General features: G+C 66.6%; 49 protein-coding genes and 2 pseudogenes (2 of these 51 running past the window's edge). 26 read left to right on the top strand and 25 right to left on the bottom strand.

What is annotated here, in order from left to right; genetic code table 11:
* The 3 genes from ACWEO2_RS04925 to ACWEO2_RS04915 all read right to left on the bottom strand — a co-directional run.
* A protein-coding gene (locus tag ACWEO2_RS04925; protein ID WP_452404133.1) for a hypothetical protein crosses the window boundary here: on the bottom strand, window positions 1-459 show its beginning. It extends 477 nt beyond the left edge of the window; 459 of the gene's 936 nt are visible here — the first part of the coding sequence; its start codon is at window positions 457-459; its stop codon lies off the left edge, out of view.
* A gap of 262 nt (window positions 460-721) precedes the next feature.
* The gene (locus ACWEO2_RS04920) at window positions 722-1,906 is read right to left on the bottom strand and encodes an Ig-like domain-containing protein (protein WP_452404132.1); all 1,185 of its coding nucleotides are present in this window, start codon (window positions 1,904-1,906) and stop codon (window positions 722-724) included.
* Between the two features lie 224 nt (window positions 1,907-2,130).
* The gene (locus ACWEO2_RS04915; RefSeq protein ID WP_452404131.1) at window positions 2,131-2,997 is read right to left on the bottom strand and encodes an SAM-dependent methyltransferase; all 867 of its coding nucleotides are present in this window, start codon (window positions 2,995-2,997) and stop codon (window positions 2,131-2,133) included.
* 295 nt (window positions 2,998-3,292) lie between these two features.
* Here ACWEO2_RS04915 and ACWEO2_RS04910 point away from each other — a divergent pair, with 295 nt between their 5' ends.
* From ACWEO2_RS04910 to ACWEO2_RS04885, 6 genes and pseudogenes are all read left to right on the top strand, one after another.
* Window positions 3,293-3,547, top strand: coding sequence for a YgaP family membrane protein (locus tag ACWEO2_RS04910; protein WP_452404130.1), 255 nt, complete (start codon window positions 3,293-3,295; stop codon window positions 3,545-3,547).
* Window positions 3,548-3,571: 24 nt separating this feature from the next.
* Window positions 3,572-4,630: an endonuclease/exonuclease/phosphatase family protein gene (locus ACWEO2_RS04905; RefSeq protein WP_452404129.1), complete on the top strand. Its 1,059-nt coding sequence runs from the start codon at window positions 3,572-3,574 to the stop codon at window positions 4,628-4,630.
* A 246-nt stretch (window positions 4,631-4,876) separates the two neighbouring features.
* A complete protein-coding gene (locus ACWEO2_RS04900) occupies window positions 4,877-5,290 on the top strand; it encodes a hypothetical protein (RefSeq protein WP_452404128.1) in 414 nt (137 codons plus the stop codon).
* A complete protein-coding gene (locus tag ACWEO2_RS04895; protein WP_452404127.1) occupies window positions 5,287-5,487 on the top strand; it encodes a DUF6186 family protein in 201 nt (66 codons plus the stop codon). Before ACWEO2_RS04900 ends, ACWEO2_RS04895 begins: the two co-directional genes overlap by 4 nt.
* A 275-nt stretch (window positions 5,488-5,762) precedes the next feature.
* Window positions 5,763-8,471: an ATP-binding protein gene (locus ACWEO2_RS04890; protein WP_452404126.1), complete on the top strand. Its 2,709-nt coding sequence runs from the start codon at window positions 5,763-5,765 to the stop codon at window positions 8,469-8,471.
* A 32-nt stretch (window positions 8,472-8,503) separates the two neighbouring features.
* Window positions 8,504-8,725, top strand: a pseudogene (locus tag ACWEO2_RS04885) (alpha/beta hydrolase); the annotation flags it as partial.
* A gap of 21 nt (window positions 8,726-8,746) precedes the next feature.
* Here the strand turns inward: ACWEO2_RS04885 and ACWEO2_RS04880 are convergent.
* From ACWEO2_RS04880 to ACWEO2_RS04855, 6 genes are all read right to left on the bottom strand, one after another.
* Window positions 8,747-9,184 carry a TIGR03618 family F420-dependent PPOX class oxidoreductase gene (locus ACWEO2_RS04880; RefSeq protein WP_354953218.1) on the bottom strand — a complete coding sequence of 146 codons (438 nt, stop codon included), beginning with the start codon at window positions 9,182-9,184 and terminating at the stop codon, window positions 8,747-8,749.
* A 164-nt stretch (window positions 9,185-9,348) separates the two neighbouring features.
* Complete coding sequence (locus ACWEO2_RS04875; protein WP_452404125.1) at window positions 9,349-9,627, bottom strand: substrate-binding domain-containing protein; 279 nt, start codon at window positions 9,625-9,627, stop codon at window positions 9,349-9,351.
* 77 nt (window positions 9,628-9,704) lie between these two features.
* A complete protein-coding gene (locus ACWEO2_RS04870) occupies window positions 9,705-9,935 on the bottom strand; it encodes a hypothetical protein (protein ID WP_452404124.1) in 231 nt (76 codons plus the stop codon).
* 158 nt (window positions 9,936-10,093) lie between these two features.
* Window positions 10,094-10,900 (bottom strand): VOC family protein, encoded by an 807-nt coding sequence (locus ACWEO2_RS04865; protein ID WP_452404123.1) that lies wholly within the window; start codon window positions 10,898-10,900, stop codon window positions 10,094-10,096.
* A gap of 197 nt (window positions 10,901-11,097) precedes the next feature.
* The gene (locus ACWEO2_RS04860; protein WP_452404122.1) at window positions 11,098-11,679 is read right to left on the bottom strand and encodes a YdcF family protein; all 582 of its coding nucleotides are present in this window, start codon (window positions 11,677-11,679) and stop codon (window positions 11,098-11,100) included.
* Window positions 11,680-11,686: 7 nt separating this feature from the next.
* Window positions 11,687-12,295 carry a TetR family transcriptional regulator gene (locus ACWEO2_RS04855; protein WP_452404121.1) on the bottom strand — a complete coding sequence of 203 codons (609 nt, stop codon included), beginning with the start codon at window positions 12,293-12,295 and terminating at the stop codon, window positions 11,687-11,689.
* Window positions 12,296-12,414: 119 nt separating this feature from the next.
* On the opposite strand from ACWEO2_RS04855, the gene ACWEO2_RS04850 reads away from it, so the two are divergent.
* Window positions 12,415-13,113, top strand: a complete 699-nt coding sequence (locus ACWEO2_RS04850; RefSeq protein ID WP_452404120.1) for a type 1 glutamine amidotransferase domain-containing protein — start codon at window positions 12,415-12,417, stop codon at window positions 13,111-13,113.
* A gap of 38 nt (window positions 13,114-13,151) precedes the next feature.
* Here ACWEO2_RS04850 and ACWEO2_RS04845 read toward each other — a convergent pair whose 3' ends face one another.
* Window positions 13,152-13,754 (bottom strand): TetR/AcrR family transcriptional regulator, encoded by a 603-nt coding sequence (locus ACWEO2_RS04845; protein ID WP_452404119.1) that lies wholly within the window; start codon window positions 13,752-13,754, stop codon window positions 13,152-13,154.
* 102 nt (window positions 13,755-13,856) lie between these two features.
* Between ACWEO2_RS04845 and ACWEO2_RS04840 the strand changes: the two genes are divergently transcribed.
* From ACWEO2_RS04840 to ACWEO2_RS04830, 3 genes are read left to right on the top strand one after another with little or no spacing between them, the layout of a single operon-like run.
* The gene (locus ACWEO2_RS04840) at window positions 13,857-15,143 is read left to right on the top strand and encodes an NADH:flavin oxidoreductase/NADH oxidase family protein (RefSeq protein WP_452404165.1); all 1,287 of its coding nucleotides are present in this window, start codon (window positions 13,857-13,859) and stop codon (window positions 15,141-15,143) included.
* A 48-nt stretch (window positions 15,144-15,191) separates the two neighbouring features.
* Window positions 15,192-16,721 (top strand): flavin-containing monooxygenase, encoded by a 1,530-nt coding sequence (locus ACWEO2_RS04835; RefSeq protein ID WP_452404118.1) that lies wholly within the window; start codon window positions 15,192-15,194, stop codon window positions 16,719-16,721.
* Window positions 16,718-17,473 (top strand): alpha/beta fold hydrolase, encoded by a 756-nt coding sequence (locus tag ACWEO2_RS04830; protein WP_452404117.1) that lies wholly within the window; start codon window positions 16,718-16,720, stop codon window positions 17,471-17,473. The genes ACWEO2_RS04835 and ACWEO2_RS04830 overlap by 4 nt, the downstream gene beginning before the upstream one ends.
* A 14-nt stretch (window positions 17,474-17,487) precedes the next feature.
* On the opposite strand, the gene ACWEO2_RS04825 is transcribed toward ACWEO2_RS04830, so the two are convergent.
* The gene (locus ACWEO2_RS04825; protein ID WP_452404116.1) at window positions 17,488-19,218 is read right to left on the bottom strand and encodes an amino acid adenylation domain-containing protein; all 1,731 of its coding nucleotides are present in this window, start codon (window positions 19,216-19,218) and stop codon (window positions 17,488-17,490) included.
* A gap of 115 nt (window positions 19,219-19,333) precedes the next feature.
* Between ACWEO2_RS04825 and ACWEO2_RS04820 the strand changes: the two genes are divergently transcribed.
* The 4 genes from ACWEO2_RS04820 to ACWEO2_RS04805 all read left to right on the top strand — a co-directional run bounded on the left by ACWEO2_RS04820 (window position 19,334) and on the right by ACWEO2_RS04805 (window position 25,459).
* Window positions 19,334-22,381 (top strand): amino acid adenylation domain-containing protein, encoded by a 3,048-nt coding sequence (locus ACWEO2_RS04820; RefSeq protein WP_452404115.1) that lies wholly within the window; start codon window positions 19,334-19,336, stop codon window positions 22,379-22,381.
* Window positions 22,378-23,166 carry a pyrroline-5-carboxylate reductase family protein gene (locus ACWEO2_RS04815; protein WP_452404114.1) on the top strand — a complete coding sequence of 263 codons (789 nt, stop codon included), beginning with the start codon at window positions 22,378-22,380 and terminating at the stop codon, window positions 23,164-23,166. Before ACWEO2_RS04820 ends, ACWEO2_RS04815 begins: the two co-directional genes overlap by 4 nt.
* Window positions 23,167-23,297: 131 nt before the next feature.
* Window positions 23,298-24,674 carry a DUF6002 family protein gene (locus ACWEO2_RS04810; protein ID WP_452404113.1) on the top strand — a complete coding sequence of 459 codons (1,377 nt, stop codon included), beginning with the start codon at window positions 23,298-23,300 and terminating at the stop codon, window positions 24,672-24,674.
* A complete protein-coding gene (locus tag ACWEO2_RS04805) occupies window positions 24,671-25,459 on the top strand; it encodes a class I SAM-dependent methyltransferase (RefSeq protein ID WP_452404112.1) in 789 nt (262 codons plus the stop codon). The genes ACWEO2_RS04810 and ACWEO2_RS04805 overlap by 4 nt, the downstream gene beginning before the upstream one ends.
* Here ACWEO2_RS04805 and ACWEO2_RS04800 read toward each other — a convergent pair.
* The 8 genes from ACWEO2_RS04800 to ACWEO2_RS04765 form a co-directional block, all read right to left on the bottom strand.
* On the bottom strand, window positions 25,426-26,673 hold the full coding sequence (locus ACWEO2_RS04800; RefSeq protein ID WP_452404111.1) for an MFS transporter: 1,248 nt from the start codon (window positions 26,671-26,673) through the stop codon (window positions 25,426-25,428). The two genes, ACWEO2_RS04805 and ACWEO2_RS04800, sit on opposite strands and share 34 nt — an antisense overlap.
* Window positions 26,670-30,746, bottom strand: a complete 4,077-nt coding sequence (locus tag ACWEO2_RS04795) for a type I polyketide synthase (protein WP_452404110.1) — start codon at window positions 30,744-30,746, stop codon at window positions 26,670-26,672. The genes ACWEO2_RS04800 and ACWEO2_RS04795 overlap by 4 nt, the downstream gene beginning before the upstream one ends.
* Complete coding sequence (locus ACWEO2_RS04790) at window positions 30,743-30,994, bottom strand: acyl carrier protein (RefSeq protein WP_452404109.1); 252 nt, start codon at window positions 30,992-30,994, stop codon at window positions 30,743-30,745. The genes ACWEO2_RS04795 and ACWEO2_RS04790 overlap by 4 nt, the downstream gene beginning before the upstream one ends.
* Window positions 30,982-33,894 carry a condensation domain-containing protein gene (locus tag ACWEO2_RS04785; RefSeq protein WP_452404108.1) on the bottom strand — a complete coding sequence of 971 codons (2,913 nt, stop codon included), beginning with the start codon at window positions 33,892-33,894 and terminating at the stop codon, window positions 30,982-30,984. Before ACWEO2_RS04785 ends, ACWEO2_RS04790 begins: the two co-directional genes overlap by 13 nt.
* Window positions 33,891-34,862: a TauD/TfdA family dioxygenase gene (locus tag ACWEO2_RS04780; RefSeq protein ID WP_452404107.1), complete on the bottom strand. Its 972-nt coding sequence runs from the start codon at window positions 34,860-34,862 to the stop codon at window positions 33,891-33,893. The genes ACWEO2_RS04785 and ACWEO2_RS04780 overlap by 4 nt, the downstream gene beginning before the upstream one ends.
* Before the next feature lie 9 nt (window positions 34,863-34,871).
* Window positions 34,872-36,599: a non-ribosomal peptide synthetase gene (locus tag ACWEO2_RS04775; RefSeq protein ID WP_452404106.1), complete on the bottom strand. Its 1,728-nt coding sequence runs from the start codon at window positions 36,597-36,599 to the stop codon at window positions 34,872-34,874.
* A gap of 1 nt (window position 36,600) precedes the next feature.
* Window positions 36,601-37,347, bottom strand: a complete 747-nt coding sequence (locus ACWEO2_RS04770) for a hypothetical protein (RefSeq protein ID WP_452404105.1) — start codon at window positions 37,345-37,347, stop codon at window positions 36,601-36,603.
* Between the two features lie 515 nt (window positions 37,348-37,862).
* Window positions 37,863-38,384 carry a hypothetical protein gene (locus tag ACWEO2_RS04765; RefSeq protein WP_452404104.1) on the bottom strand — a complete coding sequence of 174 codons (522 nt, stop codon included), beginning with the start codon at window positions 38,382-38,384 and terminating at the stop codon, window positions 37,863-37,865.
* A 46-nt stretch (window positions 38,385-38,430) separates the two neighbouring features.
* Between ACWEO2_RS04765 and ACWEO2_RS04760 the strand changes: the two genes are divergently transcribed.
* Complete coding sequence (locus ACWEO2_RS04760; protein WP_452404103.1) at window positions 38,431-39,105, top strand: alpha/beta hydrolase; 675 nt, start codon at window positions 38,431-38,433, stop codon at window positions 39,103-39,105.
* Window positions 39,106-39,372: 267 nt separating this feature from the next.
* Here ACWEO2_RS04760 and ACWEO2_RS04755 read toward each other — a convergent pair whose 3' ends face one another.
* Complete coding sequence (locus ACWEO2_RS04755; RefSeq protein ID WP_452404102.1) at window positions 39,373-39,822, bottom strand: MarR family winged helix-turn-helix transcriptional regulator; 450 nt, start codon at window positions 39,820-39,822, stop codon at window positions 39,373-39,375.
* 126 nt (window positions 39,823-39,948) lie between these two features.
* On the opposite strand from ACWEO2_RS04755, the gene ACWEO2_RS04750 reads away from it, so the two are divergent.
* The 3 genes from ACWEO2_RS04750 to ACWEO2_RS04740 are packed head-to-tail and all read left to right on the top strand — an operon-like array spanning window position 39,949 to window position 41,766.
* Window positions 39,949-40,851, top strand: coding sequence for a VOC family protein (locus tag ACWEO2_RS04750; protein ID WP_452404101.1), 903 nt, complete (start codon window positions 39,949-39,951; stop codon window positions 40,849-40,851).
* 44 nt (window positions 40,852-40,895) lie between these two features.
* Window positions 40,896-41,237 (top strand): hypothetical protein, encoded by a 342-nt coding sequence (locus tag ACWEO2_RS04745; RefSeq protein ID WP_452404100.1) that lies wholly within the window; start codon window positions 40,896-40,898, stop codon window positions 41,235-41,237.
* Window positions 41,238-41,283: 46 nt separating this feature from the next.
* Window positions 41,284-41,766, top strand: coding sequence for a hypothetical protein (locus ACWEO2_RS04740; protein WP_452404099.1), 483 nt, complete (start codon window positions 41,284-41,286; stop codon window positions 41,764-41,766).
* A 181-nt stretch (window positions 41,767-41,947) separates the two neighbouring features.
* Here the strand turns inward: ACWEO2_RS04740 and ACWEO2_RS04735 are convergent, their stop codons facing one another.
* Window positions 41,948-42,415: a nitroreductase family deazaflavin-dependent oxidoreductase gene (locus ACWEO2_RS04735; protein WP_452404098.1), complete on the bottom strand. Its 468-nt coding sequence runs from the start codon at window positions 42,413-42,415 to the stop codon at window positions 41,948-41,950.
* A gap of 11 nt (window positions 42,416-42,426) precedes the next feature.
* The gene (locus ACWEO2_RS04730) at window positions 42,427-42,954 is read right to left on the bottom strand and encodes an anthrone oxygenase family protein (protein ID WP_452404097.1); all 528 of its coding nucleotides are present in this window, start codon (window positions 42,952-42,954) and stop codon (window positions 42,427-42,429) included.
* Between the two features lie 134 nt (window positions 42,955-43,088).
* Here ACWEO2_RS04730 and ACWEO2_RS04725 point away from each other — a divergent pair, with 134 nt between their 5' ends.
* Both ACWEO2_RS04725 and ACWEO2_RS04720 read left to right on the top strand, forming a co-directional pair.
* Window positions 43,089-43,625 carry a TetR/AcrR family transcriptional regulator gene (locus ACWEO2_RS04725; RefSeq protein ID WP_354953270.1) on the top strand — a complete coding sequence of 179 codons (537 nt, stop codon included), beginning with the start codon at window positions 43,089-43,091 and terminating at the stop codon, window positions 43,623-43,625.
* Window positions 43,626-44,079: 454 nt separating this feature from the next.
* Window positions 44,080-44,820 carry an SDR family oxidoreductase gene (locus ACWEO2_RS04720; RefSeq protein WP_452404096.1) on the top strand — a complete coding sequence of 247 codons (741 nt, stop codon included), beginning with the start codon at window positions 44,080-44,082 and terminating at the stop codon, window positions 44,818-44,820.
* An 89-nt stretch (window positions 44,821-44,909) separates the two neighbouring features.
* On the opposite strand, the gene sigJ is transcribed toward ACWEO2_RS04720, so the two are convergent.
* Complete coding sequence (sigJ, locus tag ACWEO2_RS04715; protein WP_452404095.1) at window positions 44,910-45,800, bottom strand: RNA polymerase sigma factor SigJ; 891 nt, start codon at window positions 45,798-45,800, stop codon at window positions 44,910-44,912.
* Window positions 45,801-45,936: 136 nt separating this feature from the next.
* Here sigJ and ACWEO2_RS04710 point away from each other — a divergent pair, with 136 nt between their 5' ends.
* The 4 genes and pseudogenes from ACWEO2_RS04710 to ACWEO2_RS04695 all read left to right on the top strand — a co-directional run bounded on the left by ACWEO2_RS04710 (window position 45,937) and on the right by ACWEO2_RS04695 (window position 49,430).
* Window positions 45,937-46,524: an NADPH-dependent FMN reductase gene (locus ACWEO2_RS04710; protein WP_452404164.1), complete on the top strand. Its 588-nt coding sequence runs from the start codon at window positions 45,937-45,939 to the stop codon at window positions 46,522-46,524.
* 10 nt (window positions 46,525-46,534) lie between these two features.
* Window positions 46,535-47,026, top strand: coding sequence for a nuclear transport factor 2 family protein (locus tag ACWEO2_RS04705; protein WP_452404094.1), 492 nt, complete (start codon window positions 46,535-46,537; stop codon window positions 47,024-47,026).
* A 215-nt stretch (window positions 47,027-47,241) separates the two neighbouring features.
* Window positions 47,242-47,986 (top strand): annotated as a pseudogene (locus ACWEO2_RS04700) (pyridine nucleotide-disulfide oxidoreductase); the annotation flags it as partial.
* 286 nt (window positions 47,987-48,272) lie between these two features.
* Entirely contained in the window at window positions 48,273-49,430 is a 1,158-nt protein-coding gene (locus ACWEO2_RS04695) for a lipase family protein (RefSeq protein ID WP_452404163.1), read from the top strand.
* A gap of 180 nt (window positions 49,431-49,610) precedes the next feature.
* Here ACWEO2_RS04695 and ACWEO2_RS04690 read toward each other — a convergent pair whose 3' ends face one another.
* The gene (locus ACWEO2_RS04690) at window positions 49,611-49,976 is read right to left on the bottom strand and encodes a hypothetical protein (RefSeq protein ID WP_452404093.1); all 366 of its coding nucleotides are present in this window, start codon (window positions 49,974-49,976) and stop codon (window positions 49,611-49,613) included.
* 408 nt (window positions 49,977-50,384) lie between these two features.
* On the opposite strand from ACWEO2_RS04690, the gene ACWEO2_RS04685 reads away from it, so the two are divergent.
* Window positions 50,385-55,847, top strand: coding sequence for an ATP-binding protein (locus ACWEO2_RS04685; RefSeq protein ID WP_452404092.1), 5,463 nt, complete (start codon window positions 50,385-50,387; stop codon window positions 55,845-55,847).
* A 354-nt stretch (window positions 55,848-56,201) separates the two neighbouring features.
* Window positions 56,202-57,398 (top strand): metallophosphoesterase, encoded by a 1,197-nt coding sequence (locus ACWEO2_RS04680; RefSeq protein ID WP_452404091.1) that lies wholly within the window; start codon window positions 56,202-56,204, stop codon window positions 57,396-57,398.
* Window positions 57,399-57,438: 40 nt separating this feature from the next.
* On the opposite strand, the gene ACWEO2_RS04675 is transcribed toward ACWEO2_RS04680, so the two are convergent.
* Window positions 57,439-57,671, bottom strand: partial view of a heme/hemin ABC transporter substrate-binding protein gene (locus tag ACWEO2_RS04675; protein ID WP_452404090.1) — the end only. Its footprint extends 772 nt past the window's final position; 233 of the gene's 1,005 nt are visible here — the last part of the coding sequence; its start codon lies beyond the right edge, outside the window; the stop codon is at window positions 57,439-57,441.

Below are 57,671 nucleotides of genomic sequence, written 5' to 3'. Positions count from 1 at the left end.
CCGCTGCATGGCCAGCCAGCTGCTGTAGACCAGTTGGCCGGTGCCGACGACGTCACCCGGGAGCATGAGCAGGCCGCCACGGTTGAAGGTTACCGCGGTGCCGAGGGGGAGACTGTCGGCGGTGCAGCCGTTGGGATCTTGCAGGTCGCCGATACCCGTACCCGCGCAGTGCGCAGCCTGACCGAGGTATACGTTGCCGACATTGTCGACGAAGGTGTAGTTCGCCGTGCACGGCCGCGCGCCCTGGGTGTTGGCCTGCACGCCGGGCGTTATGGTGGCGGACGCAGCCGACGCCCATCGGTGCCCCGACTTGTCTGCGGCAAGGGTGAATTGATCGGCACTACCGGCCCCCGGCTGTGCCGACGCAGTGCCGTATCCGGCAATGAGATGTGCGCCGGTGGCTGCGACGACGGCGGTCACCGTGACCGCGAGCACACGGTAGAGGGTGGATCGCTGCATGGGATATTTCCCTTTCGCTGTGCTGTTCGGCTGCTCTACTGCGGTGTGGCCTCGCGGTATGACGGCCATGCCGATGTCAGTAGCTGGCATTTTGCTGAACGTCAATGAGATTGCGGGAGCGCGGTCGACTGATAACAAGTTTCGGTGCATGCTGCGTGGACGCGAAATGGTGCCGGGCGGGCCGCGCAAGACCGATCAGGCGATGTGTGAGCGTACCTGGGGCAGGTCACCGAGATGGAGACCGGTGACCTGCCTTTTGGTGTCACGTGTGGGTGCCGCCGCGAATCCAGTCGGCCCAGGGGACGCTCCAGTCGCCGTTCTGCCCGATGTCGAGGGGGTCGCCGCCGGTGTTGCGGACCTCGACGACGTCCCCGGGGATGACGAAGTCGTAGAACCATGCGGCATCGTTGGGGGAGATGTTCAGGCAGCCGTGTGAGACGTTGGTGTTGCCTTGAGCCCACATGGTCGCGGCCAGTTCATGCACGAAGATGCCGTCATGGCTGATGCGGACCGCGTGGTTGATGCTCGTGCGGTAGCCGCCGGAGCTGGTCGGCAGGCCGTAGCTGGCGGAGTCCATGATCACCGGGTTGTTTCGGTCCAGCACGGTGTAGATGCCGGGGCGGGTCCAGAACGACAGGTATCTGCCACCGACGACCGCGGTGCCGCCCTTGCCCATCGATGTGGGCATGGTGCGCACCAGGTTTCCGTTTTCGAAGACCTGGATCTGTTTGGTGTCGTCGTCGGCGATCGCGACGTGCGCGGGGCCGATGATCACCGACACCTGTTGGTTGCGCAGGCCGTAGCGGCCCTCGCCGAGCGCGAGTCCGAAGAGTTCGGACTCGATCGTGATCCGGGTTCCAGGCGCGTAATAGTGCTCCGGCCGCCAGTGTGCATTCTGATCGTCGAGCCAGTACCAGGCACCGGTGACGGCGGGCTCGGTGGTGACCTTCAGGTGGGTTTCCGCGGCCGCTCGGTCGACGGGTTCGTCGAAATGTGCGACGAGCACGAAACCCACTCCGTAGGTGTCGTTTTCGGCCAGGTCGACGAGATTGGCCGAGCGCAGGGAGACGTCGATGAGCTGTTGCGGCTGTACCGTGGTGCAGGTTGTCGTCGCGGTGACGTCGCCGGTTTCGCCCTGCGCCACGGCTTTCGCGGTGTAGGTGTGTCCGTAGCCGAGTGGTTCGGCGCTGGTCCAGGTTCGATGATCGGGTGCCGGTGTGCCCGGCAGTGATCTGCCCGTTTCGTCGATCCATTCGACCGACCGCAGCGTCCCGTCGGTGACGGTGACCGTGCCGAGGGTGCGCGCATCGACGTCGTGAGTGCCGGGTGGGGGATCGAATCGGAGTGTGGCGGGTTTGGGGGGCGCGGGTTCCAGCCCGCATCCGGCCAGGGCGAGGCCACCCGCACCGGCGAAGCCGATCAGTAGCCGACGACGTCCCAATGCCACCACGTATCTCCCTTCGCTGGGTGCAGCAGGGCCGACCTCTGTCCGCCAGCATGTGGTAGCTACGCGCTTGCTGGGGCAACAATGAGCGGAATCTCCACCGATCCGTCGCACAACCGACACCGTTCCGCGATCGATCCGCGTATTCGGGAAAGACACGTATGGGTGGTCTGCAAGACCTGGACGGTCTACGGTCCGCGCGCGCGAATTGTCAGCTGCAAACCGGCTCAGGGCCGCACGACGGTGACCAGGCTGATCAATGACTGCTCGGCGGCCGGAGTGTGGCCGAGGTCGCGGATGTAGTCGTTGAGGTAGACGTGCTCACCGGTCCAACCGCGGTCGATGAACCACGCGGTGGCCTCACCGCGGGGGCCGTTGTAGATCAACCGCACCCAGTCCGAGCCCGCGTCGTCCTGTTCGGCCATCGCGGCGGCGGCCTCCGCGGGCAGCGGATCCATCTGCTCGATCGCGACCCGGCTGCCGGGCGCACTGAGCGAGACGATGGCGGCGAACAGCTGGTCCTGTGCAGTCGGCGACAGATAGATCAGCAGGCCCTCGACCAGCCATGCGGTCGGCAGGGCAGGATCGAAGCCACTGTCGCGCAATGCTTTCGGCCAGTCCTCACGCAGGTCCACCGGCACCTCATGGCGATCGGCGATCGGCTGGCGCCCGGCCTGCGCGAGAGTTTTGTGTTTGAACTCCAGCACCTGCAGTCGGTCCAGTTCGTAGACGACGGTGCCGTCGGGCCACGGCAGCCGATACGCGCGGGCGTCCAGGCCGGCCGCGAGGATAACTACCTGCCGGATGCCGACGGCCGCGGCCGCGCGGAGGTAATCGTCGAAGTACCGGGTGCGGGCGATCTGATGCTGCTGGAACTGAATGCCGAATTCGGGGGTCAGCAGCGGGTGGTCGGGCACTCGTCCGTCGAGCAGGTCGGCCCATTCGCCACCTGCCGCCCGCACGAAGAGCTCGGCGAACGGGTCTTCCGCCGACGCATCGGCCGCTCGGCCACCCAGCGCGCGAGCCGCCGCGACGAACAACGCGGTAGATCCCACACTGGTATTGATGTCCCAGGAATCTCCATTAGTGCGCATGCTCGCCAACGTACCGATTGTGGCGAGATCGGTCATTCCAGCGCGCCACGACCGCGGAAATCCCATGAATCGACCAGCTTGCGCAACCAACGTCGGACTTGCCGCACATCCACCGCCGCCACAGTCGAGGCTCCGGCGGTCTCTGCAGTCGAATAGCGCGGGTCTATGGATACCCCTAGGGGTATAATTCAGTGGGACGGCTCGGAAGCGATGACCGCAGCCGAAATCGACAAAATGTTCCAGGCCATCGCCTGACCGAAAATCGCAGGTATAGAACATGATTGGATGAATTCGAATGGCGAAACTACCTCGACACCAGGGCTGGTCCATCCCGCGACTCGTACCGTTGCTTGCGGGCACTTTCGTGCTGATCAGCACGCTACTGGCCGCGGTGGTCTCGCCTTGGTGGCTGATATTCACCGGGTTCATCGGTGCGAACCTGCTGCTCTACGGCGCTGTGGGATGGTGCCCGTCGACGCTGCTGCTACGGCGACTCGGCGTTCCCGACGGCTCGACGTTCCGAGCCCGTCCCACCGCGCCGTCGGCGTGAACCGATGGAGGCCATGATGGGTTGATGAGGCGACGCGATGATGGGTTGGGGTCGGCAGAGGCGGACGCAGCGCTCGCGGCTGATTCGGTGATGCCGGTTGCCGCTGCTGCACCCGCGGCACGAGAGATCCGGGTGCTGGCATTGAACACGTGGCACAGCGGCAGCAAGATCGCCAGTGGTATTCAGCTGATCGCCGATCTCGTCATCTCGACGCAGGCCTCGATTGTGCTGCTCTCGGAGGCAACCGAAGCGACCACGGCCGTCGCGGCCGAACTGGCGCGGCGGGGGCGCGAGTTCAACGCGGTGCCCTCGCATGACACGGGAATTCTGTCGGTGTTTCCGGTCCAGCACAGCGCCGATCTGCAATGGATGGTCAAGGCGCGGTTGGATATCGACGGAAAGCGCCTCACCGTTTACTCCGCGCATCTCGAGTACCGCTGGTATGCCTCCAACCTGCCCCGAGGGTACGGACCAGGGGCCCCGGCGCCGGGCGAGTTCGCCGAATACGAGTGGAACAAGCTGCCGGGTGGCCCGGTGACCGACCCTGCCGCAATCCAGCGCATCAACACGGCCTCGGGTCGCCCCGCGGTCATCAGCAACTTTCTCGCCGATGCGAAAGCCGAGATCGCCGTTGGGGCTTCGGTCATCATCGGTGGCGACCTGAACGAGCCGTCCCTGCTGGATTGGACGTCTGCCACAGCGAACTCGTTCGACCACAACGGTGTGGTGTCGGCGTGGGAGACCACTCGACGCCTGCATCAAGCTGGTTTCATCGATGCCTACCGATCGATGTACCCGGATCCGGCCACCCATCCCGGACTCACCTGGCCCTCGGACAACGTCGATGTGGATGTCTCCGAGCTCGCCTGGGCTCCTGAGGCCGACGAACGCGACCGCGTCGACTACATCTTCGCCCGTGGTGCCGCGCTGCGCCTGTCCGGCGTCGGCATCATCGGCCCGCGCGCGTCCATTGTGCGCGGTACCCGATTGCCGGAATCAACCCAGGACAATTTTCTCGCCTCGCCAGCGCAGTGGGGCAGCGACCACAAGGGCATCCTCGCGACATACCAACTCAGCGACTGACAGAGAGGATGGGGCGCGCCTCCGCCCGGGGCTGACCCACTGACCGGAGAATGGCGGCCTGGACGACGTCTTCCACGGTCTGGTCGGATCAGCAGCAATCGCGCCTCCGGCTGTAGGCATGGTTGCGTACGTCAGGTCTCGAGCGAGTGTGCGGGCGCGGCGAGATTGTCGGGTCGACATTGCAGTGTGCCGGATCAGGCACCGATACATTCCCGAATCCGGTGCTCAGAGACTTATTCTGCCCATGTGACAGACCAACTGGCGCGCCCAGCGCGACCATTCCGGCGGCGGACGGTGCTGTTGGCCGTCGGTGCGGTGCTGGCCGCGGGGGGAGCCGCCACCCGACCGTTCAGTTGGTCGGCAACCGTGCTGGTGGTGGCGGCGACGGTTGTGGTTTTGGTACTGGCTTTCCGGGCGGGGTCCGAGCAGATTCCACGCACCGCCCGGCTGCGGCGCGGAGTGGCCGTCTGGTCGATGCTGCTGGTCTGGGCGTCGGCATGGGAGGTCTATGCCTTTGTGCGGCAACCGGATCGGACCCGGCCGAGCGAGGTACACCCGACCTTGTCGACGCTGCTGGATCCGGCACTCGAGCACGGGCCGCTGCGGTTCGCCGGATGGCTGGTGTGGCTGGGTTTCGGCTGGTGGCTGGTGTCGAGATGAGCGAGCGAGTGATCGTCATCATCGGGTTCGTGCTGGTGCTAATGGTCACGCTCGGCGTGGTCGTGGTCACGCATGTGCGCCGGGATCTGATTGCGCCCGTAGGGGAAACGATCGCGTATCTCACGCGCACTCGGGTGGCGAGGATTGCCGCTGTGCTCATATGGGCATGGGTCGGCTGGCACTTTCTCGCGCGGTAGCGGCAACCGTGACGATGCTGGCGCAGGTGAAACCCGCCGATACGTCCGGTCTCGGATTCCACCGCATCGAATGGCAGGATGTCGGACCCGTCGTCGCTGATCGGGCATACGACCGGGACCTCGATGCCGCGCCATGGGGGCGGCACAGGGACCGTCGACAGTCGCGGGCGGGGCGGCGAATCAGTCGGATGACGCTGGGTTGACGTATTCCAGTTTCGGTAGGGTCGCGTCGGGGTCCGCATGTCGCGCGGGACCCGGAGAAGGGATACCCAACCATGCCACTGATCGGCCGAGATACCGAGCTGAAAGACCTGGGCGCGCTCGTGGACGGCCCCGGCGATCGGAGCGGAATTGTGATCGAAGGGGAACCGGGTATCGGTAAGTCGGCGCTCGTCGACGAGACGGTGGCGGCCGCGGCCGTCGCGGGATTGCGGGTGCTGCGGACCGCGGGGGTCGAAGCCGAACAGAACCTCGCCTACGCCGGACTGCATCGGCTGCTGTATCCCCTCCGCCGCGGGATGGACGCCCTGCCCGTGCGCCAATCGGACGCGCTGGCGACCGCTTTGGGCGTTTCGGACACCATCGGCGATCCGAGTCCGTACCTCGTGGGGCTCGGCGCACTCACATTGCTGACCGATGTGGCGGCCGAGCAGCCGCTGCTGATCGTCGCCGAAGATGTGCACTGGCTCGATGCCGCCAGCGCCGATGTGCTCGCCTTCCTCGCCCGCCGCATCGACACCGAACCCGTGGCTGTACTTGCCACCCTTCGAGACGGCGACACGCCGCTCTACGATGCGGGACTGACCGCCATGAGAATCGGTCCGCTGTCCGACGACGACGCGACGGCGCTGCTCGACAACACGGCACCGGAACTGTCCGCGCCGATCCGCCGCCGCGTACTCGCCGAGGCCCAGGGGAATCCGCTCGCACTGACCGAACTGCCCACGGCCGTCACGGATCGCACCGAACTCGCCACTGCGCTGCCGTTGACCGAACGCCTCGAACGCGCGTTCTCCGCGCGGTGCGCCGCGTTGCCCGCGCGGAGCCGTGACGCGTTGCTGGTCGTGGCGCTCAACGACAGCGACTCGCTCGCTGAAACACTCACTGCCACAGGCATTCTGCTGGGCTGCACCGTCGAGCCCGAGATCCTCACGCCCGCGATGCAGGCACGGTTGATCGGAATCGGTTCCGGCACTGTGACCTTCCGGCATCCGCTGGTGCGGTCGGCGCTCGTCGCCACAGCGACGATCGAGCAGCGCCACCGCACCCACCGCGCGCTGGCCGAGATACTCGGCGGGCTGCCGGATCGCCAGGTATGGCATCGTGCGAAGGGCGCATCGGTCCCCGACGAACAGGTCGCCATCGAACTCGAGGACGCCGCCGAACGGGCGCGGCACCGCGGGGGCGCGGTCGCGGCGCTGGAGCAGGCCGCGGCGCTCAGCGACAGTTCGGTGCGGCGTGCGGACCGGCTGCTACGGGCGGCCGAACTGGCCGTCGACTCCGGCCGCCGCGACACCGCCGAACGACTGGTGCACACCGCGCGCACGCTATCCCTGACACCGCGACAGGAGAGCACCGCGCACTGGCTGCTCAGCGGATTCGACGACGGAATACGTGAAAACCCGTCGCGCATAGGCGAACTGGCCGACCTGGCGGCATCCGTCGCCGTCGACGGGCACACCGATGCCGCGATGCGGATCCTGTGGGGCGCGGCCATGCGGTGCTTCTGGTCCGAACCCGGACCCGACACCCGCCGCGCGCTGCTCGCCGTCGCCGACGCACTCCCCATCCCCGGCAGCGACCCCCGCCTGGTCGCGGTCGACGCATACGTGGCTCCCTTCGAACGCGGCGACCGCGTCCTCGGCCACCTGCACGCCTTGGCCTCGACCACCGGACGCGATCCGGAAGTGGACCGGTTCCTGGGCAGCGCAGCACTCCAAGTGGGCGCCTTCGACCTCGCCGCCCACTTCTCCAACGCCGCCGCACCCGGACTGCGCGCCGCTGGGCGGCTGGGGCTGCTGCCCCGCGCACTCACGGTCCACGCCTGGAGCCTGGCCCGGCTCGGTGATCTCGCCACCGCGACACCCATTGCGGCCGAGGCCGCGGCCTTCGCGCGCGAGACCGGCCAGCCGTTCATGCACGGACTGGCCACCGCCGTGCAAGCCGAAATCGCCGCGCTCCGCGGGGATTACCCGCACGCCATCGCGCTCACGGCGGAGGCCGAGCGGATCGGGCTGGCCTCCGGTGCGCGCCCCGTGCTGGCCACCGTCCAGCTCGCGCGCGGGCTCACCGCGCTCGGCGAAGGCCGGTTCGACGACGCCTTCGCCGATCTGAGCCGGATCCACGATCCGCGTGATCCGTCCCATTCACCGGCGCTGTGCGCGTATTTCCTCACCGAACTCGCCGAGGCCGCGGTGCGCGCCGGACAGGTCGACGCCCTGCGGGAACTGCTGCACGGACTGGAATCGGCGGCGGCGTCCACACCGTCACCCGCCCTGCACATCGGAATGCGGTACACGCAGGCCGTACTCGCCACCGACGCGGCCGAGGAGCGGTTCGCCGCCGCGCTGGCGGCCGACCTCACCGGCTGGCCGGCCGAACGTGGCCGGCTGCACCTGGCTTACGGTGAATGGCTACGGCGACAGCGCCGGGTTGTCGAATCCCGGACCCATTTGCGCACGGCCAGAGAGACTTTCGACGCCCTAGGCTTTGTGGCCTGGAGCGAACGGGCACGCCTGGAACTGCGCAGTGCGGGCGAATCGAGCCCGGACCGCAGCCCGGACGCCCGGGAACGGCTCACCCCGCACGAGCTGAGCATCGCGCACCTGGCGGCGCAGGGACTGACCAATCGAGAGATCGGGCAACGGCTCTACCTGTCGCATCGGACCGTCAGCACCCATCTGCATCGCATCTTCCCGAAGCTCGGGATCAGTTCGCGCAGCGATCTGGCGGCACTGCTGCCGCTCGGTGACGCGAGCCGGTAATACCGGCAGTCGCACGGTCTACCGACACCGATCGGTGGCGGTTGAGCTCGACGCCGGATGAGTCACAATACGACGTCTACGAACAACAACTAGCCACCGGACCCGCCATCACCATCGGTAGCGATTTCGACGGCGCGGCCAAGGATGGAAAACCCTACCGCGCCAAATTCACCGGCCCATACGAACACCGCACCCTCGACGGCATCGGCCACAACGTCCCGCAGGAGGCCCCGCGCCCGTTCGCCCAGGCGATCAACCCTTTTCGCCGGGAAGTGCTAGTTGCTGTAGACCCGACTCGGTTCGATGAGGACCGCGGCGCGACGCTCCGCCGCCATCACGCGGTCGTATTCGTCCCAGTCGTCGTGCTTACCGCCGGCAGCGGTGAACACATTGCGCAGCAGCAGGCGCAGCCCTTCGGCGTCGATCCATGGCTGCGGATCGTCGGGACCGACGATGTGGGCCCGGCCCTCGACCGTTGCCCATGCCCAGCCTTGCCTGAAGGTGGTGGTCACCTGTGGTCGGACACGTAGATTGGCAAGTTTCACCTTGCCGTAGGTAACGAAGCCCAGGACCGGCTGGCCCGACAGGGGATGGGCCAGCAGTCCGACATTGACCAGGGTGGAGTGGATGGTGTCGTCGGGCCGGAGGGTGGAGACGACGGCGAGCCCGTTCTCATCACGAGCCAGCTCAGCCGCCTGTGCCAGTGTGGTCATCACATCTCCCATGGTTGTGTGCCCAGCCGATCGTCGCATGCTTCCTGTGCCTTTTTAGAACAATGCTCCGGCCGCTCCTATTCGATCCTGACCATCGGAGCATCGCGAACACCGCTCATGGCTGGTCCGGCCGCTGCTGCCGGCGCGAACTGATCGAGACCGCTCTAGGACATCGGCGGCCTACAGCCGCACGTCTCCCCGAGATCGAGCTGGACATCGATGGCCATGGGGCTCGCGTCGGCAGCGATGTCCGTAGTCAGCGCTGCGTTGAGGGCCGCGCGAGCGATTGTGTCGATGGGCTGCTGCACCGTGGTGGGGACCAGCTGGCCGTAGGTATTGGTGCGGTCGCCGTCGAAGCCGACGACCGAAATGTCCTGGGGGATACGCGCTGTCGTGTCGGTGATGGCCCGCAGCGCCGCAGCGGCCTGGCCGTAGCTGGCCACGACCAATCGGCTAGCGGGTCGGGTTCATTTCGATCACGTCGATCACCCACATCAGCATCCGATTCTGGGCAGGGTGACTACCGCGAGTGGCGGCGGCGCATGGTCATTACGCCGGTGACCCATCCGACCGCGAACATTATCAGCAGGATCAGCCACAGCGGTGAGCGAATTGTGATCAAAAGGAATTCGATGGAGACCTTGTTACGGTTCTCGGCGACGAAGATGACCGCCATGACCGTGACTGCGAGGGCAACCCATTGCGTTGGTGAGATACGGGACAGTATCGAACGACTCTCAGTGCTGTTCATACGACCAAGGTATGACGCTGGTCGCAAGGGCAGATGCGCATTTGGGTCCGCCGCCCAGTCGGTCGGGTCGACCTGATAGCGCAGCCATCCGTAGCGCGGTTGGTGTCGGGTGCCGACGGCGGATCCGCCAGTTGAGTGGCGGATCCGCCGAGGCGAAGCTAGGACCCGGTGGGCGGCTCGCCGACGGTGACGTTGGTGTCGATGACGCCGAATACCTCTCCCTGTGGCGCCTTCAGCACCCCCATGCGGCCGAAGGGGCTGTCCTGGGGACCCATCATGACCGTGGCGCCGAGTTCGGTGGCGCGTTTGATGGCTGCGTCTACATCGTCGTACTGGAACCAGGTGAGCCAGTAGCTCATACCCTCGCCGGGCTCCTTACTGGAATCCATCAGACCGCCGACGCTGTCGGTGCCGCCCGGCGTGGTGAAGGTGGAGTAGATGAACTGGTCCCCGTCGCCGATCTCGGCGTAGCTCCAGCCGTACACCTTGCGGTAGAAGTCCTGTGCGGCCTGGTAGCCGCGGGTGTGCAGTTCGTTCCAGCAGTACGTGCCGTGTTCGTTGTAGACGCCAGCGCCGGTATGCGCCTTTGCTTCCCACACACCGAATACGCCACCCGCGGGATCGGCGGCGACGAACATCCGCCCGACGTCCATGACATCGAACGGCGGCATGAACACCTGCCCACCCGCCGTGGTGACCTTACCGGCGATATCGTCGGCACTGTCCGCGGCAAAGTAGGTGGTCCACGCCGACGGCATCGGCATACCCTCGGGTTTCGGGCCGATACCCGCAGCGGGCTTGCCGTTGCGCAGCGCCATCAGATAGCCGCCCGCTTCGGCTGGGCTGTCCTGGATCTCCCAGCCGAAGAGATTGGCGTAGAACTCGCGGGCCTTGTCGGTGTCGTCGACCTGACAGTCGACCCAACACGGTGTGCCCTGTGGCCAAGCGGAGTCACGAGTGGGCATGGTTTTGTCTCCTTAATCGAGGGCGGATCCGCCGCGTCGAATCTAGGCGGGCGGCCTTGCACTGTTTCGAAAAAAGGGGATCGAGCCGGTTAAGAGTTTGCCCCGATTGCCGCCGCCGCACAGCCGGTTGGCGCAGGAATTCATCGGCGAGTCACCCGGAAGGCCAAAGATTGTCGCGGTTTCTGTGACCTCGGCGGTCACCGTACGCGGTCGCGCGCGTCCTGCCACAGGCCGTGGACGGCCACCAGTGGCTTTGCCGCCATCCACTCACCGAACCGGTACTCCGCTCCCCGCACCACACGCGAGGCCAGCTCCGGGGACTGCTGGGCGAGGTATCGCCGCCCTTTCGCGGCGTGGAGGGGCAGCGAGACGATCTTGATTCGATCGAAGTCTTTCAGCTGTGGGATTGCGAAACCGATATTTTCCCACGTGGTCCGGCTCTGGTCTTCAAGGACGAGCTCGCCGCGGTACCCACAGATCTCCGTGGCGTAGTGGGCCATCAGGGCGGCCTCGGTGTGCGGGCCCGCGCATGCGCCTCCGCAGAGTACGAGACGAGTGCTGAGCGCGTTCGGGTCGATGGACCGCAGACCGGCCCGCACACGCCACCGGTTCATGAGATTCGCGCGGGTGCCCGCATTGCGATAGCCGAGAACCACAACGGCCTCGGAGCCGCCCGTGGCCGCTCCGACGAGCCTGCGGGAAGCGCGCCAGTTCTCCCACTCGCCCCACAGCAGCACGAGCACGAGACCGATAGCCGAAAGCCGAGTTCGTTTCCGCACGTGGCTCTCAATCGTGGGGCGGTCGAATCCGGATGAACGCGAAGACGCGATCGATGATTTCGGGAAGCGGTGGGCCATCGGCACTATCGGCCCACTGCGATAGCGCGACCTCGAAGCATCCCAAGGCAGCGCTGACCATTGCGCGTGCCTCGAGGTCGGCGGTCCCGTCGTGAGTCTCGAGACGGCGGGCAACTTCCGGGGAGAGCGCCGCGGACCAGGCGAGGTGCTTTTCGAGATTCTTCGCCCGCAATTCGCCGGTATGGGTGATCACGCGCATGATGCGTTTCCAGCTGGCGGCGTCCTCCTCCATCCAGGTGGCGCCCTCGCGGAAGGTCGCGTGCAGGGCCGACCAGATATCGGCGTCGCCAAGCTTGGCGACGAATGCTGTACGGACCTCCTCGGCGGTGGGTATTCGGCTTCCGAAGACGACGTCTTCCTTGCTGGGGAAGTAGCGGAAGAAACTGCGCGTGGAGATTTCGGCGGCCGCTGCGATGTCGTTGACCGTGACCTGGTCATACCCGCGCTCGTCGAACAGCTCGATCGCCGTTTCGGCCAGGGATTCCTTCAATGCCTCGCGCGCGCGGGCGCGCAAACCGCTGATGTCCGCTACTGCCATGGTGAAAGCATACAATGCCAAATGTGACGTAAACTGCCAAATATGTCGCTATATGACAACCCTGTCATACAGTGACAATCAAGTATCGAAGGGTGAACGCGCAAGGAGGCGGAGCAAACATGACAAAGGTTCTTTTCGTGGTCTCGGCGGCAGATCGCTGGACGCTGAACGACGGCACCGTCCACCCCTCCGGGTATTGGGCGGAGGAGTTGGCGGTTCCGCATCGGATCTTCAGCGAGGTCGGATGGGACATCACGATCGCCACACCGGGCGGCAAGCCGCCCACTCTCGATGAGCTGAGTCTGGGTTTCGCCGGTGGGATGCCGAAGAAACGACGGGCGATCAAGAACTACCTGGACAGCATCGGCGCCGTGCTGAGCGCTCCGCGACCTTTGGATGAGGTCGATGTCGACGAGTTCGATGTGGTGTTCTATCCCGGCGGTCACGGTCCGATGGAAGACCTTGCCTACGACGAGGTTTCGGGTGAGCTGCTGAGGCATCGGCTCGCCTCGGGCAAGCCGCTGGCCCTACTGTGCCACGCACCGGCGGCGATCCTGGCTGCGACGAATCCGGATGGCAGTTCGGCGTTTTCGGGCTACCGGATGACCGGGTTGTCGAACCGGGAAGAGCGATTGAACTGGTTTGCCCGAAAGGCGCCCTGGCTATTGGAGGACAAACTGAAGGAGGCCGGAGTCGACTACCGGAAGGGCATGCCCCTGCGGCCGTTCGTGGTGACCGACCGCAATCTCTACACCGGCCAGAACCCGCAGTCCTCGGAAAAGCTTGCGCACCTGCTGGTTTCGGAGCTGCGTGGGTGAGCCGCGCGACCCGGGTCGCCTGCTGTCGCGGCAGCGAATCAGGGCTGCGGCAGTGCCGCTACCGCGCTGGAGGCGCCGAGTGTCGCGTACACCGCCGCGCGGACCCGATCGGCGACGACCTGTGGGGAGGAAGTGTCGTACTTGCCGTCGAGGTGTAGGAAGGCAAGACCGTGGACAAGTGCCCACACCGCGGTGGCCATCGCTTCTGGGTCGGCAGCGGGAAAAGCCTGCTGCACAATGGATTTGACGTACTCGGCGATCGCGGCCGTGGCGGCCACCCGTTCGGGGCTGCTCGGATCGCAGGGGTCGGCGAACATCACCCGGAACAGCCCGGGTCGCTCGAGTGCGAACTGGACGTAGGCGACCGCGATCGCGGCGAGGTCCTCGGCCTTCGTCGGCGAGGGATGTGCCGCGGCCAGATGCGCGGCGAGTTCGCGATATCCGACGGCGGCCACCGCGGACAGCAGGGCGTTGCGGTCGGCGAAATGCCGGTACGGCGCGGCGGTGGACACACCAGCGCGCCGGGCCGCGGCGCGCAGGGACAACTCGGTCGCCCCGCTTTCCTCGAGCAATTCCACGGCCGCGCGCACCAGCGCGGACGGTAGATCGCCGTGGTGATACGACGCGGTCGATGTTGACATGCCTCCAACCTAACAAGAGTTGACACCGCTTACATCTCCCCTTAATGTTAGCGCTGCACACATAATGTGAGCACTGTGAACATTGGAGAACGAGAGGTGCCCATGTCGAGCGGCTCGACGTCAAGCAGGTTGTTCTCGCCGCTTCAGCTGCGGTCCGGCCAGGTGTTGCGCAACCGGATCGCGAAAGCGGCGATGGAGGAAGGGATGGCGGGTCGGGCGCAGCTGCCCGATGCGCGTCTGATTGCGTTGTATCGGCGATGGGGCGCTGGCGGTGCTGGCCTGCTGATCACGGGAAACGTGATGGTGCATGCAGAGGCGCTGACCGGTCCCGGCGGCATCGTTCTCGATGCCGACGCACCGCTCGAACCGTTCACGGCGTGGGCGCAGGCCGGTAAGGCCGCCGGTGCGGCGATGTGGATGCAGATCAGCCATCCCGGCCGCCAGGTGCAGGCGGCGATGCCCGGGGTCGTGTGGGGGCCTTCGGATGTCGCGGTCGATATGGGCCGTCACTCCAAGCGGTTCGGCCGCCCGGTCGCGATGACGCCCGCGCAGATCGGTGCCACCATTACCCGCTTCGCCACCGCGGCGCTGCGCGCCGAACAGGCCGGATTCGACGGGGTGGAGGTCCATGGAGCGCACGGGTATCTGCTGTCGCAGTTCCTGTCACCGCTGGTCAATACCCGCACCGACGAATGGGGCGGATCCCTGGAGAACCGGGCCCGGCTATTGCTCGAGGTGGTGCGCGCCATTCGTGCGGTGGTGTCGCCGAGCTTCGCGGTCGCGGTGAAACTGAACTCTGCGGACTTCCAGCGCGGCGGCTTCGACGCCGACGACGCCCAGCAGGTGATCGCGATGCTCGCGCCGCTGGGGGTCGACCTGGTCGAGTTGTCCGGCGGCAGTTACGAAAGCCCCGCGATGGCGGGCCGCCCCACCGACGGCCGTACCGCTGCCCGGGAGGCCTATTTCCTGGAGCTGGCCTCGGAGTTGGCCCGCACCAGCCCGCTGCCGTTGATGCTGACCGGTGGCATCACCCGCCAGGAAACCGCTGAGCAGGTGCTGGCCAACAATGTCGCGGTGATCGGCATGGGCACCGCGTTGGCGCTCACACCGGATCTGCCCAACAGGTGGCGGGAGAACCTGGCGGCGAGCGCCGCGTTGAAGCCGGTGACCTGGTCGGATAAGGCTGCGGCTGCGATGGCCGGTATGGCGATGGTCCGGTATCAGATGCGTCGGTTGGCGCGCGGACGCAACCCGGCGCCCGGTGTCGGCCCCGCATTCGCGCTCGTGTCCGACCAGATCGTGCAGCGGCGCGCGCTCCGTGGCTACCGCGCGTGGCTGGCCACGAGGAAGCCGCAGTACGCCACGACGCCGGCCGCGGCCGAGCTGTGAGTCCAGCCATTTCCGAGTCTTCCCGCCCCCCCACTCCCAGGAGGAGCCATGTCCCGCAGCACGGTCGCGCCCGACGCCAGCGATGTATCCACCGACACCAGCACTCCCCACAACCATGTCGCGATCATCGGCACCGGTTTCGGTGGCATCGCGACCGCGGTGCGGCTGCGCCGCGCCGGATGCACCGACTTCGTCATGCTCGAGCGTGCCGACGAAGTCGGCGGGGTATGGCGTGACAACGACTATCCCGGTGCCGCGGTGGATATCCAGAGCAACCTCTACTCGTTCTCCTTCGCACCGAACCCGAACTGGCACAACACCTACGCCAAGCAACCCGAGCTGTTCGCGTACCTCAAAAACGTCACCGACGCCCAGGGGCTGCGTGCGCATGTGATGCTCGACTGCACGGTGGAACGGCTTACGTGGGATCCGGTCGCGCAGCGGTGGCAGCTCGACACCGCCCGCGGACCGCGCACCGCCACCCACGTGGTCCTGGCCACCGGTGCGCTCGCCGATCCAGTCATCCCCGCGATTCCGGGTCTGGACCGTTTCGCCGGTGTCAGCTTCCACTCCGCGCGCTGGAATCACGACCACGACCTGACCGGCAAACGTGTCGCGGTCATCGGCACCGGACCCTCGGCGGTGCAGTTCGTCCCGGCGATCCAGCCCGACGTCGCGCACCTGACCGTCTTCCAGCGCACCCCGGCGTGGGTGGTACCCCGCCACGACCACCAGATCAGCGGGTTCAGCCGCCTGCTGTACCGCACGGTGCCCGTTGTACAGCAGCTGGAACGGTTGAGCCTGTATCTGCGGCGCGAGTGGCAGGTGGTCGGCTTCCGCAATCCGGCGCTGATGAAACTGCCCGAACGCGGCGCCCGCCGCCACCTCGAGGCACAGGTCCATGACCCCGAGCTGCGGGCAAAACTGTTGCCGGACTTCCGCTTCGGCTGTAAGCGGATCCTGATCTCCGACGACTATCTGCGCGCACTGGACGAACCCAACGTATCGCTGGTGACCGACGGCATCCGCTCGATCACCAAGCGGGGGCTCATCGACAACACCGGTACCGAGCACCGGGTGGACGCCATCATCTTCGGCACCGGCTTCCGAACCTCGCGCCTGCCGCTGACCGACCGCACCTACGGCCCCGACGGCCGCACCATGGCCGAGGTGTGGGGCACCAGCCCGACCGCGTATCTGGGCACGTCGGTGGCCGGATTCCCCAATATCTATCTCATCCACGGCCCCAACATCGGATTGGGGCACAACTCGGTGATCCACATGTTCGAATCCCAGGCCAATTACATCGCCGACGCGGTCAGCTACGCCCGCGACCACGACCTGGCCGCTGTCGAACCCACCGCCGCCGCGCAGCATGCGTTCACCGAGGAGGTCGAGCGTCTCGGTGCGGGCACCGTGTGGACCGCGGGCGGCTGCACCAGCTGGTACCTCAACGACGACGGGCGCAACACCAACATCTGGCCGGGCTCCACAATCGACTTCCGCCGCCGCACAATGCATTTCGACCCCACTCAGCATCTGCTGCACCGTCGCGCACCCGTGGCGGTCACCGCATGAGCGCCGGGGCCATGATCGCGGGAAACCCCGCCGCGCCATCGATCATGCTGATCCACGGCCTCGGCGGCTCCTACCGAGTCTGGGACCGGGTCGTGCCCTTGCTCGAGGGGAGCGCGAATATCGTTGCGGTGCAGTTGGAATCGACCGAATCGATCGAGTTCGATGCGGACGATGTCGCGGCGTTGATCGACGCGCCGACGCTCATCGTCGGACACTCCCGCGGCGGTCTGGTCGCCACCGCGCTGGCCGAACGCCACCCCGATCTCGTATCGGAACTGATTCTGCTGTGCCCGCCGTGGTCACCGGCCAGCCGGTTGAGCGCGCGTCGACCGGTCGAGCGTGCCTTGGCGCTGCCGGTCATCGGCGATCTGATGTGGGCGCTGGCCTCGGACGAGCGGCAACGCGCCGCACAGGCCACCTCGTTCGCTCCCGACACCGCGGTGCCCGACCGGTTCGTCGCCGATCTGCGCTCCCGCGGGCGCCGCAACCTCATCCGCAGCACGCACGCCATCGACACCTATCTGGGCACCCGCACCCTCGCCGATCGTCTGCAGAACCTGCCGATGCGCATCGAGCTGGTCTTCGGTGCGCTCGACGCCCGTGTCGCCGCGCCCGCGGACGAGTTCGCGCTGCTGCACGACACGCACCCGACGATCCTTCCCGGCGTCGGGCACACCCCGCCGTGGGAAGCCCCGGACGCGGTCGCGGATCTGATCACCCGATCGCTGCGGTCCACGGCAGCCGCGCACTAGGGTGAATGCCGCGCCTACGAGGTCTCAACGGCGGGTCGTCGGCGGGAGGGGCGGATGTCGGACCAGAGTCGGCGGACGAGGGCCTTGCACTCGTCGAGGGTGCCGGGCTGGCCGACCGCTGTCCAGCCGGTGGGCGCGGGTCGGTGCGCGGGCCAGATCGCGTATTGGTCATCGTCATTGACCACGACTGTGCGCAGGGGCGGACCGGCGGTCGGTGCCGTGGGCGCCGCCGTGGCGTCGATGAGGCGACGTCTGTCGAGTTTGCCGTTGGCGGTGACGGACGCTTCGGTGCGCAGGACATAGATGTCGGGTCGAAGGTGGTCTACGACAGTGGATGCCATGTGGGCGCGGAGATCCGACTCCTCGGCGGTGGACCCGGTGCGCAGCGTCACATACGCGGCGAGGTACTTGCCGCGGCGGTCGTTGTGTTCGGCGGTCACGTAGGCGGCGAGGACGTCCGGGTGGTGCACCAGCGCCTGTTCGACTTCGGCCGGTTCGATTCGCCGGCCGCGGATCTTGAGTTGGTTGTCGATACGACCCAGGAATTCCATCCCGCCGTAACCGATCGCCCGCACCCGGTCCCCGGTTCGGTACAGCCGGTCGCCGGGGCGGGATGCGTGCGGGTCCGGCGTGAACCGCTCCGCGGTGAGGTCGGGTGCGCCGAGGTATCCACAGGCCAATCCTGCACCGGTGATGCACAATTCGCCCGGTTCGCCGTCGGAAACCGGGTTCAGATCCTCGTCGAGGATATAGGTGCGCACGCCGGTGATGTCATGACCGATGACAACGACCGGAGGCAGCGGATCGGCACTCGTCTGGACATGCGCGGTGACGAGGACGGTCGATTCGGTGGGACCGTAGCCCACGATTATCGAGGTGTCGGGAAGGTGTCGTGCGCTCAACCCGAGATGGGCGGGGAAGATGGCCTCGCCGCCGAGCAGCAGATCGCGCAGCGGACGCAACGCATCCGGTTGTTCCTCCAGGATCAGCCGGAACATGGTGGGCGTGAGAAAGGTCGCCGTCGCGCCGTGATCGCTGACCAGGCGGGCGAATTCGCCCACCGAAGGCGGTCCGGGCGGCGCGATCGCGAGCCTGCCGCCGTTGATCAAGGCACCCCAGGTCTCGAATATCGACGGATCGAAGGTGGGTGCGGTGTGCAGCAGGTAGCACTGTTCCGGCCCTACCTTCATGTAGTTCTGGGTGGTGACGACATTGACCACCGCACGGTGCGGAATGGCCACCGCCTTGGGTTTTCCGGTGGAGCCGGAGGTGAACATGATGCACGCGAAGTGATCCGGTCCGACGGAGTCGGGGAGCGGCTCGGCGGGATGGTCGACAAGGTCGTCGTACAGCAACGTGCGGACGGTGCCGGGCAGCCGGTCGCGGCCGGCGCCGTCGGTGATCACGACGGGCACCCCAGCGATCGCGATCTGTTCGGCGAGCGCCTTATCGGGTTGTGCGGGATCCAAGGTCAGGTAGGCGCCGCCTGCGGCCAGGACGGCCAAGTGTGCCGTGACCAGCCTTTCGCTACGCGGAAGGTGAACGCCGACAGGGACATCGGGGCCGACACCCTGACGACGCAGACCTGCCGCCATACGGCATGCGATGGTGACGAGTTCGGCGTAGCCGAAGCGTCGGTCGCCGAACTCCAGCGCCACCGAATCCGGTGTGCGAGTGGACCATTCGAGCACCCTGCGGTGCACCACGGTGTTGGAACTATCGCCGTACCTGCCGTCAGGGTGCATATGATCCGCCTGCCCTCCGCGGTGAGTCGAGTCCAATGATGTTATTACGCCAGCTATTTCACGAATCTTGCCAACTAGGGGAATAGCGGCGGCGCGAACATGCGACGCTCGGAGGATGGACAGTCTGTACCATCGGATCCGGCGCGGGATCGAGAACTTCGCCGACACCGTCGCCCTTGTCGACGACGGGCGCGCGCTGACGTATCGAGAGCTCGGCCATCGGGTCGATGCCATGGCAGATCGGTTGCGGCGCAATGGAGTCGAACCCGAGACCGTGACGGCCATCTGTGTCCGGCAGCCCGCGGTGGCGATCGTTGCGGTGTTGGCGGTGTGGACCGTCGGGGGCGCGTATCTGCCGCTGGACGCGGACTTTCCCGATGATACGTTGCGGCGGTGGATGGCCGGATCCGGTGCGCGCCTGGTACTTACCGAGCCCGAGCAGCAGGCACGACTGTCCGACCTGGACGGGGTCGACGTGATGATCGTCGACGCATCGGAACCATCTTTCCCGGGCGATGCGCCGTTCCATGGCCCACCCAATTCTCGGAACCTCGCGTACGTAATGTTCACCTCCGGCTCCACAGGTAGGCCGAAAGGTGTTGCCGTAGAACATCACAGCCTTGCCGCCTACCACACCGCCCTGGCGTCGTACGTCTCGCTCGGGCAACACCATGTGGTACTGCAGGTGGCGGCGTTCACCTTCGATCCGTGGCTGCGGGATGCGCTGATGCCGCTCGCCGTGGGGGCCAAGGTGGTGGTCACCTCGAAGTCGGTGCGTCGCAATCCGGACCAGCTCCTGGCCGCGGTGCGAGCGCACGGGGTTACCCACTTGTTGAGTGCCACACCGGCTTTGCTCACCGGTCTGATCACCTCGCCGATGTTCGCTGCCGAACCGCCTCGGCTGGAGACCACATTGGTCAGCGGTGAGAGCTTCCTGCCGCTGCGTGCGCACGCGGCGGCTCTGGTCCGATTCGGGCGCGTGGTCAATCATTTCGGGCTCACCGAGACCACCCTCATCGCCGCCCAGCACACGATCGCGTCAGCGGCGGTCGCCGCCGACGTGATCGGCAAGCCACTGCCGGGCGTCTCGGTGCACCTGCTCGACAGTGCGCTGCAGCCGGTCGACCGCGGCGAAGTGGGCGAAATCTATATCGGGGGAACAGGAGTGAGCAGGGGATATCTGGGAGCGGTCGGCCACACCGCCGCGCGGTTCATCGCCGATCCGTTCGGGTCGGCATCCAGTGCGGGTGGGGCGAGGCTGTATCGCACCGGGGATCTGGGACGTCTGCTCGTGGACGGGACGCTGGAGTACCTCGGTCGGCGCGATCGGCAGATCAACTTGCGCGGCCACCGTGTCGAGCCAGCGGAAGTCGAGTTGGCGCTGACCCGCCACCCGGCCGTCCGCGCCGCGGTCGTGATCGGTCATCGCCGCCCGACGCACGGGATCGTCCTGGTCGGCTACGTCGTCCGGGCGGAGAGCGCGGCAGGTGCGCCGCTCGACAGCGGCGGATTGCGGACGCACTTGGCGGCGCTGCTCCCGGCCCACATGATTCCGGCGGCGTACGTCTTCCTGGACCGGCTGCCCTTGGGGGCTACGGGCAAGGTGGACCGATCCGCCTTGCCGGAGCCCGTGTTCGGCGGGCGCCGGGTCGACACCGAGGACGGTGCGGTACCGGATTTCGCCCCGAGCACCGCGGTGCAGCGCGCGATTGCCGAGGTCTGGTCGGATGTGCTGAATGTGCGGGAGATCGGTCGCGACGACAACTTCTTCGATCTCGGCGGGCATTCGCTGCTGGCGGCGCGTATTGCGAACCGCCTGGCCGCCGAGCTGGGCCGTGACTTCACCACCGAGCGCATCCTGGGCAATCCCACTATCGCTCTGCTCGCCGCGAACCTGCCGGGACGGGCGGCCGCCGCGCGGCCGACGGATGAGCTGGTACGCCGGACCGGAACCCGGTATCCGCTGTCCGCGGTGCAGCGGGGGCTGTGGAATCTGGCGTCGAGGCAAGCGCAACCACCGGTGGTGGCGCGCGCATTCCGGCTGAACGTTCGACCGGACCGGGATCGGCTCGCCGGTGCGGTGGCTGCGTTGCTGCGCAGACATGCGGTGCTGCGCTGCGCGTTCGATGCGGCGCCGGGACAACCGCCGGGCCAGACCGTGCGGCACCGGGCGAGCGTTGCGGTCAAGACCGAGACAGCACCCGCCGACGAGATGGCCGCGGAACTCGCGCTGGCGTGTGCGACCGCCATGGACGTTACGCGCGGGCAGGTCATCGATGTGACCCTTTACGAACACCCGACCCGAGCGGCGTGCACGTTGCTCGTGCGCTGTCACCGTCTCGTCGCCGATGAGCCTTCGCTGGACATCCTGGTACGTGAGCTCGGCGAGCTGTACTCGGATGCGCGAAGCGCAGCGGGCCGCGCGGAGCCCACGGCCGACTATCCGGAGTTCGCCCGTGCGCAGGACCCGATAGCAGATGCGGGAAAAGCATTGCGGTACTGGCAGTCCCGGCTGGGCGAGATCGAGCCGCCCGCGGATGCGGCAGGCGCGGTGTCGTCGGCACGGCTGTCGCTGCCGGGGACCGTGGTTCGCCCGCTGCGGGCCGAGGCACGGTCACTGGGCATGGACCTGCCCGGCGTATTGCGCACCGCTTTCGCGACCGCGCTCGCGGCCGATGAACCCGATCGAGACCGGATTGCAGTGTGTACCAAGGTATTACGCCGCCCAGGGCCGGGGTGGGAGCCGGTGATAGGCCCCTTCACCCGATCCGAGCCCGCGGTGGTCGATATCGGCGCCGGGCGTTCGCTGCGGCAGCTGCTGCGGATGGAGACCGACCGGCTCGGCGACGCAGCCGCGTTCGTGGAGATCCCGGTCGAGCTTCTGTGCGGAGAGCTGGGTCTGTCCTCGTCGATGCTGACCAATTGCGTCCTCGTACATCCGGCTGCCGCCGAACCGCTGCTGCTCGACGGCGTCGAGGCGACCCCGGTCGAACTGCCGATCCTCGGCGCTCACACCATGCGGCTGCTGGAGGTGACCGAACAGGCGGGTGGTCTGACCGGCTGGGTGCATGTGCGCGGCCACGATTCGGAAGCGGCCGATCACATCGCGGCACGCGTGCGAGAGCTGCTGACCGAACTCGTCGAGGACAGGAACGCGCGATGACCGACAACCAGAAGAACGGTGCGCCGACCTTCGCGACGATCGGCATGGTCGGTGCGGGAAATATGGCACGTGCCTTGGCAACCGGGTGGGCAACTCCGATCCTGTGCACCGACAACGGCTCGGGACGCGCGGCTGAGCTGGCCGCGGACACCGGCGGTGTCGCCGTGGCCACCAATGCCGAACTCGCCGCCCGCGCGGACGTCATCGTGTTGTGCCACAAGCCGGGGCAGTTGGCCGCGGTGGGCCGGGAACTCGATGGGACGCGGGCGGTGGTGGTCTCGGTGCTATCCGGCGTGACATCCGCACAGCTGCACGCGGTGTACCGCCGGTCGCGGGCGGTGCGAGTAACGGTCAATCTCCCGGTCCGGGTCCGCGCGGGGATCGTATCGCTGCCGACCGGCCAGTGCGTGGCCGCGGAGGTGGAGTCCGCCGTAGCGGAACTGTTCGGCCGGGTGGGCGCGGTCGTCCGAATCCCGGAACATCAAGTGGATGCTTTGATTCCATTGGCCGGTGTCGGACCCGCGCTGGTCGCGTTGTTCGCGCAGGCCCAAGCGGATGCGGCCATCCACGCCGGACTCCCCGCGAATCTGGCGATTTCGCTGGCTACCGAGACACTGCGCGGCACGGCCGCTCTTTTGGCCGACTTCGAGCACGACACGCTCGCGCTGCGTCGCGCGGTGGCCTCGCCGGGCGGTCCGACCGAGCGGGCGCTGGCGGCGGCGCAAGCTCAGGGACTATCGGACGCGGTGCTCGCCGCTGCTCGGGCAGCATTGCCAGCACGCTGACCAACTCGATTGCGGCGCAATGCCTTTTGAGTTTTCCACTGCCGGGAACTCACACAGTGCAGCAGCGATTTGCGTCGATATCCTTTCCGGGAGGCTGCATTACAGCGTTGTCGCCCCGCATTGGAGAACCGATGGTGATCGCACAGACCGCACTTCCGGTGGATATCGACGGCGACAGTGTGCTGGTCCGCTATTACGCGGACCTGCGCACCGCGGCCCGGCTCTACCGGTCCGAGAACGGAACTTCGAAGACGCCGGGTTTGGCCATGGATCCGGAGCTTCCCGAACTGACCGAGCCGCTGGCGCAGTTGCTGGGGACCGCGCGGATGCGGATGGTCGGACTGGGTTCGCACGCGGGCCGGGAGCTGCGGCTGCTGGACTTGCGCTGCACCGCGTCCACCCGGACCACGAAAACGTTCGCCTCGGTGCTCATCGTGGCCAGGGCGGTGGCGCATATCCAGCGAACCGGCGAGCGGGTAATGATCGTGACGCCGACATCGGCGAACAAGGGCACCGCATTGCGCGATGCCGTGCTGCGGGCGCTCCGACTCGGCCTGGTGTCGGCGGAGCAGTTGAGCATTGCCGTGGTCGCGCCCGCGGAGTCGCTGCCCAAGCTGTGGGCTTCCGAGTTGTCCGAGGACTCGGAGTTGTTGCGGCGCAACCCGATTCTGCTCTACGACGGTGAGCGGTCGGACGGGGTCAAGGCGTTGGCCGCCGAGTTCGTGCGCGCGGCCGCCGACTCCTTCGAGCGGGATCGGGGAGTCCGGCTTTGGTACACAATGGATTTGGCCAATTACATCGTCGCCGATACCGCGCGGGCCTTCTTCGAAGCGGACGTGTCGGGCCCGGCGCCGCAGGGGCGATTGCATGCCCATGCCGTATCGAGTGCGTTCGGGCTGCTCGGGTACCACCTCGGCAGGCGGGTGCGCCATCCCGAGCCGGATCCGGACCATCCGCAATTCCTGCTCGTCCAACATTTGCGCACGTCCGATATGGTGACGAGCCTGCTGCGAGCGAGGTCGGGTGGCGAGATCCCGCCGCGCTTCGTTCGTGACGAATCCGCGAAAGTGTTTGCGCAGCAGGATGATCCGCACTTCCCGGCGGTCACCGATAGTCCCACCGAGGATTTGGACAGCACCTTCTACACGCGCCAACCGGCCACATCACCGACCATGAACGCAATCATCGAACGGCACGGTGGCGACGGCATTGTGGTGTCGCGACGGGAATGCCTGGCCCGGTACGACGAGTTGCGGGCCCGCTTGGCCGCGGTGGACATCGCGCTGCCCGCCGACGCCGCAGCGCTGCGGGAGTGGTCGCTGGTCATGGCGCTGACCGGCGTAATGAATGCCATCGAACGCGGTTTGGTGCCCGCGGGTGTGGAGGTGGTCGTGCACGCCTCGGGCAGTTACTCGACCGACGACTATGTGCCGCTGTCCCAGACGTGCACCACCCACGTGCGTGCGGCCGCCGATCTCGAGGCTCCGTTGACCAAGGCCGCACTGTGACAAGGGATTTCGCGGCCTCGCAGCCGGACCCTGCGACCGAGGCGGCGCCATTGGCGGATGAGGCCCGGTACCGGCCGGTGTACGCCGCGGGGGACTGGAGCCCGACACTCACCGCGATCTGGCAGGAATGCTATGGCGCGGACCTCCCGGACGGGCTGGAGCCGCTGGGCTTCAGCTCCGCCGGAGAACTGGGGTCGTTGCGGCGTTGGCTGGATGTCGGTCCGGGCGATCGCATTGTCGACGTGGGGTGTGGACGCGGCGGGCCGGGCCTGTGGATCGCCCGGCACGCCGAGGTCGATCTGGTCGGGGTGGATCTGCTCCCGGAAGCCGTCGCCGCGGCGCAAAAGCGGGCTCCGGCACTGTATCCCGGTGGGTCGGCGACCTTCGTCGTGGGGGATTTCCTTGATACCGGGCTGCCTGCGGGCTCGTTCCAGGGCGCGGTGAGCATTGATTCGCTGTGGATGGTGCTCGACAAGGCCGCGGCCATGCGGGAAGTGGCGCGGCTGCTCGAGCCGGGCGCGCGCTGGGTGTTGTCGACATGGGAGCCGAGCTATCTGTCGTATGCGACGTTGTTGACGGCGGCGGGATGGGAGGTACTCAGCTGCCGGGAACCCGCGGGCTGGCATGAGCGGCAGACCGCGGTATATGACCGGATCATCGGCGCTGAGCCGGATCTGGTCGCGGAGTTGGGGGTCGAGGCCGCGCGGGTGTTGGTTTCGGAGGCACGGACCATGACGCCGACATTGCGCGACTACCGTAGATTGCTCATCGCCGCGCGGCGATAGCCCCGTAGTCCGGCGTACCACGCCACGATCGCCGCACCCGTCACCAGCGTTCCCGCGCCGAGGAATACGAACCGAGGATCGCCATCGAGCGCGAGCGTGAGACTCCCCGCGACGAATACGCCTATCGGATCCACCGCCAGGAACAGCAGTTTCACGGTGCTGGTTACCCGCCCGAGCATATCGCCACGCACCATCAGTTGCCGCTGGGTGCGATTCACCAGGCTCGCGGTGACCAATGCCCAGAGGTAGATTGCGTTCGCCGCCGCCAGCGCAGCCCACGTGAGCGTCAGACTCATTGTGGCCGTAGCGATTCCGGCGAAGACCACGCCGCTGGCGAACACCCGCAGATGTCCGAGCCGATATCCGAGCGATGGTGCTGTCAGCGCGCCGACAAGCCCGCCAACGCCACCTGCGGCCACCACCACACTCACCAGCGAGGTGGCCAGTCCGAGGGTGTCCTTGGCGTAGAAGAACAGCATCTTCTCCACGGCCAGACCGAAATTCACCACCATCTGCAGGGCGGTCAACATCACGAGAATTCGGATCGACAGCAGATACCGCAACCCGTCCCGGAATTCCCGCCAGATGTCACTGATGCGCAGCGGGGAAACCACCGGCGGCGCCGCAGACCGGTGCGACCACACGGCGAGCAGGCTCGCCAGCGACACCAGGAAGGTAACGGCGTCGACGAGCAATGCGGTATCCAGACCGACCGTGGCGGCCAGCGCGCCGACGGTGACCGGCCCCAGTACCAGGGCGAGCTGACTGCTCACTTCGAGCACCGAGTTGGCGCGGAGCAGATCGCGATCGGCGCACAGCTCCGTCACCGTCACGGTGACCGCGGTCTCGAAGAACACATGGCTCGCACCAGCCAGCAGACCCAGCCCGAGCAGTAGCGGCACCGTCAGGAGATCGGTTACCGCCAACACGTACAGCGCGGCGAACAGGCCGGCTCGCAGCGCGTCCATGGTGATGAGCACCCGCCACGGGCCGAACCGGTCGACGACGACCCCGGCGGGCACGCCGACGCAGAGGTAGCCGATGGTGACCGTGGCCGCCGATATTCCGGAAACCACTGGGCTGCTGCTCAGTTCGAGGGCCAATAGCGGCACCACCAAGAGTGCGAGCCCGTCACCCAGCAGCGACACCGCCTGACCACCCAGAAAGATCCGCACGTGGCCCGGCCATGCGCGCGCGTGCGGACGCGTCGTCATACCCGGGGCACGACCCGCAGCGCCATCGTTTCGGCGATGCGTTCCAAGCTGGCGACGACGGTGCCGCGATCGAGGCCGAAGTCCACCAGACAGGCGATCTCGTCGACACCCATATCCGCCAGTCGCTGTGCCCGGGACCGGAAGGTATCCGCGCCGCCGAGCAGCGCGCTCGATCCCCAGTATCGCGCGAAGGCGAAGTCCATCAGGGTTTCCCGGTCGGCGGCCGTGAGCTGATCCAGGTCGAGCTCGCCGAGCACCGCCCTGGCCGCGGACTTGATGATTTCGGAATTCGCCCAGAGGTATTCGCGGAACGGCCGCTCCACCACCGCCCGTACCTCGTCGTCGCTACCTGCGCCCAGGTAGGCGTGCACCATGACGGAAACAGTGCCCGCGGCCGGGTCGAGGCCGCTCTCGGCGCGTCCGGCGCGATAGGCGACGATCCGCTCCTCCAGTTCGGTCACGTCCAGGTTGATCAGCGCGGTGAGCACGTTGTAGCCGGACCGCCCCGCCGCGGCGAAGGTCACCGGATTGGTGGCCGCGGTGAGCCACACCGGTAGTTCGGGCTGAACCGGCCGAGGGAAGGTGCGCAGACGCACCCGCTCACCCAAACCGTTGACGTCCTCGATCGATTCGCCGCGCCACAGCTTGCGCACCTTCTCGATGCGGTCCAGCATGATCTGCTGCTTGCGCTCGTAGGAGGCCTGGCTGAAGACGAAGTCCAACGGCACGAATCCCGGTGCGAATCCGAGTCCGACCCGGCCGCCCGAGAGATTGTCCACGATCGCCCATTCCTCGGCGACTCGTGCCGGATGATGCAGCGGCGCAACGACACTGCCCGCACGCAGGTGAATCCTGCTGGTACGGGTCGCAATTCCCGCGGCAAGCACCGAAGGGTTGGGAAACAGGTCGCCGAATTGGTGGAAGTGGCGTTCCGGCGTCCAGATCGCGGTGTAGCCGAGTTCGTCGGCGCGCTGCGCGCAGTCGAGAATCAGCCCGTAACGGTCGCCTTCGACGGAATCGGCGGAGAAGAAGAACACGCTGAACTGCGGGCCCGACTGCGGGCCGGATGCGGCTGCGGCACTGTCACATACGGAAACGGTGGGTGTCGGCGGACAGGTCTGGATCGACAGGTCGGCAGCACCAGGGAGTGATGTCGTCTCGGCTGCTCGGGATGTGGGGACGGCGGTGGCACGGTTGGCCAGCAGGGCAGTCAGTCGCTCGATGCTGGGGTTGTCGACGAATTCGCGCAACGACAGCTCCCGGCCCAGCGCGGCGCGCAACGCAAGCACCGCCTGCACTGCCACCAGCGAATCTCCGCCCGCGTCGAAGAAGTTGGTGGTGTCGTCGAGCGGACGTCCGATCGTGTCCGTGTAGGTGGCGCGGACCGCCGCGAGCAGTTCCTCGGATTCCGAGCGGGACTGTTCCGAGCTCAGCTCTGGCTGCGCGGCAACCGCAGCCGGTGCGGTATCGGAATCCGGGGGTGCGTCGGAGGGCCAATGGCGAGTGCGCTGGAACGGGTAGGCAGGCAGGTCGACCGTGGTCCGCGGCCGGTCGTGTTCCCACAGGGCCGACCAGTCGACCGGAGCGCCCGTGGTCCATGCCGCCGCCAACGCCCTTGACAGGAACTCGGATTCGGACTCCGCGTCGTCGGGTGCGGGCAGAGCCGCGAGCACCTGCAGGCCTTCCGGCCGCGCTGGATCGCGCTGTGCCAGTCTGCTCAGTGTGCGGCCGGGCCCCAATTCGACCACCACGTTCGGACCCGAGGCGAATACGGTGGCCAAACCTTCGGCGAATCGCACGGTGCGGCGCGTTTGTTCGACCCAGTAGTCCGGACTCGTCGCCTGCTCGTCGGTGATCCAGGTGCCGGTGACATTGGAGGCGAACGGAATCTTCGGCGGATGCAAGGTCACCTGGGCCAACCGCGCACGCAGGCCATCGAGGCAGGTATCGGTCATCCGGCTGTGGAAGGCCCGCGTCACTGCCAGGCGTCGGAACGGGATGCCCGTGTCGGTCAGGTCCTCGGCGACCGCGTTGACGACCTCGACGGTGCCCGAAAGCACACATGACTTTGCGGCATTGACGGCCGCGAGATCCGCCCCTGCGGCAATGAACCGAGCGGCGTCTTCCTCGCTGATCGCGGCGGCGAGCATTGCCCCCGGCTCGAGTTGCTGCATCAGCTCCGCACGGGCCACCACCAGCCGCGCCGCGTCCTCGACGGTCAGCACGTCCGCGATCACCGCTGCCACATATTCGCCGAGGCTGTGGCCGATCATGCTCGTCGGCTGCACACCGAGGTGCAGCCAGGTGCGGGCGAGTGCGTATTCGACCGCGAACAGCGCGGGTTGGGCGACCAGGGTGTCGTGCGCGCGAGCGGGTTCGGACAGCAATGTCTCGAGTGATCGGTCGGAGGCGGCGTCCAGCAGCTCGAGGCATTCCCGGTGCGCGTCACGGAAGACCGCGAAGTCGGGCCACAGCCGGGCACCTACCTCGGGGTACTGTCCGCCGTGGCCGGGAAAGAGGAACGCTACCTTTGCCTTCGAGGCCGCGGTTGTGCCGACTGCCGCTGTGTCGGCGAGCGCCGCTATCAGCTCGGGGCCGCTGCTCGCGATCGCGAAACGACGGTGCGGCAGCACACTGCGGCCCAGTTGAGTGGTGTGGGCGATATCGGCCGGATCGGTGTCGGGGTTGGTCTCGAGATAGGTGCGCAGGTCCCGGGTCCGAGCTGCCAGGGCGGCAGCGGAGTGCGCCGAGAACGTCACCACGTGAGACGAACGGGTGGCGGGCTCGGGCGCGGCTTCGGCCCAACCCCCCAGCACGACATGGGCATTGGTGCCGCCGATACCGAGACTGCTCACACCGCAGCGGCGGTCCGCTCGGGATTGCGGCCACTGCACCGCCGATGCGTTGACGGCGAACGGGGAACGATCCCATTCGAAGTTCGGGTTCGGCTCTCGGAAATGCACTGTGCCCGGGATGATTCCGTGTTCGAGTGCGAGCACCGCCTTGATGAGACCGGTCACGCCCGCGGCGGCGTCCAGATGTCCGATATTCGACTTGACCGAACCGAGCAGACAGTCGCCGGGTTCCGCCACACCGTCGCGGTGCCGCCCGAACGCTTCGGCCAGCGCCGATACCTCCAGCGGATCGCCGATCGGCGTGCCGGTGCCGTGGGCTTCCACGTATCCGATATCGGTACTCGCGATACCCGCGCGCTCGAGCGCGCGGGACACGGTCCGCACTTGGCCTTCCCAGCCGGGCGCGGCGTAGCCGACCTTGCGCCGCCCGTCGTTCTCGACCGCGGAACCGAGGATCACCGCACGAATCGGATTGCCGTCGCGGACGGCGTCGGCGACGCGGCGCAACACCACCGCGGCCACCCCATTGCCGCCGACCGCGCCGGTGGCGGCGGCGTCGAACGGGCGGCAGTACCCATCGGCGGAGATGATGGCACCGTCCACATGCTCCTGCAGAGTCACTTGCGGCAGGAACACCGTGGCGCCGCCCACCACCGCGACCCCGCAGTCGCCCGCGGCCAGTGCGCGGGCCGCGAGGTGCACCGCGACCAGTGACGACGAGCACGCCGTCTGCACGCCGATGCTCGGGCCCTGTAGGTCGAGCTTGTAGGAGGTACGGGTAGCGAGGTAGTCCTTGTCGGTGGCCAGCAGGATGCGATGCTGCTCGGTCGGATTCGCATGCTGGAATCGGGTGAGCAGGGTCCGGAGCAGATATGTGCTCGGGCTGGCGGAGGCGAAGACCCCGGTCTGCGCACCATAGCGGTCCGGCGGGCAGCCAGCGTGTTCCAAGGCATGCCATGCGCATTCGAGGAACAGCCGGTGCTGTGGATCGAGGAGTTCGGCCTCGGCCGGTGCGAACTTGAAGAACTCGGCGTCGAACAGGTCGATATCGGCCAGCACGCCGTAGGCGTCCGAACCCGGTGTACCTGGTGCGCCGTTCATCGTGCGGACCAGAGACTCTCTGCCCGCCACCAGGTTCCGCCAGAACTCGGCCACATCGGAGGCGCCGGGGAAGCGGCCCGCCATACCCACCACTGCGATTGCGTCGTCCACCGTCATCGTGTCTTCCCGTAGAGGTAGTCGGCCAGCTCCGCCACCGTGGGATGACGGAAGAAGCTGGTCAGCTCGGTGGTGATGCCCAACTCGGTGTCGAGGCGGTCCTTCACCATGAGCAGCTGGAAGGAAGTCCCGCCCAGGTCGAAGAAGCTGTCGTCCGGGCCGACTGCGTCGACATCGAGGATCGTGCACCACATTCGAGTGACGTATGCGGTGATGCCGGGGTGGGTCATATCGGTCAGCGGTTCCACTGGGCGAGCTCCTGCAGCAGGCGGTCGATGAACGAGGCGACGGTCACCGAGTCGAACAGGTCGGTGCTGAACTCCACCACGCCATCCAGAGCCGGTGTGGTGTCGTGGATTTCCACCGTGAGATCGGTGCGGGCGGTCTTCTGCAGCACCGGACGTCCTTGTATCCGCGTTGCGCCGAGGCGCAATTCGGCGCACGGGTCGGTTGCGAAGGTCAGGACGGTCTGAAAGAGCGGAGTGCGGCCGAGGTCGCGGGGTGGGCGCACGGCCTCGACGATGTGTTCCAGGGGAAGGTCCTGATTCGCATAGGCGCGCAACAGGTTGCGACGGACCCGGTCGAAAAGCTCCGGTCGGTCGGGTGCGCCCGAGCAGTCCGCCTTGACCGGAATAGTGTTGACGAAGAAGCCGACGACATTGTCGACCGCGGCGGGGCCACGTCCCGACACCGCGGTGCCGACGACGAATCGATCCTGTCCGCCGAGTTCGGCGAGCACTGCCTGGAACGCGGCCATCAGCACCATGTGCACGGTGCCGCCGTGCCGTCGGGCAGCCGCGCGGATCCCGGCCGTGGTGTCTGCGGGGACCATGAAATGCAGCGATTGCCCCTGTGCGGTCCGTATGGCCGGTCGCGGCCGATCGGTCGGCAGCTCTAGGGTCAGCGGCCAGTCGGTGAGTTCGGTGCGCCAGAACGACGACTGGTCATCCCACTGTTGGGCCTCGACCATGGTGCGCTGCCATTCCGCGTAATCGCCGTAGCGAATCGGAATGTCCGGCAGCACGGGCGTGGTCCCGGCCAGGAAGGCGTTGTAGCACAGCGACAATTCGCGCAACAGGAGGTCGATGGACCAGCCATCGGTAATGGCATGGTGCATCGCGATGGCCAGCAGATGATCGGCGGCGTCGAATCTCGCGACGGCGATGCGCAGCAATGGGAGCGTCGTCAGGTCGAATGGGGTGCCGGTGATTCGGTCGACGAAATCCGCTGCGGCAGCCTCGGCTACATCTTCGACCTGGATCGATATCCGGAAGTCGGCATCTACGATCTGTTCGGGGATGCTGCCGGTGTCGACGAAGCGCGTACGGAGGACATCGTGCCTTGCCACGATCACCTCGACTGCCCGTTGCAGCGCCGCGAGATCCAATGCACCCCGAACTCTGGCGGACACCGGCACGGTGTAGGTGGTGCTGTCGGGCTCGAGTCGCTGCATGAACCAGAGGCGGTGCTGACCGTATGACACGCGTGCGGGGATGCGTCCGGATGGGACCAATGGCACTGAATCCGATTCGGCCGCAGCCGGATTCGTGGTCAGCAGCGAGGCGAGTCCGGCGACGGTCGGTGTGCGGAGGAAATCGGCCAGCCCGATACTGCGCCCGGTCCTGGTTTCGATCCGGCTCAGCAGCCGAATGGCCTGTAGCGAGTCGCCGCCGCAGGTGAACAGGTCGTCGTGCACGCCGACGTAGTCCAGCCCGAGCAATTGCGTCCAGATTTCGGCGACAAACCGCTGCAGGTCGGTTCGCGGTCCGTCGGCGGCCGCCGCAGCGGCGGGAGCGGCTACTCGGGCGGGGATCGTCGGCGTTGGACGGGCGTGCGTGCAGAGTGCGCGCTCCACCCCGGCAGCGATGTCCTCGAGCAGTCCCAATAGTCCCGCCACCCATTCGGAAGCACGTTCGTGGTCGATGAGGGCGACGGGTCGAATCAGGTAGCCCTGCAATCGCTTTCCATCGTCGTAGACGATGAGATCGAGATCGGAATGGCAGCCGCCGGAGGGGGCGACGGCGACGTACTCCAGCTCGACATCGGGCAGGCGCAATTCGGTGATCGGATGCGGGCCGTAGGTGAGGATGGCCTGGAACAGCGGAGTGCGTGCCGGATCCCGCGGCGGGCGCACGGCGTCCACGATGTGGTCCAGCGGTAGGTCCTGGTGAGCGTAGGCCCGAAGCAGCTGCTCCCGAACCCGGCCGAACAACTCCGGGAACGTTGGCGTGCCCGAACAATCCGCCTTGACGGGAACGGTGTTGACGAAGAACCCGATCAGATTCTCCACCGCCGCGGGGCTGCGGCCGGACACCGCCGTGCCGACTACGAACCGGTCCTGACCGGTGACGTCGGCGAGCAGCGCCTGAAACGCGGCCATCAGCGCCATATGTACGGTGCCGCCGAGTCGGCGCGCCGCCTCCCGAATGCCCGCGGCGGTCGGCGCGGACACCGTGAACGGAATTGCTTCGCCCGTCGATGATCGCACCGCTGGCCGTGGCCGGTCGGTCGGCAAATCCAGTACCAGCGGCACATCCGCGAGCTCGGCGCGCCAGAAGTCGGCCTGATCGTCCCATCGGCCGGCCGTGACCGCATCCTGCTGCCACTCGGCGTAATCGCCGTACTGCACTGCCAATTCCGGCGGATCCGGGATCGCGCCCGCGCGAATCGCGGCGTAGCTTTCGGAAAGTTCGCGCAGCAGCACGCCGTACGACCAGCCGTCGGTGACGGCGTGGTGCATGGTGATCGCCAGCAGGTGATCCGCGTCGGCGAAGCGGGCGAGGGCGATGCGCAGCAGCGGCGCGACGGTCGGATCGAAGGGGGTGGTCGCGATGCGGTCGAGGAAATCCGAGGCGTCCGACTCGGGGATTTCCTCGATTTCGACGCGCACCCGGCAGGTGTCGAGGACCACCTGCTCCGGTGCCCCGCCGCGATCAGCGAGACAGGTACGCAGGGTATCGTGCCGCTGCACCACTAGATCGACTGCTCGCTGCCATGCCGCGGGATCGAAGGGGCCGCGCAAGCGTATTGCCAAGGGCACGTTGGCGATCGGGCTCATCGGCTCCAGGCGCTCTGCGTACCACAGCCGACGCTGGCCGAATGACGCCGCATAGACGGCCACGCCCTGTTCGGTGCTGTTGCCGCTCATGTCATGGCCACCAGTACGCGGCGCGCGCCGCGGTAGGGCATGCGGCCGTGCGCGGCCACCATATTGTCGACCAGCATCAGATCGCCGCGCCGCCATGGGATCGTCAGGGCACATTCCCGGTAGACCTCGTCGATGCGCCCGATTTCATCCGGGGCCACCGGACTGCCGTCGCCGTGATAGGCGTTGCGGGGGAGATCGCTCTCGGGGTAGCTCAGCAGCAGTGCCTCGCGAATCTCCTCGTCCAGCGCCGACACATGGAACAAGTGGGCTTGGTTGAACCACACCGTGCTGCCGGAAGCGGGCTCGGTACGCCAACTCGGCCGGTGGAAGCGGGTTCGCAGGACCCGGCCGTCCCACTCGCATTGTTGGCCGTGCCGGGCGCAATAGTCCTCGACTTCGGACCGCGAATCGGTCTGGAACGCCTCCTGCCAACCCAGCCCCAAATCGTCACGGTAGGTCCTGGTGTAGACAATCCCGTCGGCGAATCGCGTGCGGATATCGGCATCGATTCGGTCGAACACCGCGCGACTGTCGGCGACCGGCGTCGATCCGCCGTGTTGGGCGGGTACGGCGCAGAAAAAGAACAGCAACGTGGGCCAGACATCGGCGTAGGAATTCTCGTTGTGCAGTGGAATCCGTTGGTCTGCAGGGTATTCCGTGGAAGTGTAGATGTTTCCGTCGACCTGCGAGCGGGGCGTGGACCGGTCGCGGTAGGACAACGGCTCGCCGCCGACGGCGGCGACGATTCGTCCGAAGAGGTCGAGTTCGACGGCTAGGTTGCGCAGCAGCACCACCCCGAATCGAGCCAGTACGGCCCGGATTTCCGCGCGGTGCTGCCGTGCCCATGCGGGGATGTCGACGAGGTCGTCCGGGAGCGGATAGACCGCCGCGGAGGTGATCCCATTGGTTTCGAGCAGGCCCGCGACGGGGCCGAGGTGGGGGAGTTCGGCGGGCAGCGTCGGTGCCATATCGTCTCCTCAGTGTCGGGCCGGAAAGTGGGGATCGAGCAACCTGCGCACCGTGCGGTGGCTCAGCACGTCGGTGAGGGTGAAATCCACGCCGCTGCGGCGGGCCCGGGTCACCAGGCGCGCGGCGGCCAGACTGGTTCCGCCGAGGGCGAAGAAGTCGTCGTCGACGCCGACCTCTTCGAGTTCGAGCAGTTCGGCCATGAGCTCACAGACGAGCTGTTCCGTGGGTGTCTGCGGCGCTGCGGACGAATCCGCCTGCCGTCCAGCACTTTCCGTGGGTTCCGGCAGTGCGGCGTAGTCGAGCTTGCCGTTCGGGGTCAGTGGGAACGCTTCGAGTAGCACGATGGTCGTCGGCACCAGGTGTCCCGGAAGCCGGTCGGCCAGGTACTGCCGCAGCGCGCCTGCGGTCGGGGTGGCGCCGGGTGCTGGTGTGGCGTACGCGATGAGCCCGGTGCCCGCGGATCCGTTATCGCGAGCGACCACCGCGGCTCGATCCACGTCGGCGGCCCGGGTGAGCATGTCGGCGATTTCGCCGGGTTCGACCCGGAATCCGTTGATGGACAGCTGGTCGTCCACCCGGCCGGCGAATTCGAGCAGGTCATCGTCTCGGCGGCGGACGCGGTCGCCGCTGCGGTACATCCGAGTGCCGGGCGGCCCGAGCGGGTCGGCGACGAAGGCGGCGGCCGTGAGCCCGGGGCTGTGCAGGTAGCCGCGCGCGAGCTGGGACCCGGCGATGTACAACTCACCCTCGTCGACGGGAAGGAGTCGCGAGTCGAGCAGGTGCAGCCGGGTGCCCGGGGTGGCCAGGCCGATGGGGACGGGCCCGGGTGCGAGTGCGTCGCCCGGCCCCACCCGGTGGACACAGCAGCCGACCGTCGCCTCGGTGGGCCCGTACTCGTTGACGACGGCGGCCGCCGGATGCTCGCGCCGCCAGTCGGCGAGCATCGCACCGGTGAGCGCCTCGCCGCCCACGATGAGGTCCGAGGTGGGTGCGCAGTGCGGGAAGGTGGAGCGCAGCAGCGGCAGATGTGCGGGAGTCACCTTGAGAAAGGTCGGCGCGTCGTGGGTCTCGCCGGGGTCGTCTAGGGGCGCGATATCGAGCGTTCCACCCGCGACCAGCGGGCCGAACAGACTCGTCACCGACATGTCGAACGCTGGCGAGGAGTGTACGCGCACCAACCCGGCCAAGCCCGGATACCACGTCACGGCCCAGCGCAGATATGTTGCGAGGGCACCGTGTTCGATGACGACGCCCTTGGGTCGGCCGGTGGAACCGGACGTGTGGATGACGTAGGCGGCATCGTGTGGCGCCGGGCCGAGTGGCGCGTTGCCGGGGGAGTCGTCGTGGGTCTGCACGCCCATCGGGACGCTGGGAGTGAGTCCGGACATCCACTGTGGGCAGTGCTGCTCGACCAGAACGAGTTTCGGTCCGGCCGCCCGCAGCAGTGCCTCGGTCCGCGGCGGTGGATCGGTCACGGCCAGCGGCAGATAACCCGCCCCGCTCTTGACGATCGAGAGCAGCGCGATGACCAGATCGACGGAGTTGTCGAGGTACACCGCGACGAGGTCGCCGCGGCGCACGCCGTGGCGGTGCAATGCTCGGGCCTGTCGTGTGGAGACGTCGTCGAGCTGGCGGTAGCTCAGCCGCCCGCGTGGATGCACGACGGCCGTGGCATCGCCGATCCGGTGCACCTGTTCGCGGAACAGCTCTGTGACAGTGGAGGTGCCGGTCGCCATGTCATCTCCTACTTTCCGGCTGCATCGCGTTCAGGACCAGGCGGGCGACCTGGGGTGTGCGCAACAGGTCGCGGCGGCCGATCGCGGTGGGGATGCGTTGCGCGGTGAAGCCTGGTTCCCCGTCGTCTTCCACAGAGATCACGGCGGTCGCCGACGACCAGTGAGGGTGCGGCGCAATGGATGACGCCGCCCTCAAATACGCCGTGTAGGAGGCGAACACATCGATCAGCTCGGCACCGACGTCCGGTGCGATACCGACTCGTTCGAAGGCGTCGCTGGCGGCGTCGCGATACAGCGCCAGGAGTCGATCCAGGATGCTTGGAATATCACGCGGCCACTCCTCGAGCAGGGCGCTCGCCGCGCCGATGAGGTCGTCGCGTTCGGCGGCCGACAGCGAAGACAGCGAAGTCAGGGTGCTGCGCATATCGCGGAACACCGAATCCCTGGTGGGGCGACCGGGATTGAAGACGACGGTGGCGGGTCGGCGGCCTTGCCGACGTGCCACCTCATCGGCGAGGGCGCAGGCGAACACACTGCCCGCGCAATACCCGAGTACCGCGTCGATCTGTGCACCGGATGCGGCAAGCCGATCCCACCACCACGCGGTGTAGGCCGCACCCGACGCCGTATCGGCGACGCTCGCGGGCGGCTGGGCGGTCAGCCAGACCGTCACCGGCTCGGGCAGCAGCGTCGCGAGGTCACGGAACCCCGCCTCACCACGGCTGGTGAGGTCGAAATCAACTGCCACAACGAGGTATTCGTTAGCACCCGGTTCGAGGCCGATGAAACCCGGCGGGACGATGCCACCGTGTCGGTTTGCCTGCGATGAATCTGACCCCACGTGGACGCTCCATTGCAGCGAGGGTTGATTCCTGCAAGTAAACCCGATGGCGCGGGTCGCCGTAGTCCCTCCTGCATTCCCGATGGTGGGGATATCGCGAATGTTGCTGGTACGCAGTGGATTCGGTCTATCAAGATCGGGTGATATTTGAATGAGTATGCGTCCCTGATGATTCCCTGCGGGGTTGAGTACGCACGGTGGTCGGCTTCCGGAGTCGCGCGCCCGACGAGATCGAAAACCCGGAATCGCCGATCGGAGTGCGAGATTCGCGCGATCTGTTCGAGTGGCGCCGCTACTTGCGAGCCGACAATCATTGCCACACAGGCGAGTTGCGGCTTCGGCGCAGCCTGGTTACCAGGCCGCGCCGAGACCGCAGACAGGGAGATCACCCCACATCGGGCCAGCCGACGCGGGTTTGACGATTACCGAGGCCAGGGCAGGCAACCGACGGCGCGCAGACGGGCCGCCAGTCCGGAGGAAACGCTGGCGTTGGAACTGGAACCACTGCTGGCGAGGGCAAGTACGAGGTCCACGCCCAGCCCAGCGCCGATGGAACATCCCAGCAGGTTGAGATCGATCGAGATGATCTCGTTGGGCGCACCGGGGGCGGGTTCAGCGGCCTGCGCCGGACTTGCTGCGGCGACGGTGGCGGCAGCAAGTGCAACGGCGATGGCACCGACTTTGTTGGAACGCACTTGTTCTTCCTCCTTGTTCGCGCAAGGTGGCGCGGTTCTCGGGCGGGGTGGTGCAGCTGGTGTGTGGCGGGTGCCGATCGTGCGGACCGACGGACCGCTGCATAAATATTGACCAATCGAGACGGCGAGAAACCCCACCTCTCCCTGGCAAACGCTTTGCTGCGCACCCGCAATGCGGCCGAGATTGTCGGTGCCGTCGCCTAACCTCACCACGAAACCGGGAAGTGTGGCCTGCGCGTCGATTTGCACTCGAGCCAGGCGGCAATCTCGATCAGGCTCTTGGGAAGGAGGCCGGATGGCCACATTCGTCTTCATCCACGGCGCTGGCGATGTCGGCTGGTACTGGCATCTGGTGGCGGCCGAACTGCATGCACGAGGCCATGCGACCATCGCTCCGGATCTGCCATGCGCCGACGACTCGGCTGGCCTGTCCGAGTACGCGGACACCGTGGTCGGTGCGGTCGGCGACCGGACCGATCTCGTCGTGGTCGCGCAATCGTTCGGCGGCTTCACCGCCCCGCTCGTCTGCGACCGGGTGGCGGTGGAACTGCTCGTCCTGATCGCGCCCATGATCCCCAGGCCGGGAGAGGCGCCCGCCGACTACTGGACCAATACGAGATATGACGAGGAAGAGCGGGTCCGGTACGACGATCCGATCGCCCTTTTCTACCAGGACGTTCCGCCGGAGCTGGCCGCCGAAGCGCTGAACCGATCGCGCACCCAGTCCGAGGCCCGGATGAGCGAACCGTCGCCGTTCGACACCTGGCCCGGTGTCCCCACGCGAGTCCTGATCGGACACGACGACCGCCTATTCCCCACTGGCTTCCTGCACCGCGTCACCCAAGAGCGCCTGGGCATCACCCCCGACGAGATCGACGGCGGGCACACCCCTGCGCTGAGCCGCCCACACGAGCTGGCGGACCGCCTCGAGGCGTACGCCGCCGAACAAGGACTGCTCGGCGGCCACTAGCTGATGTCGTGGCGCGCCTTTCCCATGCGCTCAGGATCGTGGCGGTGTCCAGGGGAGGGACCTCGATGCGAGATAGTCCAGACGGGAGAGAGTCACGAATCGTTTCGAAAGCCGTTCCGCAACATGGTTTCCGAAACCTGTTCAGCGGCAGGCGATCCGAGGATGTCGCAGGGATCGGCGAGACATCATGTGGCAGCGCAGGTCCGACGCTGTGCGTGTCGTTTGTCAGTGGAGGGTGGCGTAGGCGATTGCGCGGTCGCGCACACCCTATCGGCCCAATGATTCGGACAAACGTGCAAGCTGCTCCGCGAAGCTGGTCTTCTCGGCGACGGCAAGACTTGCGAATGTGTCTTCCTCCATCGCGTCGAGGGCCCGATCGGCGTTATCGAGCGCGTCGACGCCAGCCGGTGTCACGGCGACGATCTGGCGCCGTCGGTCGGCCGGGTCGCGGTCGCGCTGAATGTAGCCAGCCTTATACAGGCCGTCGAGGTAGGCGATGATGTCGCCCGGATCGAGGCCGACTCGGTCGGCCAGCTGCTTCTGATGCGAAGGGCCGATCTCGTTCAACCGGCTCAGGATCGCGTGCTGGTTCGGCAGCAGTCCATGGACGGACAGCACGGCGGTGTATCGCTGGCGGACACGCATCGCCGCCCTCACCAGCAGGTACCCCAGCCTGCCGTCGAGCGTGCGGGAGGCGTCCCGGTCGGGTGATTCCATACGCGAATGGTATCCGATAAGACAGACTTGCCAATGACTGGCATTGCCAATGATTGGCATATGGTGTTACCTTCTCGGCATGCCGTGAGCACACAGCGCCCGCGGCAGCGAGTGGGGAGAACTCTTATGATCCAAGAACTTTCGTATGTCGGCGTCGCCTCGCCGCATGTCGACAGCTGGCGCAGCTACGGCCCCGGCCTTCTGGGAGCGATGGTGAAACCCGATGGACCCGACGGCGCAGTCCGGCTCGCAGTCGACGACATCAACCATCGAATCTCGATCCATCCCGGCACCGCGGACGAATTCCGGTACGCCGGATGGGGGCTTGCAAACGAAACCGATCTGCGGGCCTATGTCGAGCAGCTGACTCAGCGTGGCGTCGATATCTACTGGGGTGATGCCGACTTGTGTCGGGAACGAGAAGTAGCCGAGCTGGCCTGGTTCTGCGACCCTTGGGGTCTGCGGCATGAGCTGACGTGGGGCAAGGCGGCCACCCCGAACTCGTTTCAGCCCGGAAGAGTGATGCGAGGGCGCTTCGTCACCGGCGACCAAGGTCTGGGGCACGTCGTTTTCCAGGTCCCCGATATGAACAAGGCAAACGAGTTCTATTCGGACGTCCTCGGATTCCGGTTGTCGGACCGAATCGTCAACGACTACTTCAATGTCCGCTTCTACCACATCAATGGGAGGCACCACTCTCTTGCGCTCGCCGAATTCCCCGGACACGTGGGGTTCAACCACCTCATGCTCGAATACGAGAACATGGACGACCTGGGCCGTGCGATTGATCTGTTGGAACGGCACGACACCGAAATCATGCAAAGCCTCGGTCGGCACACCAACGACCTCATGACCTCGATCTACATCACGACTCCGTCGAGCTTCCAGATCGAACTCGGGCTTGGAGGATTGGTCGTGGACGATCTCAGTTGGGTGGCGCGAACCTACAACAAGCCCAGCTACTGGGGGCACCGCTTCTCTTCGGTAGCGCAGACTCGTGCATCTGGGATTCTGAACCCGATCGGATAGTTCCGGCCGAGCCACAAACATCGCGGGATATTTCCGCGACAGGAATGCGCGTACCGCGCAACGTGCTAGGGCATTTCCTCAATTGCATCCAGGTAATTCGGGGTGCATCGAACGCTGCCGCGGTCGGCACGGATTTCTGCACCGCCGCTGCCAACAAGGGCGCCGATGTCTTTGTGGCCGCCGGAAAGCGTGTCCTGATCAAGATCGAGCCCTGTCACGCGACCGGCATGCCGCAAGTCTGGGCGGGTCGATGCCGCAAATATCGCACCTCGGGTTGTTTACTGGGCGGGATGCCCGTTCGTGGCGCCTTGTCCAATGCGCGGGCAGCGCTGGGAATGGGGCTGTCGGCGAAGCTGATCCGGCGATCACGTGATCGATCGTCATGATGTCGCCGATCTGGATGCAGGCCGGAATCGACCGTGAGGAGGGCTAGTGACGAACAACGTGGTTGGCCGGGTGGCCGGCGTGGTCGCCAAATTCGGTGTCGCCGGTGCGGTGGTCGGCGCGTCGGTGCTGGGACAGCACACCGTCGCTCGCGCCGCGGAAATGACCACGTTCCGGCTGCCGCTGGTGAAGATATCCCAATCATGGGGTGTGCCAACGCAATTCAGTATCTACTTGACGGCGACCGTCGGCGACGCCCCGGGGGTCACTACCTTCGGTGTCGCCAACCCCGCCCCCTTCGGCGGTGGCACCATTTTCGACTCCCACGCCCGGATCCAGTGGTCGAACCTGACGACCGGAGCCATCGGTGTGGTGGACGTGGCGGATCGGGAAACGGCGCAGCAGCCCTGCGACTGCGCCCCGGCTCCGGTGCCGGTGTTCACCGGAGCCGGACAGATCGTCGCAATCGCGACCGCCGGTGGCTTCGGCATCACTCTGTCCTCGGGGTTGGGTACGTTCACGGCTCGGTGAGCCCGGCTGTCCACGCCACATGAAGCCGGGTCTGTCACCCGAGGTACGCGCATCCGGCGGCATCATCGGACGGTCTGCGCCGCTGTGGATCTCACTGCTCAAATCGCCCGCCCAGCGGCACTTCCGGATGTTCGCCACGCTGAGGCGTACCTTATATTTCGAGCTGTTCGCTCCATGGCATTCACAAGGCGGGTCCAGTCGATGTTCCCAACGTGTTCACCGGCTCGACGCGGAATACCGGGCATCGGGGCGCTGCGGCGGCGAAGCTGTCCGGTGAAGCGGAGTCGACCAGCCCGTTTCTGATGAAAGCTTGTGTTCCCCTTGGGTTTTGGGTGGGGAACTCGCGCATAATGGGTTCACGCTGCTGTTCGGGCACCTCGATCAGATTCACGATCCGGGTTTTCCGCCCGCGCGTCAGCACGCCGTGACCGGCGGCTCGGGCATTCTTCACCCAGTCGGCGTTGGGGTACGCCTGTACGAGGTAGTGGGTGCCGTCGATGAGTACCGGCGCGACGGGAGTGGTCCGGGGTTGCCCGCTGGTGCGGCCAGGGAGGGTGAGCAGTTGCATGGGGCCGAACGGCAAGCCGACGCGATGCGAGAGCGCGACTATGCGGTTGCGGATCTTGTGTTTGGTGGACAGTGTCGTCACCGGGTCTTCCTTCAGTGCGCTGGGTGTACATCGATAGCGGGCTTGCCGCCGGCCCTGCCGGGTTGGCGGTTGTGTTCGTCGATAGCGCCGGACCCGATGACTATCGTGATCACCAGGACGAATGCGATGAGTGCACACCCGGTTCGAGTGAAATGGAACAGTTCCCAGCGCCGGAGGATTTCGACGTAATCGCCGGGTGGTGTTCCCACTGCCCAGCGTTTGATCTGCTGATTGATCGGCACGTTCCCGAAACGGGTCACCAGGAACGAGACGAACGTCAGCGCCGAGGCGCTCGCCGCGACCCACCGTGGCCATGACTTCGATCGCACCGCCAGCAGCAGTGTGCTCAGGACGGCCAGACCCATCAGTGTCTGCATGACCGGGCCGTTGACGCGCATCAACGCGGTATGAAACGTGAACCGAACATCAAGGGGCACTTCACGAAATGCGTATAGCACGTTCACCGCGCCATATCCGAACGCTCCGGCGAGCAGGCCGGGAAACAACAGGGCCGCAGCTCGGACGGACTTCGACAGCATCGGAACTCCCATCTCCACATCGCAACACCGAGTTGCGATATTGTCAGCCTGCCCGACTTTCACCGATATCGCAACTGGGAGTTGCAATGAGTTCTGCCGCGCCCCTCGGCCGTGGACCAAAGGTTCGCGCAGCCGTGCTCGCCGCGACCGTCGTTGAACTGAGCGAGCGAGGGTACTCCGCGTTCACCGTCGACAACGTCGCTCAGCGCGCCGGTGTGCACAAGACCACGGTCTACCGGCGATGGCCCGACCGCGACGCCTTGATCGCCGATGCGCTGGCCGACAGTGTCGCCGCGGAAATCCCCATTCCTGATACCGGTTCGGTCGAGGACGATTTGCGTGCGCTGGCGCGCAGCCTCGTCGGGTGGATCAACAGCCCGTCCGGTCGGGCGGTCCTCGCGGTCATGCTGCCCTCCGCCGGGTTGCCGTCGCCGCCCGATGCCACGCGTCATGTCTTCCGCGACCGTATCCGCCGGGCGCTGCCGGTCGTCGCGCGTGCGATCACGCGCGGCGAGATTCCCAGCGGCACAGATGCCGCCGAGGTGATCAAAACCCTTGTGGCGCCTATCTACCTACGTGTCCTGATCACAGGCGAGTCAGTGGACGACACCACCGCCGACGCCGCCGCCGCACTGTCGCTGACCGCCGCGCGCGCCGGCCTTTTCAGCTGACACGACGCTGATGACTCCGACACGTGTGTATCCGCTAGCGGTACGCGCAGGACTAGCACACGCCGCCCGCACATCGGCATGTGCGGATGGTTGAGATGTCATGTCGCTGAGGTCATTTAGGCGGGCAGGATGTAGTGCAGGTGGCCACCGAGCCGGTCCGAGATGCGAATCTGTCGTCCATGGGGCCGTATGGGATCCACACAATCTGCTCGATTCTGCCGTCGAGTTCCGGCATGACGCCGCAGGGTTCGAATTCATGGGCGTCTGACAGAAACACCCCATCGGCGGTTTGCTGATGGGATGCTGGAAGTGAGACAAGGTAGTCGACTACTGGTGGCGCGGCCGTGGAGAAGGGATCGACTTCGGGCTGGCGCGGAAAACGGGACTTCGGGCATCAGTGCAATCGGCCGCTATCAACCTGGATGTTCGGGTGGCACGTGAATAGGGGAGAACTATGAAGCTCATAGTCATCGGTGGTACCGGACGGATCGGCTCGCAAGTGGTCCAAAAGTTGACTGCGGCCGGACACGAGGCCGTCCCCGCGGCACCGTCGACCGGTGTCGACCTGATCACGGGGAAGGGCCTGGACCAGGCGCTGGAGGGCGCCGATGTCGTGGTCAACGTGGCGAACTCGCCGACCTTCGACGAGGCGTCGTTGGAGTTCTTCCGAAGCTCCATGACCAACCTGCTCGCCGCAGGAGACAGGGCCGGTGTCGGGCACCAGGTCATCCTGTCGATCGTCGGCGTGGACCAGGTGCCCCAGCTGGACTATTACCGGGCCAAGGCCCTGCAGGAGGATCTGCTCCGGCAGGGGCCAACGCCGTACTCCATCGTGCGCACCACCCAATTCTTCGAGTTCATGGACGCGGTCTTGTCCTGGACCTCCGATGGCGATACCGTCCGCCTGCCCGCAACCCCGATCCAGCCGATGGCCGGCGCCGATGTTGTCGACGCGGTCGTCAAGGTCGCCACCGGCGCCCCGCTGCGCGGGATCTGGAACGTCGCAGGCCCGGATGTCTTCCGGCTCGACGAACTCGGCAGGGCTACCCTCGCGGCACAGCACGACAGCCGGACCGTCGTCACCGACGACACGGCTGGCATGTTCGCAGCCGTCCCCGGCGATGTGCTCATCGCAGGCCCGGACGCGCACCTGGCACCAACGCACTACCGGGACTGGCTCCAGAAAGCCCACTGAATCAGCGGATACCGGCCCGCTTCAGGCCTGGCCTTGCCCGCCCAAGTGCGCGTCCCACTCATCTCACCGGGTTGCGTGGTCGGCACAGTTCATCCCGCCGTCCAGGGCCGCAGCTTCTCCGGGTTCCGGATGGCCCAGATACGGGTGATGCGGCCGTCGGCGACATCGAAGGCGTAGACGGACACGATGGCGTCGGCGAGTTGCGCCACCAGGCCGGGTTGGCCGTTCACGGTGCGCTCGAGCAGTGCCACCTCGGGGGCTCGGGCGGCGATTTCGACCCAGGCGCGGGCGATCTGCTCGCCGCCATTGATCGGGTGCAGGAAGGCCGGGGCCAGGCCGCCGCTGTCCGCGGTCGCGGTCGCCTGCGGATCGAGCAGGCCGATCAGCGCCTCGATATCTCTTGTCTCCCAGGCCCGTTTGAAGTCCCGGACCACCTCGGCGCGCTGGGTGCCCGATGGACCCTGTGATGTGTGGATGCGGCGGCGGGCGGAGGAGGCGAGCTGACGGCAGGCCGCGGGGGTGCGCCCGACGATGTCGGCGACCTCGGCGAAGGAGTAGCGAAACACGTCGTGCAGTACGAAGGCCACCCGCTCGGCCGGTGTCATGGAATCCAGCACAACCAGGAAGGCCATGCTGATCGACTCGTCGAGGGTGACCCGGTCGGCGGGATCGGCCGGCGCCGGGCCACCGAGCCATTCGGAACGGTCGGGTACCGGTTCCGGAATCCATTCGCCCACATAGCGTTCCCGCCTGGTTCGCGCCGAGCCGAGCAGATCGAGGCAGATGCGGCTGGCGACCGTGGTCAACCAGGCGCCTGGCGCCGCCACATCCTGCCGCTGCCGCTCGGATAGCGCGTACCAGCGCACATAGGTCTCCTGCACCACATCCTCGGCTTCGGCCAGCGAGCCGAGCAGGCGGTAGGCGAGATTGATCAGCTGACGGCGTTCGCTGATCACCGAGCGCAGCTGTGGATCGGTCATGTGTCGGCTCCTTCGGTCGATGCGGCCCTCACCTAATTGACGAAATAGCCACCCGGACTGTGAGACGGCCTGACATTCCGACCCGCTGCATCGTCGGAAGGTCGTGACACTTTCAGCAGAGCAGGAGTTCCCGGACATGATCAGAATCGGCATCATTCTCGGCAGTACCCGGCCCAACCGCAACGGCCCACAGGTCGCCCAGTGGGTTCTGGACATGGCATCGCGTCGCGACGACGCCGAGTTCGAACTGATCGACCTGCGCGACCACCCGCTACCGCATCTGGACGAGCCGGTGGCGCCGATGTTCGGCCCCTCCGTCCATGAGCACACCCGAGCCTGGGCCGAGCGAATCGCCCCGTTCGACGGCTTCGTGATAGTGACCCCCGAGTACAACCACTCGGCACCAGGAGTGCTGAAGAACGCGATCGACCACCTGTTCGCGCAGTGGGCCGACAAGGCGGTCGGATTCGTCTCCTACGGTGCGGGCGGCGGTGTCCGCGCGGTGGAGCAGCTGCGGCTGGTCTGCGGAGCCCTGGGCATGGCCGATGTGAGCAATCAGGTCACGATCTCGGTGCTCACCGATTTCGAGAACTACACCACCTTCACACCGGGCGACCGCCACGCCGCAGCCCTGAGCACGCTGTTGGACCAGGTCGTCGCATGGAGCCGCGCGCTCGCACCGCTACGGCAGGCCAGTGCCGAAACCACTCTCGTCAATTCCTGAGGAGCCAATGATGTCTACGCCGAACGACTTTCGGTCACTCGTCGACCGTATCGAAATCGAAGCACTCTGCGCCGGATTCACCGACGCGGTGATGATGCACGACTTCGAGCGCCTGGCAACGCTGTTCACCGACGACGCGGTGTTGCGCATCCCCGACGCGGGTATCGAAGTCTCCGGACGCGCCGAATTAGAGACCGCAATGCCGCGAATGCAAGACGCCTGGGACTACTTCGTGCAGCACACCCATCCCGGCGCGGTCGATATCGACGGCGATACCGCCTCCGGCCGCGCCCACATCTGTGAATTCGGCCGGTTGCGAAGCGGCAGTTCACATTTGAACTATGCGATCTACCACGATCGCTACCGGCGAACGGCCGACGGTTGGAAGTTCACTGAGCGGGTCTACGAGATCCGATACCTCGACAACTCGCCGCTGCCGGGCTCACCGCCGGGAGAGAACGGACTGGGTGTGGACGTATCCGCTGCCCAACTGCAGGGGTGATCATGCGCTGCCCACGGGGTCGCCGCAGCCGCTGGCAAGCCCGTGGGCGGCATCCTGTCGCGCATGGCCTCGTCATCGGTGAACGAGTGGCCTCGAGCTTCCGGGTCATCTGGAACCGTCGCCAGTCACCGTCGGGACCGGCCGAGATATTGGTGCAGTATGCCGCGCAGCTGGATCGGCAAGTCCGACCAGCTGGTGATACTCCGGGAGTCTGCACGCCGCGGGAACTGTGGGAACTGGACCACTCGCCGACCATCGAGGTCATCGCCGATCCCGAGGATATCGACTACGACGCGGGTTCGGAAACCGCACGGCGACAGTCGAAGCAGGTCGATATGGTCGCGAATACCTTGGAGCGGTGGGCGATACGCGACGTCGGTCCGCACAAGCTGTTCTTGCATTTCTTCGAGCCTCCGACCGAGATCCTCGGCGCCGACGCCACGATCGTCGGCCTGCGCACCGAGCGCACCCGGCTCGACGGCACCGGAAAGGCGGAGGGCACCGGGTCTTGCGGGACGGCCGGTGGGTGCCGTGTACCGAGCCGTCGGCTACCTGTCCCAGGGCCTGGCCGAGCTGCCGTTCGACGAGCGCGCGGCTGTGGTGCTGAACGAGGCGGGCTGGGTGCGGATGCGCACGGTGCGGCGCGCTACCTGCCGGCCGTGTACGTCACGGGCTTGGATCAAGCGCGGTCCGGTTGGTCTCATCGGCCATACCAAGGGCGATGCCAATGAAACCGTGTCCTGTTTGCTCGACAATTGCGAAATCTGTCAGGCTGCAGTTTATCCCGCGCCGGAGTCGGTCATCGCCTTCCTGGCTACCAAGGGCATATACGTTCACGACTCGGCCGGGCTGGTATCGCCTCGACGTGCATGAGCGGGCGCGCGGTTAACGTGCGGGACGCGAGCGCGTCAAGTCGTCGAGCGCCTGGATGTACTGCAGATCAGCTCGGCTAGCGGATGTCGGGTGCCGTCCCGGCATGGCGTAACTGTTATTTGCTCCGAATTGTTCGACGACGGCACCGGTCTGGGCTCGCATCGGATGCCCGACTGTCGGTTATTCGGGCCGATCAGGCTTTCTTTCCATAGTGTCGCTGAAGATTTGCCAGATGTGGTATTTGTATTCAGCCTGGCTTGTCGACTATGCCCGCGAACTATCCGTGGAGGTCAAGGTCGTGACTCGTCCGTTCCATTCTTTCTTCGGTAGTAGACGCAGCGGTTGGACCAAGGTCCTGGGTGCATTCAGCGGTATGGCACTTGCGCTGCTGGCGACGACGGCAACCGCCGAACCGCTGTATCCGGTGCCCGATCCGGATCCGTTCTATGCCGCCCCGGGGGATGTGGCAGCGCACCAACCCGGTGACATCCTCGACGTGCGGGCGATGCCACCGGCGCCCCTCTTCCCCGGCGCCACCGTCACACTGGTCAAATTCCGCTCGACCGACTCGCACGGTGGGCCGATCGCGGCGACCACCACAGTCATTACCCCCTTCGGTCATCAGCCCGACGCGCCGTTGCTGTCGTACCAGCACTTCATCAATGCACTCGGCACCGACTGCGCGGTATCGCACAAGCTGTACAGCGGCGATTTGAATCTGTCCGTGACGGCGTCGATGTTGAATGCGGTGCTGCAGGAGGGGTGGACTGTCGCGATGCCGGACCATCTGGGACCGCAGTTCGCACTCGGAGCGGCGCAATTGGGTGCGCACATCGTTTTGGACGGCATCCGGGCGGTGAAACGGCTGCCCGAACTCGCGGTACAGCACAGTCCGGTGACGATGGCGGGCTACTCCGGTGGTGGCCTGGCCACCTCGTGGGCGTCAGTGCTGCAGCCGTCGTATGCAAGTGAGCTGCGGATCGCGGGCGCGGCCATTGGCGGCGCACCGATGAACCTGCTGACGATGGCGCGGGCGCTCGGCCTCGACCCGCATCCGGCCTTCGGGCTGGCCATGGCGACGGCAATCGGTCTGGAGCGGGAGTATCCGGACCAAGTGCCGACCAGCTTGTATCTCAACCCGCGCGGCGTCGCGCTCCGTGACGCCATGGCCAACCGCTGCACCAACGAAATCCTCGCCATCGGCGCCAACGGCAGCGCTCGCGATTACGTCACCACCACCTCTATCTTCGACAGGCCCGAGGCCTGGACGGTGGTGGAGCAGAACAGTCTGGAGCTCTACCCAGGGGTGCCGGAAATGCCCATGTTCGAATGGCATTCACCGAGCGACCCGTTGGTTCCGGTCGACTCCATCGAAAACACCGACCGCCGCTGGTGCAATTCCGGGGTGCGGCTGCAGACGATGACGGTGGACGTGCCCGAGCATTTGTCCGCGGCGGCAGCGGGCGCGCCCGAGGTACTGCGGTGGCTCGAGGGCCGGGTTCGCGGCGAACCTGCCCCTGTCGCCTGCTGAGATCCGACAGGATCGGCGTTGGCGGTGGCTTGGTGCAAACGCGGTGTCGGTGGCGTGGACGGCGATCATCGGTCTTCCACGTCACCGATCGCGTTCGTGACCGGGCCGACCGCCTATCAGATTCTGACCGGGCTCGATATCGAGGTGTTCACCCCCCGATCGTCGTGACGAGCACCATCGTCAATTCGCCTTCTCGGTGTTCAGGCTTGCGGCAGTGAGGTTCTGGGCAGCAAAACGAGCGATGGTGCATGCCTGGCGGGCCTGCGCTTCCGGGTGCGCGGTGCGCTGCTCCAGTGCGGCGCGGATCCGATCCAACGATGCGGTGGCATCGCTGGCGGCTCGGCGCAGCACTGTGTATCGGTGGTCGAGTTCGCGGTAGGCGAGGTCGATGTCGTGGTAGCGGCGGCGTAGGTCGGCCATATGGTTGAGCAGGTCGGCTACTTCACGAGTGGTCAGTGTGAGGGTCGGGTGCTCCGCTCCGGAGAGGATCGCCTCGCCCGCGACTTCGGCGCAGCGGGCGTGCAATACATCGACAATATCGGTCACCCAGATCACCTCCTACACTGCGGCGGAGCGTTCAGAGCGGCTCGCGTGCCCGCGCCGATCGGATACGCCCCCGCCGCAGCGCGAGCTCGGAAAACGAAGAAACGTTGCAGGTCAACACATCTGGCGATGCTGGTCGAAAATCGACGCCCTCCACTCCCGTTCGAATGCGCTCATTCGTACCCGCGCCGAACTACGACCCGATCACGGGCACGGTACTGGAACCTGGCCGGATCGAGGAATTCCGCCACCGTATTTCATAGGCCCGTATGAGGGATTTCCCACGATACGCGCGGGTAACCGCCGGACGGTCTGTACCTGCGAGCAGTATGGGGTGCAGACTACGCGGGACCGGTAGTCGCAACCCCTAGCCCGAGCGGGCCAGAGCTGTGGAGTGGAAGGAGCTGGCGAGTGTTCAGCCGCATCGCCATCGTGAACCGCGGAGAGGCCGCCATGCGCCTCATCCATGCCGTCCAAGATCTGGCCGCGGAGACCGGTAGATCGATCGAAACCGTCGCTTTACATACCGATGTCGACCGGAACGCGACATTCGTGCGTGAGGCCGACATCGCCTACGACCTCGGTCCCGCGTCCGCGCGCCCATATCTGGATCTGAAGGCGCTCGAGCAAGCTTTGGTGACGACCAAGGCCGACGCCGCGTGGGTCGGTTGGGGTTTCGTCGCGGAGGATCCGGCGTTCGCCGAACTCTGCGAGCAGATCGGCGTCACTTTCGTCGGCCCCAGTCCGGAAGCCATGCGCAAGCTCGGCGACAAGATCGGTGCGAAGCTGATCGCGGAGGAAGTCGGCGTGCCGGTCGCGCCGTGGAGCCGCGGTCCGGTCGAAACCGTGGACGCGGCCCTCGCGGCCGCCGCCGAGATCGGCTACCCGTTGATGCTGAAGGCGACCGCCGGTGGTGGCGGCCGGGGTATCCGGGTGATCACCAACGAGGCCGAGCTCGTCGACGCCTACGAGCGCACCCGTCAGGAAGCCGCGCGCGCATTCGGCAGTGGCGTGGTCTTCCTGGAACGGCTGGTGACCGGCGCCCGGCATGTCGAGGTCCAGGTGATCGCCGACGGCCAGGGGACCGCGTGGGCGCTCGGCGTCCGCGATTGCTCGGTGCAGCGGCGCAATCAGAAGGTCATCGAGGAGTCGGCGTCGCCGGTGCTGAGCCCCGAACAGGCGGCCGAGCTCAAGGCGTCGGCCGAGCGGTTGGCGATCGCGGTCGGGTATCGCGGCGCCGCGACCGTCGAATTTCTGTACCACCCGGGTGACGAGCTGTTCGCGTTCCTCGAGGTCAACACCCGCCTGCAGGTCGAACACCCGATCACCGAGTGCACCACCGGATTCGACCTGGTTCGGGCGCAGCTGCTGGTGGCATCGGGCGGCAAGCTCGAGGGCGAACCTCCGGCTGAGCGCGGACACGCGATCGAGGCCCGGCTCAACGCCGAGGACCCCGACCGCGACTTCGCGCCCGCTCCGGGCCGCATCGCGCGGCTGGACCTGCCCGCCGGGCCCGGCATCCGAGTCGATACCGGCGTCAGCGAGGGCGACACGATTCCCGCCGACTTCGACTCGATGATCGCCAAGATCATCGCCTACGGCCGAGACCGCGACGAAGCGCTGGGCAGGCTGCGCCGGGCAGTGGCGAAGACCCGGGTCGTCATCGAGGGCGGCGCGACGAACAAGAGCTTCGTGCTCGACCTGCTGAACCAGCCCGAGGTGATCGATGCCAGCGCGGATACCGGCTGGATCGACCGTGTTCGCGCCCAGGGCCGCCTCGTATCGCATCGGCACTCCGCGATCGCGGTGGCCGTCGCCGCCATCGACGCCTATGAAGAGGAAGAGCGTGCCGAGCGGGACCGGCTGCTGTCGACGGCGGCGGGTGGACGTCCCCAGGTGCAGCATCAGAGCGGTCGGCCGCACGACCTCAAGCTGCGCGGCGTCGGTTACCGCGTGCGCGTCGCACGTATCGGTGCCTATCGGTTCCGAGTCGGCATCGAGGCGGGCGGCAATACGGCCGCCGCTGATGTAGACCTCGAGCGCTTCGACCGCCACACCGGGCAGATCGTGGTCAACGGCACCCGCTACCGCGTGATCACCGGTACGCACGGGCCGATTCATCTGGTCGATGTCGACGGTGTGACGCATCGGATCAGCCGTGACGAGGGTGGTGTCGTCCGCTCGCCCGCTCCCGCGCTGGTCGTTGCCACGCCACTGGCGATCGGCGCCGAGGTCGAGGCGGGCGCGCCGGTCCTGGTACTGGAGAGCATGAAGATGGAAACGGTGCTGCGCGCGCCGTTCCGGGCTCGGTTGAAGGAATGCGCTGTTTCCGTCGGCACCCAGGTGGAGACCGGTGCGCCGCTGCTGCGGCTGGAGCCGCTCGCCGATGACGACGAGGCCGAGGACGCGGCGGCGGTCGAGTCGGTCGAGCTGGATCTGCCCGGTGAGTCCGCACCGGACCAGCCGCACGAGGGTACGGCACGCAGTCTGCAGGACCTGCGCAGCTTGTTGCTGGGTTTCGATGTCGACCCACATGACGATCGCCGAGTACTCGACCGCTACCTCGCCGTGCGCCGGGCAGCTCTGGCGGACAACCGTCGGCCCCTCGCCGAGGAAATCGAACTCGTGCAGGTGTTCGCCGATCTCTCCGAACTGAGTCACAACCGGTCGGGGGACGAGGACGGTGGCCACGGGCATGTCCACAGCGCCCGCGAGTACTTCCACACCTACCTGCAGAGCCTCGACGTCGAACGGGCCGGGCTGCCGGAGTCGTACCAGGCCACCCTCGCCAAGGCGCTCGGGAACTACGGTGTCACCGATCTGGAACGTTCCCCTGAGCTCGAAGCCGCGGTCTTCCGGATCTTCCTCGCTCAGCAACGTCCATCCGACACCGTCACGGTCATCACCACATTGCTGCGCGAATGGCTGCGCGAGCCGGTGCCGGACCGGGCGCTGCGTGAACCGGTCGGTCTGGCACTGGAGCGGCTGGTGGCCGCGACGCAGGTGCGCTTCCCGGTGATCGCCGACCTCACCCGCGGTTTGGTGTATGCCTGGTTCGGCCAGCCGCTGCTGCGGCGCAACCGCGCCCGCGTTTACACCAATGTCCGCAAGCAGTTGAGCCACCTCGACGCGCACCCGGAAACGCCCGATCGCGCCGAGCGCATTTCCGAGATGGTGCGCAGCACCGAGCCGCTGGTGCGGCTGGTCGGTCAGCGGCTGGTACGCGGCCGTGTGGACAACACCGCCATGCTCGAGGTGCTGACCCGGCGGTACTACGGAAACAAGGGGTTGGCCAGCGTACACACGCGAGAGGCCAGCGGGTGCACCTTCGTGATCGCCGAGCGCCGGGGCCTGAGCCTGGTGTCGGCAGCGGTGAGTTTCGACGCGCTCGACACCGTGCTGCGCGGTCTTACCGAACTGGCGAGCGAGGCCGCGTCCATCGAGGTCGACATCTACCTGAGCTGGGAGAAGCAGCCAGAGGACTTCGACGCGATGGCGGCGGCGCTGCAGGAAGTGCTCGGTGCACGGCCGTTGCCGAACCAGATACACCGGATCACCGCGACCGTTGCGGGCAGCGGCGGTGCGGTGATGCACCATCACTTCACCTTCCGTCCGTCCGCGACGGGCATGGTCGAGGAGCGGTTGATCCGCGGCCTGCATCCCTACATCGCGGAGCGGATGCAGATGAAGCGGCTGCGCAAGTTCGATCTCACCCGGCTGCCGTCCTCGGACGAGGAGATCTACCTCTTCCGCTGCATCGCGAAAGAAAACCCGTCCGATGAGCGCCTCGTCGCATTCGCGCAGGTGCGTGACCTGGCCGCGCTGCGCGAGCACGACGGCCGACTGCTGGCACTGCCGACGGCCGAGAGCACCATCGCCACCTGCCTCGACTCGATCCGGCGGGCACAGTCGCAGCGGCCGTCGGCCAAGCGCTTCCACACCAACCGCATCGTGATGTACATCTGGCCGCCGGTCGACATCACCCGCGCCGAGTTGGAAACGATCGTCGATCGCGTGCGGCCGACGACCGCGGGCGCCGGGCTGGAGGAGATCCTGCTCATCGCACGGCACCGTGCCCCGAGGTCCGGCGAGCTGATCAAGGTCGCCGTGCGCATAACCTTCGACACCACCGGCGGCACCGAGGTGACCATCGGCGAGCGGTCCGACGAGGTGGTCGAGCCACTCGACGAGTACCGGCAGAAGGTGCTGCGGGCGAGCAGCCGCAACACCGTCTATCCCTACGAGTTGACCGGTCTGCTCGGTGAGTTCGCCGAGTACGACCTCGACACCGACCACACGCTCGTGCCGGTCGACCGGCCCAAGGGACGCAATAAGGCCGCGATGGTTGCGGGCGTGGTCACCACGCCGACCGAGCAGTATCCGGACGGCATCACCAGGGTGGTGCTGCTCGGAGATCCGACGAAATCTCTCGGCGCGCTCTCGGAGCCGGAGTGCCGTCGCGTGATCGCCGCGCTGGACCTGGCCGAACGGATGCAGGTGCCGCTGGAGTGGTACGCGCTGTCGTCCGGCGCCCGGATCTCGATGCAGTCGGGCACCGAGAACATGGACTGGGTGGCGGCGGCGCTCAAGCGGATCGTCGAATTCACCCAGGACGGCGGCGAGATCAACATCGTGGTCTCGGGCATCAATGTCGGTGCGCAGCCGTACTGGAACGCCGAGGCGACGATGCTCATGCACACCAAGGGCATCCTGGTGATGACGCCGGACTCGGCGATGGTGCTGACCGGCAAGCAGGCACTGGACTTCTCCGGTGGTGTGTCGGCCGAGGACAACTTCGGTATCGGCGGCTACGACCGGGTGATGGGCCCGAACGGGCAGGCGCAGTACTGGGCGCCGAATCTGCTTGCCGCGCGCGATGTGTTGATGTCGCACTACGACCACACCTACGTGGCACCCGGCGAGCAGTCGCCGCGGCGGTCCCGGACCAGTGACCCGATCGATCGCGACGTCTCCGATTTCCCGCATGTCGTGGCGGGCAGCGACTTCAGCACCGTCGGTGAGATCTTCTCCGCCACCGCCAACCCGGACCGCAAGAAGCCGTTCGACATTCGGACTGTCATGCGGGCGGTCTCCGATCAGGACCACCCGGTACTGGAACGCTGGGCCGGGATGGCCGACGCCGAGACGGCCGTGGTGCAGGACGTGCGGCTCGGCGGTATCCCGGTGTGCCTGTTGGGCATCGAGTCCAGGGGAGTGCCGCGGCGCGGCTTCCCGTCCACCGATGGCCCGGACACCTATACGGCAGGCACGCTGTTCCCGCGGTCGTCGAAGAAGGCCGCGCGGGCGATCAGCGCGGCCAGCGGCAATCGGCCGCTCGTGGTGCTGGCGAACCTGTCGGGCTTCGACGGCTCGCCGGAATCGATGCGGAAGCTGCAGCTCGAGTATGGCGCCGAGATCGGCCGTGCGATCGTGAACTTCCAAGGGCCCATTGTGTTCTGCGTGATCTCGCGGTATCACGGTGGCGCGTTCGTGGTGTTCTCGAAGCTGCTCAACCCGAATATGACCGTGCTCGCGCTGGAAGGCTCATTCGCCTCGGTGCTCGGCGGCGCCCCCGCCGCCGCGGTGGTCTTCTCCGGCGAGGTCGATGCCCGTACCGCAGCCGATCAGCGAGTGCGGGACCTCGAGGCACGCACCGCGAACGCGGTCGGCGCCGACCGCGCGGCACTGACGGCGGAGCGCGACGAGGTCCGGACGTCGGTCCGCACGGAGAAACTCGGTGAGGTCGCAGCAGAATTCGACCGCGTGCACAATATACAGCGCGCTGTCGAGGTCGGTTCGGTGGACGCCATCATCCGCGCCGCCGAACTGCGTCCGCGCATCATCGAAGCCATCGAGGCCGGTCTGCCTGGCTGATCGGTCCGGACCATCTGATTGCTGATGCGGTAGGTCCGAGCAGGACTCGGGGCTCTCGATATCGGGCCCCGAGTCGGTGAAATGGCTGCCCGTGGAGGTGGAGGCGGCGTTGTACTCGACGCCGCCTCCACCTATTACGGCCGCCGCAGATTTGATGCGGTACTGCGTGATCGGACCCTGGCACACCGCGGCAGGGCAGGGATTCGGATGGGTCTCGCGACGGGAGTCGGGTCCGCATCGGTATGTCGTGGGGAGTGCGTGTTGGTCGTTGTTGTGGTTGTCGCGGTTGTGGTCGGAGTTGTCGTTCTCGCGGTGTCAGGTGTTGGGCTGCACTGGTATGTATGGCGGCGGCTCGTGCGTGATACGACTGTCGCAGGCTCCGTGCCCCGGCATATCGGCAGCGCCATCGTGGTGGTTGGGCCGGTGCTGCTGATCGGGACCGTGGTCGCCGAACGCCTTCGGGCACCGTTTCGGCTCGTTCGGATCATCGCCTGGCCAGGCTATCTGTGGGGTGCTGTCTTCGTGTACCTGCTGATAGCGCTGTTCGTGGGGGAGGTAGTCCGATTTGTATTGCTGAGATGGGCTGGTCGCGGTGACGCGGCGGCGGATACCGCCGCGACGATTTCGGTAGCGGACACGGCCGCCCCCAGTGGGGCGATCCCGGGGCCGGGTGCCGAGACGCAGCCGGAGTCATCGTCGGGGGTGGCCACTGCCACGGTCACTCGAATTCCGCGCCGACTCTTCGTATCTCGTGTCGTGGGTGGTACGGCCGCCGCTGCCGCGGTCACGACCGTCGGCTACGGAACCTACGGTGTACTGCGTGGTCCCAGTGTGAAGCGCGTTGTCGTTCCGCTGGCGAAACTGCCTCGCCGTGCACACGGGTTCCGGATAGCCGTGGTCAGCGACATCCATCTCGGTCCGATCCTCGGGCGTGGGTTCGCCGAACGCGTGGTCACCACGATCAATGACACGCAGCCCGACCTCATCGCCGTTGTCGGCGATCTGGTGGACGGCACTGTCGAGGATCTCCGCCCCGCCGTCGCGCCGCTGGCCGGGTTGCGGGCCCGCCACGGTGCGTATTTCGTGACCGGCAACCACGAGTACTTCTCCGGTGCGGAGGAATGGATCGAACACGTCCAGGAATTGGGGCTGCACTTGCTCGCCAATACCCGAACGGAGCTGCCCGGATTCGACCTCGCGGGCGTCAACGACGTGCAGGGCGCGTCGACCGGACAGGGACCCGACTTCGGTCGGGCGCTGGGGGATCGGGATCGCTCGCGTATGGCGGTGCTCCTGGCGCACCAGCCCGTGCTGATCGATGACGCGGTTGCCCACGGCGTCGACCTGCAGCTGTCGGGGCACACCCATGGCGGTCAGATGTGGCCGGGCAATTTCCTTGCGGGCCTGGCCAATCCGACCGTTGCCGGGCTGGAGCGTTACGGCGACACGCAACTGTATGTCACGCGCGGCGCCGGGGCATGGGGCCCGCCGGTCCGGGTGGGGGCGCCGTCCGATATCACCGTGGTCGAACTCGCTGCGCTGCAGGCGTGAGGCCGCGCTGGCCGGACGCCCGCACCGCGGCTATCCTCGGTCAGCCATAGACGGCCGGCAGCAATGCGGTCATCACTCGTCCGGTATTCGGGCCGAAGCAGAGTAGGACGCTGTCGGACATATCGATGATCCGACCGGCGCGCCCGGCTGGAGTTTGTCCGATGCCGGGCAGCTCGAGCAGGCTGGCCGGGCCGCCCACCGAGGCGAGGCCATCGGTCATGACCAGGAGGATATCGGGGCGGGCCGCGATCAGCGCCTCGCTGGTGATGGTGA

It is taken from the genome of Nocardia sp. NPDC004278 (genome assembly GCF_053602975.1).
The sequence above is the reverse complement of the archived record's forward strand: the minus strand, read 5'-3'. Positions and strand labels throughout refer to the sequence as shown.

Excerpts from the sequence above, each read along its gene's own strand:
- ACWEO2_RS04800 (WP_452404111.1), bottom strand. The coding sequence starts at position 26,673 with ATGACGACGCGTCCGCACGCGCGCGCATGGCCGGGCCACGTGCGGATC.
- ACWEO2_RS04845 (WP_452404119.1), bottom strand. The coding sequence starts at position 13,754 with ATGTCAACATCGACCGCGTCGTATCACCACGGCGATCTACCGTCCGCG.
- ACWEO2_RS04720 (WP_452404096.1), top strand. The coding sequence starts at position 44,080 with ATGAAGCTCATAGTCATCGGTGGTACCGGACGGATCGGCTCGCAAGTG.
- ACWEO2_RS04880 (WP_354953218.1), bottom strand. The coding sequence starts at position 9,184 with ATGACCACACTGGCACAGGCGGCTGAGCTGGCTCGTGATGAGAACGGG.
- ACWEO2_RS04760 (WP_452404103.1), top strand. The coding sequence starts at position 38,431 with ATGGCCACATTCGTCTTCATCCACGGCGCTGGCGATGTCGGCTGGTAC.
- ACWEO2_RS04905 (WP_452404129.1), top strand. The coding sequence starts at position 3,572 with ATGAGGCGACGCGATGATGGGTTGGGGTCGGCAGAGGCGGACGCAGCG.
- ACWEO2_RS04795 (WP_452404110.1), bottom strand. The coding sequence starts at position 30,746 with ATGACGGTGGACGACGCAATCGCAGTGGTGGGTATGGCGGGCCGCTTC.
- ACWEO2_RS04710 (WP_452404164.1), top strand. The coding sequence starts at position 45,937 with ATGATCAGAATCGGCATCATTCTCGGCAGTACCCGGCCCAACCGCAAC.
- ACWEO2_RS04890 (WP_452404126.1), top strand. The coding sequence starts at position 5,763 with ATGCCACTGATCGGCCGAGATACCGAGCTGAAAGACCTGGGCGCGCTC.
- ACWEO2_RS04870 (WP_452404124.1), bottom strand. The coding sequence starts at position 9,935 with ATGAACAGCACTGAGAGTCGTTCGATACTGTCCCGTATCTCACCAACG.
- ACWEO2_RS04775 (WP_452404106.1), bottom strand. The coding sequence starts at position 36,599 with ATGGCGACCGGCACCTCCACTGTCACAGAGCTGTTCCGCGAACAGGTG.
- ACWEO2_RS04815 (WP_452404114.1), top strand. The coding sequence starts at position 22,378 with ATGACCGACAACCAGAAGAACGGTGCGCCGACCTTCGCGACGATCGGC.
- ACWEO2_RS04810 (WP_452404113.1), top strand. The coding sequence starts at position 23,298 with ATGGTGATCGCACAGACCGCACTTCCGGTGGATATCGACGGCGACAGT.
- ACWEO2_RS04695 (WP_452404163.1), top strand. The coding sequence starts at position 48,273 with ATGGCACTTGCGCTGCTGGCGACGACGGCAACCGCCGAACCGCTGTAT.
- ACWEO2_RS04855 (WP_452404121.1), bottom strand. The coding sequence starts at position 12,295 with ATGGCAGTAGCGGACATCAGCGGTTTGCGCGCCCGCGCGCGCGAGGCA.
- ACWEO2_RS04840 (WP_452404165.1), top strand. The coding sequence starts at position 13,857 with ATGTCGAGCGGCTCGACGTCAAGCAGGTTGTTCTCGCCGCTTCAGCTG.
- ACWEO2_RS04835 (WP_452404118.1), top strand. The coding sequence starts at position 15,192 with ATGTCCCGCAGCACGGTCGCGCCCGACGCCAGCGATGTATCCACCGAC.
- ACWEO2_RS04730 (WP_452404097.1), bottom strand. The coding sequence starts at position 42,954 with ATGCTGTCGAAGTCCGTCCGAGCTGCGGCCCTGTTGTTTCCCGGCCTG.
- ACWEO2_RS04705 (WP_452404094.1), top strand. The coding sequence starts at position 46,535 with ATGTCTACGCCGAACGACTTTCGGTCACTCGTCGACCGTATCGAAATC.
- ACWEO2_RS04865 (WP_452404123.1), bottom strand. The coding sequence starts at position 10,900 with ATGCCCACTCGTGACTCCGCTTGGCCACAGGGCACACCGTGTTGGGTC.
- ACWEO2_RS04825 (WP_452404116.1), bottom strand. The coding sequence starts at position 19,218 with ATGCACCCTGACGGCAGGTACGGCGATAGTTCCAACACCGTGGTGCAC.
- ACWEO2_RS04780 (WP_452404107.1), bottom strand. The coding sequence starts at position 34,862 with ATGGCACCGACGCTGCCCGCCGAACTCCCCCACCTCGGCCCCGTCGCG.
- ACWEO2_RS04745 (WP_452404100.1), top strand. The coding sequence starts at position 40,896 with ATGCGCGTACCGCGCAACGTGCTAGGGCATTTCCTCAATTGCATCCAG.
- ACWEO2_RS04910 (WP_452404130.1), top strand. The coding sequence starts at position 3,293 with ATGGCGAAACTACCTCGACACCAGGGCTGGTCCATCCCGCGACTCGTA.
- ACWEO2_RS04785 (WP_452404108.1), bottom strand. The coding sequence starts at position 33,894 with ATGAGCGGCAACAGCACCGAACAGGGCGTGGCCGTCTATGCGGCGTCA.
- ACWEO2_RS04895 (WP_452404127.1), top strand. The coding sequence starts at position 5,287 with ATGAGCGAGCGAGTGATCGTCATCATCGGGTTCGTGCTGGTGCTAATG.
- ACWEO2_RS04750 (WP_452404101.1), top strand. The coding sequence starts at position 39,949 with ATGATCCAAGAACTTTCGTATGTCGGCGTCGCCTCGCCGCATGTCGAC.
- ACWEO2_RS04915 (WP_452404131.1), bottom strand. The coding sequence starts at position 2,997 with ATGCGCACTAATGGAGATTCCTGGGACATCAATACCAGTGTGGGATCT.
- ACWEO2_RS04830 (WP_452404117.1), top strand. The coding sequence starts at position 16,718 with ATGAGCGCCGGGGCCATGATCGCGGGAAACCCCGCCGCGCCATCGATC.
- ACWEO2_RS04850 (WP_452404120.1), top strand. The coding sequence starts at position 12,415 with ATGACAAAGGTTCTTTTCGTGGTCTCGGCGGCAGATCGCTGGACGCTG.
- ACWEO2_RS04820 (WP_452404115.1), top strand. The coding sequence starts at position 19,334 with ATGGACAGTCTGTACCATCGGATCCGGCGCGGGATCGAGAACTTCGCC.
- ACWEO2_RS04755 (WP_452404102.1), bottom strand. The coding sequence starts at position 39,822 with ATGGAATCACCCGACCGGGACGCCTCCCGCACGCTCGACGGCAGGCTG.
- sigJ (WP_452404095.1), bottom strand. The coding sequence starts at position 45,800 with ATGACCGATCCACAGCTGCGCTCGGTGATCAGCGAACGCCGTCAGCTG.